Source organism: Methylomonas sp. HYX-M1 (genome assembly GCF_040741385.1).
Classification (GTDB): Bacteria; Pseudomonadota; Gammaproteobacteria; order Methylococcales; family Methylomonadaceae; genus Methylomonas; species Methylomonas rhizoryzae.
The window spans coordinates 3,050,772-3,108,442 of sequence record NZ_CP160405.1; the positions used below are offsets into that span (position 1 = coordinate 3,050,772).

The 57,671-nt window shown below is 52.5% G+C and carries 42 protein-coding genes and 1 pseudogene (2 of these 43 cut by a window edge); 28 read left to right on the plus strand and 15 right to left on the minus strand.

The features are described from left to right. The 3 genes and pseudogenes from AB0A83_RS13770 to AB0A83_RS13780 form a co-directional block, all read left to right on the plus strand. On the plus strand, window positions 1-108 hold the 3' portion of the coding sequence (locus AB0A83_RS13770; RefSeq protein ID WP_150049341.1) for a GFA family protein. The gene continues 306 nt to the left of window position 1, outside the view; 108 of the gene's 414 nt are visible here — the last part of the coding sequence; the start codon falls outside the window, past its left edge; it ends in the stop codon at window positions 106-108. A gap of 60 nt (window positions 109-168) precedes the next feature. After that, entirely contained in the window at window positions 169-717 is a 549-nt protein-coding gene (locus AB0A83_RS13775; RefSeq protein WP_367154480.1) for a D-alanyl-D-alanine carboxypeptidase family protein, read from the plus strand. Window positions 718-980: 263 nt separating this feature from the next. Then, window positions 981-2,068, plus strand: a pseudogene (locus AB0A83_RS13780) (IS5 family transposase). Window positions 2,069-2,233: 165 nt separating this feature from the next. On the opposite strand, the gene AB0A83_RS13785 reads toward AB0A83_RS13780, so the two are convergent. Together AB0A83_RS13785 and AB0A83_RS13790 are read right to left on the minus strand one after the other, a co-directional pair. Next, the gene (locus tag AB0A83_RS13785; protein WP_367154481.1) at window positions 2,234-5,158 is read right to left on the minus strand and encodes a hypothetical protein; all 2,925 of its coding nucleotides are present in this window, start codon (window positions 5,156-5,158) and stop codon (window positions 2,234-2,236) included. Window positions 5,159-5,501: 343 nt separating this feature from the next. Next, a complete protein-coding gene (locus AB0A83_RS13790; protein ID WP_367154482.1) occupies window positions 5,502-6,713 on the minus strand; it encodes a hypothetical protein in 1,212 nt (403 codons plus the stop codon). Between the two features lie 363 nt (window positions 6,714-7,076). Here AB0A83_RS13790 and AB0A83_RS13795 point away from each other — a divergent pair, with 363 nt between their 5' ends. From AB0A83_RS13795 to AB0A83_RS13810, 4 genes are all read left to right on the plus strand, one after another. Then, window positions 7,077-8,018, plus strand: coding sequence for a chromate resistance protein ChrB domain-containing protein (locus AB0A83_RS13795; RefSeq protein WP_150049348.1), 942 nt, complete (start codon window positions 7,077-7,079; stop codon window positions 8,016-8,018). Beyond that, a complete protein-coding gene (chrA, locus tag AB0A83_RS13800; RefSeq protein WP_367154483.1) occupies window positions 8,015-9,406 on the plus strand; it encodes a chromate efflux transporter in 1,392 nt (463 codons plus the stop codon). Before AB0A83_RS13795 ends, chrA begins: the two co-directional genes overlap by 4 nt. 245 nt (window positions 9,407-9,651) lie before the next feature. Beyond that, window positions 9,652-10,416: a Fe-Mn family superoxide dismutase gene (locus AB0A83_RS13805; protein ID WP_150049352.1), complete on the plus strand. Its 765-nt coding sequence runs from the start codon at window positions 9,652-9,654 to the stop codon at window positions 10,414-10,416. Next, window positions 10,413-10,868: a chromate resistance protein ChrB domain-containing protein gene (locus tag AB0A83_RS13810; protein ID WP_367154484.1), complete on the plus strand. Its 456-nt coding sequence runs from the start codon at window positions 10,413-10,415 to the stop codon at window positions 10,866-10,868. The genes AB0A83_RS13805 and AB0A83_RS13810 overlap by 4 nt, the downstream gene beginning before the upstream one ends. A gap of 280 nt (window positions 10,869-11,148) precedes the next feature. Here AB0A83_RS13810 and AB0A83_RS13815 read toward each other — a convergent pair whose 3' ends face one another. Both AB0A83_RS13815 and AB0A83_RS13820 read right to left on the minus strand, forming a co-directional pair. Further along, entirely contained in the window at window positions 11,149-11,727 is a 579-nt protein-coding gene (locus tag AB0A83_RS13815; RefSeq protein WP_367154485.1) for a hypothetical protein, read from the minus strand. A gap of 37 nt (window positions 11,728-11,764) precedes the next feature. Continuing rightward, window positions 11,765-14,299, minus strand: a complete 2,535-nt coding sequence (locus tag AB0A83_RS13820; RefSeq protein ID WP_367154486.1) for an ExeM/NucH family extracellular endonuclease — start codon at window positions 14,297-14,299, stop codon at window positions 11,765-11,767. 319 nt (window positions 14,300-14,618) lie between these two features. On the opposite strand from AB0A83_RS13820, the gene AB0A83_RS13825 reads away from it, so the two are divergent. After that, window positions 14,619-16,961, plus strand: coding sequence for a putative bifunctional diguanylate cyclase/phosphodiesterase (locus tag AB0A83_RS13825; RefSeq protein ID WP_367154487.1), 2,343 nt, complete (start codon window positions 14,619-14,621; stop codon window positions 16,959-16,961). 45 nt (window positions 16,962-17,006) lie between these two features. Here the strand turns inward: AB0A83_RS13825 and AB0A83_RS13830 are convergent, their stop codons facing one another. After that, window positions 17,007-17,966, minus strand: coding sequence for a GNAT family N-acetyltransferase (locus tag AB0A83_RS13830; RefSeq protein WP_367154488.1), 960 nt, complete (start codon window positions 17,964-17,966; stop codon window positions 17,007-17,009). Window positions 17,967-18,106: 140 nt separating this feature from the next. Between AB0A83_RS13830 and AB0A83_RS13835 the strand changes: the two genes are divergently transcribed. From AB0A83_RS13835 to dnaE, 7 genes are all read left to right on the plus strand, one after another. Beyond that, window positions 18,107-18,286 (plus strand): hypothetical protein, encoded by a 180-nt coding sequence (locus AB0A83_RS13835; protein WP_367154489.1) that lies wholly within the window; start codon window positions 18,107-18,109, stop codon window positions 18,284-18,286. Window positions 18,287-18,404: 118 nt separating this feature from the next. Then, the gene (gene bamA / locus AB0A83_RS13840) at window positions 18,405-20,687 is read left to right on the plus strand and encodes an outer membrane protein assembly factor BamA (RefSeq protein ID WP_150051994.1); all 2,283 of its coding nucleotides are present in this window, start codon (window positions 18,405-18,407) and stop codon (window positions 20,685-20,687) included. Window positions 20,688-20,767: 80 nt separating this feature from the next. Next, window positions 20,768-21,268: an OmpH family outer membrane protein gene (locus AB0A83_RS13845; RefSeq protein WP_150049364.1), complete on the plus strand. Its 501-nt coding sequence runs from the start codon at window positions 20,768-20,770 to the stop codon at window positions 21,266-21,268. An 89-nt stretch (window positions 21,269-21,357) separates the two neighbouring features. After that, a complete protein-coding gene (gene fabZ, locus AB0A83_RS13850; RefSeq protein WP_150049366.1) occupies window positions 21,358-21,801 on the plus strand; it encodes a 3-hydroxyacyl-ACP dehydratase FabZ in 444 nt (147 codons plus the stop codon). Beyond that, window positions 21,801-22,571 (plus strand): acyl-ACP--UDP-N-acetylglucosamine O-acyltransferase, encoded by a 771-nt coding sequence (gene lpxA / locus AB0A83_RS13855; protein ID WP_150049368.1) that lies wholly within the window; start codon window positions 21,801-21,803, stop codon window positions 22,569-22,571. Before fabZ ends, lpxA begins: the two co-directional genes overlap by 1 nt. Further along, complete coding sequence (rnhB, locus tag AB0A83_RS13860) at window positions 22,546-23,139, plus strand: ribonuclease HII (protein ID WP_367154490.1); 594 nt, start codon at window positions 22,546-22,548, stop codon at window positions 23,137-23,139. Before lpxA ends, rnhB begins: the two co-directional genes overlap by 26 nt. Before the next feature lie 3 nt (window positions 23,140-23,142). Continuing rightward, window positions 23,143-26,631, plus strand: coding sequence for a DNA polymerase III subunit alpha (gene dnaE, locus AB0A83_RS13865; protein WP_367154491.1), 3,489 nt, complete (start codon window positions 23,143-23,145; stop codon window positions 26,629-26,631). A 106-nt stretch (window positions 26,632-26,737) separates the two neighbouring features. Here the strand turns inward: dnaE and dhaL are convergent, their stop codons facing one another. Beyond that, a complete protein-coding gene (gene dhaL / locus AB0A83_RS13870; RefSeq protein WP_150049374.1) occupies window positions 26,738-27,382 on the minus strand; it encodes a dihydroxyacetone kinase subunit DhaL in 645 nt (214 codons plus the stop codon). Window positions 27,383-27,694: 312 nt separating this feature from the next. On the opposite strand from dhaL, the gene AB0A83_RS13875 reads away from it, so the two are divergent. From AB0A83_RS13875 to AB0A83_RS13890, 4 genes are all read left to right on the plus strand, one after another. After that, window positions 27,695-28,567: a 2OG-Fe(II) oxygenase gene (locus AB0A83_RS13875; protein WP_150049376.1), complete on the plus strand. Its 873-nt coding sequence runs from the start codon at window positions 27,695-27,697 to the stop codon at window positions 28,565-28,567. A 669-nt stretch (window positions 28,568-29,236) separates the two neighbouring features. Next, window positions 29,237-30,355: a glycosyltransferase family 4 protein gene (locus tag AB0A83_RS13880; protein WP_367154492.1), complete on the plus strand. Its 1,119-nt coding sequence runs from the start codon at window positions 29,237-29,239 to the stop codon at window positions 30,353-30,355. A gap of 464 nt (window positions 30,356-30,819) precedes the next feature. After that, on the plus strand, window positions 30,820-31,422 hold the full coding sequence (locus AB0A83_RS13885; RefSeq protein ID WP_367154493.1) for a hypothetical protein: 603 nt from the start codon (window positions 30,820-30,822) through the stop codon (window positions 31,420-31,422). Between the two features lie 20 nt (window positions 31,423-31,442). Beyond that, entirely contained in the window at window positions 31,443-32,576 is a 1,134-nt protein-coding gene (locus tag AB0A83_RS13890; protein WP_367154494.1) for a hypothetical protein, read from the plus strand. A 186-nt stretch (window positions 32,577-32,762) separates the two neighbouring features. Here AB0A83_RS13890 and AB0A83_RS13895 read toward each other — a convergent pair whose 3' ends face one another. After that, complete coding sequence (locus tag AB0A83_RS13895) at window positions 32,763-33,344, minus strand: cohesin domain-containing protein (protein ID WP_150051996.1); 582 nt, start codon at window positions 33,342-33,344, stop codon at window positions 32,763-32,765. A gap of 39 nt (window positions 33,345-33,383) precedes the next feature. Next, complete coding sequence (locus AB0A83_RS13900) at window positions 33,384-34,892, minus strand: DUF11 domain-containing protein (RefSeq protein ID WP_190303145.1); 1,509 nt, start codon at window positions 34,890-34,892, stop codon at window positions 33,384-33,386. Window positions 34,893-35,115: 223 nt separating this feature from the next. Here AB0A83_RS13900 and AB0A83_RS13905 point away from each other — a divergent pair, with 223 nt between their 5' ends. After that, window positions 35,116-36,204 carry an IS5 family transposase gene (locus AB0A83_RS13905; protein WP_367154495.1) on the plus strand — a complete coding sequence of 363 codons (1,089 nt, stop codon included), beginning with the start codon at window positions 35,116-35,118 and terminating at the stop codon, window positions 36,202-36,204. A gap of 264 nt (window positions 36,205-36,468) precedes the next feature. On the opposite strand, the gene AB0A83_RS13910 is transcribed toward AB0A83_RS13905, so the two are convergent. Further along, complete coding sequence (locus AB0A83_RS13910) at window positions 36,469-40,068, minus strand: PAS domain S-box protein (RefSeq protein WP_367154496.1); 3,600 nt, start codon at window positions 40,066-40,068, stop codon at window positions 36,469-36,471. Between the two features lie 56 nt (window positions 40,069-40,124). After that, window positions 40,125-40,772 carry a response regulator gene (locus AB0A83_RS13915; RefSeq protein WP_150049386.1) on the minus strand — a complete coding sequence of 216 codons (648 nt, stop codon included), beginning with the start codon at window positions 40,770-40,772 and terminating at the stop codon, window positions 40,125-40,127. Window positions 40,773-41,464: 692 nt separating this feature from the next. On the opposite strand from AB0A83_RS13915, the gene AB0A83_RS13920 reads away from it, so the two are divergent. The 3 genes from AB0A83_RS13920 (at window position 41,465) to AB0A83_RS13930 (ending at window position 47,698) form a co-directional block, all read left to right on the plus strand. Then, window positions 41,465-42,112, plus strand: a complete 648-nt coding sequence (locus AB0A83_RS13920) for a cohesin domain-containing protein (protein WP_367154497.1) — start codon at window positions 41,465-41,467, stop codon at window positions 42,110-42,112. Continuing rightward, entirely contained in the window at window positions 42,090-44,429 is a 2,340-nt protein-coding gene (locus AB0A83_RS13925; protein ID WP_367154498.1) for a choice-of-anchor Q domain-containing protein, read from the plus strand. Before AB0A83_RS13920 ends, AB0A83_RS13925 begins: the two co-directional genes overlap by 23 nt. A gap of 869 nt (window positions 44,430-45,298) precedes the next feature. Then, a complete protein-coding gene (locus AB0A83_RS13930; protein WP_150049390.1) occupies window positions 45,299-47,698 on the plus strand; it encodes a tetratricopeptide repeat protein in 2,400 nt (799 codons plus the stop codon). A gap of 108 nt (window positions 47,699-47,806) precedes the next feature. On the opposite strand, the gene AB0A83_RS13935 is transcribed toward AB0A83_RS13930, so the two are convergent. The 4 genes from AB0A83_RS13935 to AB0A83_RS13950 are packed head-to-tail and all read right to left on the minus strand — an operon-like array spanning window position 47,807 to window position 52,269. After that, the gene (locus AB0A83_RS13935; RefSeq protein WP_150049392.1) at window positions 47,807-48,583 is read right to left on the minus strand and encodes a CpsD/CapB family tyrosine-protein kinase; all 777 of its coding nucleotides are present in this window, start codon (window positions 48,581-48,583) and stop codon (window positions 47,807-47,809) included. Between the two features lie 16 nt (window positions 48,584-48,599). After that, window positions 48,600-50,342, minus strand: coding sequence for a Wzz/FepE/Etk N-terminal domain-containing protein (locus AB0A83_RS13940; protein ID WP_150049394.1), 1,743 nt, complete (start codon window positions 50,340-50,342; stop codon window positions 48,600-48,602). 1 nt (window position 50,343) lies between these two features. Further along, a complete protein-coding gene (locus AB0A83_RS13945) occupies window positions 50,344-51,621 on the minus strand; it encodes a hypothetical protein (RefSeq protein ID WP_367154499.1) in 1,278 nt (425 codons plus the stop codon). Window positions 51,622-51,642: 21 nt separating this feature from the next. Beyond that, on the minus strand, window positions 51,643-52,269 hold the full coding sequence (locus tag AB0A83_RS13950; protein ID WP_367154500.1) for a polysaccharide biosynthesis/export family protein: 627 nt from the start codon (window positions 52,267-52,269) through the stop codon (window positions 51,643-51,645). A 224-nt stretch (window positions 52,270-52,493) separates the two neighbouring features. Here AB0A83_RS13950 and AB0A83_RS13955 point away from each other — a divergent pair, with 224 nt between their 5' ends. The 3 genes from AB0A83_RS13955 to AB0A83_RS13965 are packed head-to-tail and all read left to right on the plus strand — an operon-like array spanning window position 52,494 to window position 54,466. Continuing rightward, on the plus strand, window positions 52,494-52,859 hold the full coding sequence (locus AB0A83_RS13955; RefSeq protein ID WP_150049398.1) for a HopJ type III effector protein: 366 nt from the start codon (window positions 52,494-52,496) through the stop codon (window positions 52,857-52,859). Next, complete coding sequence (locus tag AB0A83_RS13960; RefSeq protein ID WP_367154501.1) at window positions 52,849-53,916, plus strand: NAD(P)/FAD-dependent oxidoreductase; 1,068 nt, start codon at window positions 52,849-52,851, stop codon at window positions 53,914-53,916. The genes AB0A83_RS13955 and AB0A83_RS13960 overlap by 11 nt, the downstream gene beginning before the upstream one ends. Beyond that, window positions 53,882-54,466: a class I SAM-dependent methyltransferase gene (locus tag AB0A83_RS13965; RefSeq protein ID WP_367154502.1), complete on the plus strand. Its 585-nt coding sequence runs from the start codon at window positions 53,882-53,884 to the stop codon at window positions 54,464-54,466. The genes AB0A83_RS13960 and AB0A83_RS13965 overlap by 35 nt, the downstream gene beginning before the upstream one ends. A 50-nt stretch (window positions 54,467-54,516) precedes the next feature. Here the strand turns inward: AB0A83_RS13965 and AB0A83_RS13970 are convergent, their stop codons facing one another. Continuing rightward, a complete protein-coding gene (locus tag AB0A83_RS13970) occupies window positions 54,517-55,494 on the minus strand; it encodes a malate dehydrogenase (RefSeq protein ID WP_150049404.1) in 978 nt (325 codons plus the stop codon). A 183-nt stretch (window positions 55,495-55,677) separates the two neighbouring features. On the opposite strand from AB0A83_RS13970, the gene AB0A83_RS13975 reads away from it, so the two are divergent. Both AB0A83_RS13975 and AB0A83_RS13980 read left to right on the plus strand, forming a co-directional pair. After that, complete coding sequence (locus tag AB0A83_RS13975; protein WP_367154503.1) at window positions 55,678-56,535, plus strand: NADP-dependent methylenetetrahydromethanopterin/methylenetetrahydrofolate dehydrogenase; 858 nt, start codon at window positions 55,678-55,680, stop codon at window positions 56,533-56,535. A gap of 18 nt (window positions 56,536-56,553) precedes the next feature. Continuing rightward, window positions 56,554-57,671, plus strand: the 5' portion of a protein-coding gene (locus AB0A83_RS13980; RefSeq protein WP_367154504.1) for a glycerate kinase. 253 nt of this gene lie beyond the right edge of the window; 1,118 of the gene's 1,371 nt are visible here — the first part of the coding sequence; its start codon is at window positions 56,554-56,556; its stop codon lies beyond the right edge, outside the window.

Genomic DNA, 57,671 nt, shown 5'->3' on the forward strand with positions numbered 1-57,671 from the left:
GATGACGCCAGCCCCATCCTGCCGCAAGCGCGCATCTTTTGGAACTCGCGCGCCGCATGGTCCTGCGACGGCGATACATTGCCGCGTTATGCCGAATATCCCGCGTAACCATCACACGCCGCCCGATTCGCCTATCAGCCTTTGACCGTTTGCCCGCCAACCATAGCCATGCACGCACTGACGGAAAAATACAGACACTATTGGCAGCAGATCGGCCTGTCTGAAGCCGAGATAGAACGCAGACGTCTGCCGCTATTCGCAGAAGCGATGGAATTGAAAACGGCCGAACGCTCACCCGACGGCAGGGAGTTTCTACTCACTCCGGCCGCCGCCGCGGCGTGGAAGCGCATGAAAGCTGCCGCATCGGCGGACGGCGCCGAAATCCACATCGTGTCGGCCTATCGCAGCGTCGAACGGCAAGTGCAATTGATCGCCGCCAAATTGGCCGGCAAACAAACGCTGGACGCCGTCTTGCGAATACTCGCCCCGCCGGGCTGCAGCGAGCATCACACCGGCCGGGCGATAGACGTCGCTACCGGAACCGTGCGGCCGTTGGACGCCGAATTCGACACTACCCATGCGTTCGAATGGCTGGTCAAGCACGCCGCCAATTTCGGTTTTACCCTATCGTTTCCCGAAAACAATCCGTTCGGATATGTCTACGAACCCTGGCATTGGTGTTACGGCGAGTCCGGCTTTGGCAAAGCTGGTAGCTGAACACAGTGAGCCGCATCAATCTCTCAACACGAGCGATGCGGTACGCACCTCGGCACCTACCTGCCGAATTATGACGAATTGCGTCAGCCGAGTGCGCACTTCGCATGAGGCTTCTGCCGACCACCTGAACAACCGTTAGCAGGCTGTTGATTTTATCTCCCCTGTAACCCGCATTGGCTGGTTGAATCAGATGTGTTGGTAAATCATAAAGTATTGTTCTAAATGATAAAATAGTTCTATCTCCAATCTATTGCATTGACCCCATGCGCGGCGCCGACATCACCCAAGAACCACTGTTCAGTTACCGAACCCTGGAAAGCCGGATTCCGAAGAAGCACCCATTGCGCAAGCTGCGTCAAGTGGTCGACTTGTTGCTCGCCACGCTAAACGACGAGTTCGACGCGCTCTACGCTCGTCGCGGTCGAGATTCCATTCCGCCGGAACGCTTGTTGCGCGCCAGTTTGTTGCAAGTGCTATTTTCCATCCGTTCGGAACGGCAACTGGTGGAGCATATCGACTTCAACCTCTTGTACCGCTGGTTTGTCGGCTTGACGATGGATGACGAGGTGTGGGATCACTCGACCTTCAGCGCCAACCGCGACCGTTTGCTCAACGAACGGATCAGTCGTTTGTTTTTCGAACGGGTACTGGCCTTGGCGGAGTGGAAACAGCTGATCTCTGACGAGCATTTCTCGGTGGACGGCACGCTGATTCAAGCTTGGGCCTCGCACAAAAGTTTCGTCAAAAAAGACGGCTCGACCCCGCCGCCGGAAGACGGCGGCCGCAATCCCACGGTCAACTTCAAGGGCGAGAAACGCAGTAACGAAACCCACGCATCACGCACCGATCCCGATGCCCGGTTGTACAAAAAGAGCGAGGGCGACAAGTCTCAGCTGGCTTTCCTCGGTCATGCCTTGATGGAGAACCGTAATGGCTTGGTCGTCGACGTCGAAGTCACCCAGGCCACCGGCACCGCAGAACGCGAGGCGGCTCACGCCATGGTCAAACGCACGATCCACAAACCGGGCGCGACCTTGGCCGCCGACAAAAATTACGATACGCAGGATTTTGTCGCCAAGTTACGCCAGCGCAAAGTCACGCCGCATGTCGCCAGCAAGGAAAAAGGTTCGGCCATCGACGGACGTACCACACGGCATGAGGGTTACCGGAAAAGCCTCAACGTCCGCAAGCGGATCGAAGAAGTCTTCGGTTGGGCCAAGACGGTCGGCCCGCTACGCCAAACCAAGTTCCGGGGTTAAAGAAGGTCGCCGCGCAAACGATTTTTACCTTTGCCGCCTATAACCTGACGCGCATGGGTACCATTTTCGGCTGGCGATACAGTACCGCCTAGGCGGTGGTGCGCCTGAAATCCGCCAAAAGGCGGAATTTAACGCCCTTCGGGGCGAATATAACCGGCTAAAACCGGTTTTTGAGGTGTGATCGGGCTTCCAGAAGCCCAACAAAACCAAAAAATGGTTTTGAAGCCGAAGGCATATAGGCAAATTTCAACACCCTGTTAGTCCGATTTACCGGCATCCCCCGATACCACGTCGACCGAACCGGCATTTTTCACCGGTTGTTCGCCGCCGGTTTGCACAGGATCGGTCTTGTAGCCGCCGACGATCAAATCCGCTACACCGTCGTTGTTTTGGTCACCGCCGCCGGCCAACGCGAAACCGAAGTTATCCCCCTTGTTGCGTCCGCTCAGGCTGAAAAATGACTTGCCGTCCGCGCCGCTATGCAAGGCGATTTTACCGGCATTGCTTAACTTCACCTCATTTTTGCTCGCGTCGTAGCCGAAAGCACCGACCGCGAAATCACTGAGACCGTCGCCGTCTATGTCGCCCATGGCGGTTAGCGCACTCCCGAACATGGCCTCGGCTTGCGGATCGCTATCGTTGGTTTTTGCGATGGCATCGCCGCTCGCACCGGAATAGAGCGTGGCGCTGCCGGCGTGCTTGACGACTCGCGTACTGCCTTCGATGCTTGCATTTTCCCCCGGCGCGCCGACCAGAAACTCGGCGTTCCCGTCGCCGTTGACATCGGCAAAACCGGCGAGCGCATAAGCGAAGCGGTCGCCCGCGTGGCTGCCTTCGATTTTAAACGCCTGCTGCCAAGCAGCGGCCGTGAACAGATATGCCGCGCCGGCGTTAGCCAGTTTCTTGCGTTTGCCCGCTACCGGCTTGTCGTAGCGATAGGCGCCGACGATGGCATCGCCGGCACCGTCGTTGTCGATATCGGCGCCGGCCACCGCCGCACCGAAGCCATCGCCCTTGGATTCGCCGCTGAATTTATGTAGCAATGCTTGGTTGCGGCCGGAATACACGTAGGCCGCACCGGCATCGAGCAATTTTTTACCGCTTGCGGCATCGGCGGGATCTGCTCGCCAAGCGCCTATCAACAAATCCGGGTAGCTATCGCCGTCGGCATCGGCCAACAAGGTTAAGGCGGCACCGAAGCGGTCTCCTTTACCCTCGCCGTCAATCCGGAACAATAGTCGACCGTCCGCGCCGGAATAGACCAGTACCGCACCGGCGTCTTTCAAGCGCTTGCCGGTCGCGGAATCGGTAGTATCCGCTTTGTGCGCACCCACAACGACATCGGAAATGCCGTCTTTGTCGAAATCGGCGCCGCCGGCCACGGCAATCCCGAATTCGTCGCCGGCCGCGGCACCTACCCAAACGAGTTCCGACAATGCCTGCGCCGTTTTACCGGAATACACCGATACGCAACCGACGTTGCCGGCGGCGCGCGGTTTGCCGGCTAATTTTCGATCGCAACGCGGCACGCCGATAATCACGTCGTCATAGCCGTCTTGGTCGAGATCGCCGGCATTGGCTACCGCATAACCGAGTAGGTCGCCGCTTTTACTCCCGTCCGCGCGCACCAACAAATAGGGGTCGGTCGGATAAGGATCGTCGACATCGGGAATGCCGTCGTTGTCGTCGTCGGTATCGGCGTTATCGCCGATGCCGTCGCCGTCGTTATCTTTGGATTCGCTGGGATCGAGCGGAAATTTGTCGTCCGCGTCGTTAACGCCGTCGTTATCGTCGTCTTCGTCGCACGCATCGCCGTCGGCGTCGCTATCGTGATTTTCCTGCTCGGGGTTGCCGGTCAGCGGGCAATTGTCCGCATCGTCCAGGATGCCGTCGCCGTCGTCGTCGTCGAACAGATAACGGGCCATCGCCACCTTTTTAGTACCGCTTTCCGCAAACCCGGCCAACACCAGCGAGCCGTTGCTTTGGGCAATGGCCGCCAAGGCTTTATCCTGGCCGGCACCGAAGCTGGTAGTCAGTTTGCCGCCGCTGCCGAAACTGCTGTCCAGACTGCCGTTGGCGTTGTAGCGCACCAGCAAAAAATCCACGTTGCCGTTGCCTTTCTCGGTATAACCCGCCACCAACAACTTACCGTCGAATTGCTGTATCACTGCGTAAGCCGCTTCGTTGCCGCTGCCGACCGCCGTCACCACTTTGCCGCCGTTGCCGAAGCTAGTGTCCGGCTGACCATTGCCGCCGTAACGCGCCAGCGCGACGTCGTCGTCATTACCGTTGCCGGAGGAGCCGACCGCAACCCATTTACCGTCGGTTTGGCGAATCAGCGCATAGGCCCGGTCGCCGTTGCCGCGAAAAGTGGTGACGACTTTACCCGCCGTACCGAATGTAGCATCCAAGCTGCCGTTGCTGTTGTAGCGCGCCAGGGCGAAGCTATCGCGGCTGCCATTATTGCTGTAACCAGCCGCCACTAGTTTACCGTCCGCTTGGCCGACCAAGGCGTAGGCTACGTCGTCTTTACCGGCAAAGTCGCTGCTGACTATGCCGTCGCTATCGAAACTTTTGTCCAATTCGCCGGCCGCCGTGTAACGCACCAACGCGAAATCGTAACCTGCACTGGCGGTCTCGGTATAACCGCCGGCGACCAATAAACCGTTCTTTTGTTGCAGCAAGGCATAGGCGCCGTCGTTGGCACTGCCGATAGGGGTTATCACTACCCCGTCGCCGGAAAAGCTATTGTCCGCCGCTCCGGCCGGCGTCAGCCGCACCAGCACGAAATCGTCGTTGCTACCCTGAAAACTGCTGCCGGCGACCACCACGCGCTTGTCGTTTTGCACCCATAAGGCATTGCCAATATCGTCGCCGGGCCCAATATCCAGCGCCAGTTTGCCGGTTTTATTGAAGGTGGTATCCAGGCTGCCGTCGTTGTTGACCCTAACCAGCATTAAGTCGTCGCCGGACTCGTCGCGGCTAACGCCGGCTACCAGCAATTTATCGTTCTCTTGCTGCAAGACGGCATTGGCAATCGCATAATCCTTGCCGACGGCCGTCGTCAATTTACCTTTGTCGCCGAAACTGCTATCCAAGGTCCCGGGGGCCGACGCCCAGGCCGAATGCAGCGCCGAAACGCAAAACAAGAGTAACCCGCGTGTAAAGTAACCTGCCGTCATGTATTTGATTCTCGTTGAATAGTCACCGATAGCGCATTATTACCTGCGCCGGCATGAACCGGGCCGCGTCCGCAGTTGACCGGCGGAATCCGAGCCGCAACCCTGAAGACGGTATTATGATGGGTTGACTCGCAAATGCACAGACTTGGCAGGTTAGTTTCCTAGGCCCTAGGTCTAATCCTCGACTATACGCCGTCACAACCTTGCTCTGAAAATCATCAAGCAGCAGCGTCTTCGTCGCGAATGGCCTTTTGAATCGCGACTCGCGTCGCTCCTACTATCGATGGTTTTCATCGGCAAGGGCAATGCAGCGGCTTCATAATCGTTAGCCGGCATACCCGGCTTATCGGCTGACTCTCACCGCATTGGCGTCGCCTTTGGCCGAACCGTTGCCGGCAGCATTTTCGGGGTGCACTCCGGGCGCAATCACCAACGCATGACGGATGCGATATTGCAGCGTCACCACCTCCTGTTCGGTATCCGCAGATTCGAAGGTGTTATTCTCGACCGTCAAATAGTCCAGGTAGCCGTGGCCTTCCTCGGCATCGACCGTATCGCAGTCTATGCGCTTATTGCTACGAAATCCTTGTTCGGCGTAACCGCCCAAAAGCAAATCGCCGAATCGGCTGCCGCTTGCAACATTGTGTTGTAACGTCACGTGGCGGGCAACGACGCAATTCTCCGCGCCGACCTCGTAAGCCCACGGCGCGTTCTCGACATCGTTCCCGCTAACTTGGATATGGCGGGCGCCGTCCACATAAATGCCGGCCGCCCAAGTTTCCTGATGGTCGTAAGCCGGATTATTCAAGGTAGAGACGTTTTGCACCCGATTGTTTTCGATGAAGCCGTAACGGGCGGCGTCCAAAGGATGAGGCAATCGCACCGCGCTGGGCAATGTTCGTTCGCCGCCGATTGCCGCTATCGCGATATTGTTGACTAGTTCGATACGATTGTCGGCAACCGACCAGCGCTGTACATTGCCGTTCACCGCAATGCTCTCGCTGGAACCGGTTTGCATGTGGTACACGCGGTTGCCTTCGATGATCACGTCGCGTATCCCTTTGCTTCCGCTGCCGTATACCGCGATGCCGTGGGCGTCCTGATGGCTGGCGAAATCATGTATGGTATTGCCGGTGACGGCAATCCTGTTCAGATTATTGCCCTCGATAATCACTGCGTAGATATCCTCGCTTCCGGCCTGATGGCCTTGAAATTCCAAATCTTGCACGACGATTTCTTTGCGCTGATTGCCGATGTACAAAAAAGCGCCGTTTTGCGCGCTCGTCAACGGCGTCATGCCGATAGCACCGCGCAATTTGGTGCGAGAGCGGGTAATTTCCGCCGGAATGTCACTTACCGCTCCTGCGATTTCGACCACGCAATAGCCTTTTCTGCCGACTTTTTGGTTGCATTGCTCCAGTGCGCCGGCGATGGAACCGGTCGCCGTCACGTCCGCCGTGGCCGCGAAATTCGCCAACCAAGCGCGCTGCGGCCGGTAACGCTCGGCCATCGGTCTCGCCCCCCAGCGAGCCTCGACCGGTCTGCTGGAGTCCATCAGAGTCAACACGGTCAAAAGCACGCGGAATGAGGTTTTGCATGACGGCATATCCGCCTCGCTTTGACATAAGGTGTAGCCATTGAAACTACGGACGGATGCGGATGCCGAGCTGATACACAAATCATCGCTGCAACGACGCGCGTTAGCAACCGAACAAACTTCCAGTTGATATTCTCGGGCTCAGTTTAACCGCAAACGCAGTCAGACTTAAATCGGCTGACGTGCCGCCAAATCCATTTAACCATCTCATCGATTGAGTCGGCCGTTCCGACGATAGCAACGGTAACAGTCAATCCAAAATCACCCAATACCCTGCTCATTAATTTGAAATACTTCCTACAAATTCGTAGAATTACTTACATGAACTATTGGTGTATATTGATAACAAGCCTGCCGACCGAGAACGCAACCGCTCGGATGCGGATTTGGCGCGCCTTGAAAGCCTCGGGCGCGGCGGTGTTGCGTGACGGCGTTTATTTGCTGCCGAATCGGGATGGCTGCCCGGAGACCTTGGAAAATTTGGCTATTGAGGTCAGAGCATCCGGCGGCACTGCCTTCCTATTACGGACGGGCGAAGCGGATGGCGGCAATTTTGCCGGCCTATTTGACCGTAGCGAAGATTACGCAGTTTTATGCGCCGACATTGCCAAGCTGTTTAGCGAAATAAGCGTTGATCACGCCCATGATCAACTCAAACAAGCACGCAAACTGCGTAAAGCCATGACCAGTCTGACCGCCATAGATTTCTTTCCCGGCGAAGCCGGCCGGCAAGCCGAAACCGCTTTGCATGAACTGGAATTAGCAATAGCGCGTAGTTTGTCAGCCGACGAACCTCATCCGCTTGAAGGCTCGATTGCCGCGTTATCAATCGGCGATTTCCAAGGCAAAACCTGGGCGACGCGGCAAAGGCCTTGGGTGGATAGGCTGGCTTGCGCCTGGCTGATTCGCCGCTATATCGACCCGCAAGCCCGTTTGCTTTGGTTGACTTCGCCCGCCGATTGTCCCCGGGATGCTATCGGTTTCGATTTCGACGGCGCCCGCTTTAGCCACGTCGGCGCCCGTGTCAGTTTCGAAGTGTTGCTGGCCGGCTTCGGCTTGGAAACGCCGGCCCTGAAACGCTTGGGCGGATTGATTCATTTTTTGGACGTAGGCGGCGTGCAGCCGCCCGAAGCGATTGGCATCGAATGCGTGTTGGCCGGCTTGCGCGACACCCTCCAAGACGACGATCGGCTGCTGGAGGCTGCCGGTGCGGTTTTCGACAGTTTACTGACGACTTTTACCAAGGGAGCAAATAGCCCATGACACCCTCCGCCCACACCACTACAAACGGCGCGCAACCACGGCCCGCCCCCGTGGGTTTTTGGCAAGCCTTTCGCTTTTGGCTGAAACTCGGCTTTATCAGCTTCGGCGGCCCGGCCGGGCAAATCGCCATCATGCACCAGGAACTGGTGGAAAGACGGCGCTGGTTGTCGGAACAACGTTTTCTGCATGCCTTGAACTACTGCATGGTGTTGCCGGGGCCGGAAGCCCAACAATTGGCTGCCTATATCGGCTGGCTGATGCACCGCAACCTCGGCGGCATCGTCGCCGGCGGCTTGTTTGTGCTGCCGTCTTTGTTGATTTTGATCGGTTTGAGCTGGTTGTATCTGGCCTACGGCCACGTCGCGGCGGTAGCCGGCGTGTTGTACGGAATTAAACCGGCGGTGACGGCCATTGTGTTGTTTGCCGCCTACCGCATCGGTTCGCGGGCCTTGAAAAATAGCGTATTGTGGACGATGGCGGCCCTGGCGTTTTCAGCCATTTTTTTACTGCATGCGCCGTTCCCATTGATTGTATTGCTGGCCGGTATTTTGGGTGGCTTGGGCGGCAAATGGCTACCGGACAAATTTGCCTTGGGCGGCGGACACGGCGCGTCCGAACGGAGTTACGGCCCGGCGTTGATGGACGACGATACGCCGACACCGTCCCATGCCTTATTTTCCTGGTCGGGTTTAATCAAAGTCATTGTCGTTGGGTTGGCTTTATGGGCCGCCGTCATCGGCTGGCTATGCGCCGAATACGGCTGGAACGGTGCGCTGACGCAAATGGGCTGGTTTTTCACCAAGGCGGCCTTGTTGACCTTCGGCGGCGCTTACGCGGTTTTGCCCTACGTCTATCAAGGCGCGGTCGAGCACTTTCACTGGCTGACGCCGCAGCAAATGATAGACGGCTTGGCCCTGGGCGAAACCACGCCCGGTCCGTTGATCATGGTAGTCACCTTCGTCGGCTTTGTGGCCGGTTGGAGCCAGCAAGTGTTCGGCTCGGAGCAATTGCTGTTGGCCGGTGCGGTGGCTGCCACGCTGGTCACCTATTTCACCTTCCTGCCCAGCTTTCTGTTCATTCTGGCCGGCGGCCCTATCGTAGAATCGACCCACGGCAATTTGAAATTTACCGCGCCCTTGACCGGCATCACCGCCGCCGTGGTGGGCGTGATTCTGAATCTGGCGGTGTTTTTCGCTTGGCACGTGTTCTGGCCGCAAGGCTTCGAGGGCCGTTTCGACGGCGTTTCCGCGCTGATCAGTCTGTGCGCTTTTTGGGCGCTGTTCCGTTACAAAGTGAACGTGATTCCGGTGATTCTGGCCTGCGGCGGCGCGGGGCTAGTCTGGCATTTCGGCAAAATCTGGCTGGCCCTGAATGGGGTTATGTTATGAGCTCGCGACTTTTTGGATACAAGCTATCGGCATTAACCGGTTAAAACCGCATCATGATGCTGCAACCCAGGCTTTCGCCGACTACGCCCATCCCGTTGCAGACTCCGGCAAACGCGCCGAACTCAACCGACTCAAAGCCCTAGCTGCCGCGGCACGGTGGTTCGCAAGCTCCAGGCCATCCGGTCTTGGTTGAAAGCCTGGTGAAAATATCGTTCTATTTGTCCCAACCACGCAAGGAGACCGCTATGTCCGATTCATCCCGCAGAGACTTTCTCGCCACGGCTGCCACTGGCGTCGCCCTGGCGACGATAACCCCCGGTCAACTACTTGCCAATACAAACGAGGAAACCTTGACGACCATTGCCTTTCTCTCGGCATTCGCAGCCGGCCACGACCCCAAGCCCTTGCCGTTCGATGCCGCCAAGCTGGATGGTCTGTCCGAAAAACTGATCCGTTCTCACTGGGAAAACAACTATGGGGGCTCCGTGAAAGCCTTGAACGCGGTGAAATTGAAACTCGCCGAGTGGCAAGCCGATACCAACCTGCCGCCGTACATCTACAACGACCTCAAGCGCGAGCAGCTGATGCGTACCGGCTCCGTGGTCTTGCACGAGCACTATTTCGGCAACCTGGGCGGCAGTGGTAAACCCGACGAACCGCTACGCAAATTGCTGGCCACTGCGTTCGGTTCGTTCGAAGCGTGGGAAAAGGAATTCAAGCGAATGGGCGCGGGACTCGGCGGCGGCTCCGGCTGGGTAACCCTGGGTTTGAATTTGCACACCGGTCTGCTGGAAAATTACTGGCAGTGGGACCACCTGCATGCGCCCATCGCCACGTTGCCCATCCTGGTTATGGACATGTACGAGCACTCTTATCAGATGGACTACGGCGCGGCGGCAAGCACCTACGTTGACGCCTTCGTGCGCAACATCCATTGGGAAACAGTCGCGGCGCGGCTGGAAAAAGCATTGCAGCTTCGGCCGCTCTGGTTGACGGGCGGTTTACGATGAAATGGATCACCCGCGAACGGCCCAAAATCGACCGGATTGCCTGCCCGTGGCTGATTGCCCGATTCATCGATGCCGACCCCGAATTTCTTTACGTACCCGGCGGCCAGGTGTTGCAACTTGCCGAGCAAACCGGCGCCATAGCTTACGACGTCCCGGGCGCGGCACTCAGTCATGTTGGCGAGCTATGCAGTTTCGACGCCTTTTTAAACCACTATCAACTCGACGATCCGGCCTTAAACCAATTAGCCGCCATTGTGCGCGGGGCGGACACCTCCAGACTGGATTTGACACCGCAATCGTCCGGTTTGTATGCCATTTCGCTGGGGCTATCGCAGGTTTTCGAAGAGGATTCGGAAATGCTCAAGCACGGCATGGTCATCTACGATGCGCTGTACGCTTGGTGCCGGCATTGCCGGGCCGAAACGCACAACTGGCCGCCAGACCCGGTTTAATCGATACGGGGTTGGTGAATGATCGATCGAATGTTAACGCCAAGCTTGCTGGTATCGGCACCTATTGCACGCCTGAGATCATTGGATGCAAACCGACCGGCAAGGACTGAAGGTTATGGTTGCCGGCATCAACCCCGGCAACCTACTACTCTGAAAGTCACGCGGCAGGCGCTCGAAAGACTAACGACAGAACCTTGTCGACTTTCATTTGCCGAGACAATTGCCAAGCCTTCATGATCGTTATGGCGCAAAAAAATTACCGGTTAGCGTTGCCCACCTGTCACAGCCTTTTACGCATCCCGGACAACAGCGACACCAAGCCGAACAGAAACAACCAGGCCGCCGTCGGCAGCGGTAAGTTGGAAACGCTTACTTGCTGCCGCACCTCTATGGCTACCGGCGCGTTAGCCATAAAATACACGCCTTCGAAACCGGTGCTTAGATTCGAGAGGATTTCCACCGTCACCGCCCCGGCCTGCAAGGCTTGAAAATGCAAACTCGCCAGCGTGAAATCGCCTGGGAAATCGTCCGAAATCGCGATGCCGGGAAATGCCGAACCCGCCGCATCCAAGTCGAGTAAGCCGGTATCGTCGAAAAACAGCGGATTCACGCTGCTGCCTAACAAAATCAAGCCGGCACCGTCCAAAATTTGCGCGTTCAAACCGAACGCCAATAATTCGTCGTCCGCCGCTAGCGAGAAGGCGTCGTGCAAAACCAGATCCAGATCGAACGCGTCGCCCACTCGAATATCGGTGACCGACGGCTGCAACGAAAAACCGAAATTCGCCGCTGCCGGGATGGGGTTTACGCTCAGAAACATTCCGGCAAACAACAATAAACACACACGTAACGCATTCATATCAACATCCTATTCGAGAGAAAGTAAATTGTTGCAGTCAATCGGTCCGGCCGGCATTCGCCTGATAACGTGCGTAATGGCCGTACCAAACCCGGTAATCGGCGTAACTCACGCAACCGCTTGCATCGTAGTCGGCTTCCGGGTTGTAGCCCAGGCCGGGCCTGCCGACGCATTGACCGATTTGCTTGCGCATGGCCAGCGCATCGTCGAAATCCGCATCGCCGTCGTTATCCAAATCGCCCGGTACGAACATGGCGACGAATAAAGGATCGTGATCGGACGACCGATAAGGATCGGCGGCATAGAAAGCGTCGATTTGCCCGGCGGATTTAAACTCGCTGTTGTAGTCCAAAGCCCGCGGCTCGTCGGCATTGATATGCCATTCGCCAAGGTCTTGAATTTGCCCCCGGAGCTGCGGATTGGCCAAGACATGATCCAGATAACCGGATGCGGCGTCGAATACATAGCTATAAGCCGGCCGGTTGCCCGGATTTTCTTCCAATAGGTTGTGATAACCGGCCCGCTTCAGCTCGGTGATGGGGTCTTCCTGGGCGTAGGCATTCAAATCGCCGACAATCAACACGTTAGCCGCCGACATTCCGGTCGGATCGTTGGCTAACCATCGGGCCAACGCCCCGGCCGCCGCTAGCCGGGTCAGATTGCAATTGCCTTGACCGTCGCCGGTATCCGGGTCGTTGACATCGTCGCACGCCGAACCTTTGGATTTGAAATGGTTTACGGAGACGGTGACGGATTTGTTGGAAGCGCGGTCCAAAAAGGTCTGCGCCAAGGCCGGGCGGTTCTTGGCATCCAAGAAATCGGGATCGACCCGGCTGTCCAGCACCACCGCCGGTCCCGACACGGACACTTTGTCGGCCCGATAAATCAGGCCGACCGTAATTTCGTCGCTGCCAATCCGGCTAAGGCCCGGATCGATAAATCGGTATTTATCGCGCCCCGCCGCCTGATTCAAGCCGGCCACTAACTCGGCTATCGCGCTGCTTGCCGAATAGCCGTCGTTTTCCAACTCCATCAAACCGACGACATCGGCGTCTAATGCGTTCAACGCCGCCACGATTTTGGCTTTTTGTCTGGCGAGTTCTGCGGCGCTATCGGCCCCGCGCGCAGTCGGAAAACCGCCGCCCTGACCGTCGCCGTTGAAAAAATTCAATACGTTGAAGCTAGCGACGGTTAAGCTGCCCCGCCCGTTGCGTTCGGGCTTAGCCGTGCGGGCGTTTTGCGCTAACGAGACAAGCGCCTCGGTCGGCTGTAGCCGAAACTCGCCGAAATCGTAAGCCAAAATACCGGTAGCGCCGCTGACGGTATCGCCGCTACGCAAGCTGTTGGCGGCACTCAAGCCGTCCGGCTGGGGATAAACCACAGGCTCGGGATTCTGATCATTCGAGCCGTCGTCGACCGTCAAACGGTTCAAAGCGTTTTGCGCAGCCAAATCGGCTGCCGCTTCGCCGGGAGCGGCAATCTGCGTCGGCGTGATTAAACGCCCGCCAGCGGACAAGACGAACTCGCCGTAGCGGGCCAAATCGTAATTTTCAGTGACGGTAAGCGTTTGCGGCAACGTGATCAACATGCCTTCCCGCCGCTCGGGATCGTTGTCGGCACCATCGAACGGCAAACTAAGCGGCACCGGCTCCGGCAAGGCGTTAGCATGGCTACACACCTCGGCCGCACTAAGGTTTTGCAAGCGGGTCATGCCGAAAGTCTCGGCTACCGTACCGACCAGATGGACGAGATCGCCCGCCTCGACCGGAAAACCGGATTGCACGAACAAGCCTTGGGATTGGGCGGAATTAACCGGGTTGCCGGCTTGTTGCACAAAAAAACCGCCTAACTGAGCCGTTCCCTGAAAACCGGCGGTCACCAAGGCTTCCACATGTTGCACGCTGCCTGCCAACGGGCTATAGCCGCCGCTGCCTTGAATGTCGCCGATCGAAACGGCCGCCTGCCCGCACAACGAGCCGGAACCGCCGCCGCCAATATCGCCGAATTGCTGGCCCGAATTGATAGCGCCAAAGCTGGCCGCTTGTTCGCTTTGCCAAACAAAATCTTCGTAATGGCTACCGCTGCCGGACAGTTGTAACGACAGGCCGCTCGCCGTGCCGGAAGATTCCGCCACCCCGATGTCGCTGGCGCTGATGCCGGCGGCCGGTCCGTCGCTAGCGATAAAACTGCCTTCGTAACTTAAAAACTGTACGACGCGATTGTCCGCATCGATCAAAGCCACGCCGTCCGCCGCACCGTTTTGAATGCCGTTGCTCGGATACGAAACACTTAACGTCCCGTAACCGTTGCCGGATTGGTCGGCAATGCCGCCCGTTAACAAGCGAGTATCGTAAGCCGCACCGCCGTTGCCGTTGTACAACACCAACCGCCAACCATGCAAATCGGTACCTGCGGGACCTACGATTTCTATCGCTTCGCCAATGTCGGTGCCGCTGTTGTCGTAGTGAATCTCGTTGATAAATACCGGCGCCGCCGCCTGGGCGGCCTCCATGCCGATGAGACCGCTAGCCGCTACGATCAGGACCGGGCTCAACCTAATGTTCGAGAACATAACCGTTCTTCTCCATACCGAATTGTCGAGTGGTGGCGTTAGCGATGCAGCTGAAAGCTAGCGCAAACCTAACGTTGATGCGCCCAAGATTCTGCCCGTCGATTGAGTCAGAGCGGTGACAAAACCGTAACGGTTAGGAGAAAACCGTCAAGGCATTAGGTGCGCAATGCGCCGGCATAAGGGAAGCGGCTGTGTGACGGATGAACGTTACGCGCCGGCGTCGACGAGAACGCCGATAGTGTACGGTAAGCCATTACCTACAAAACCGTCGGCAAGGTATAGTGTGGTCACTAACAAACAGCTTGGACAAAATAGAGCCATGCCTTTTTTCGATCGAATTTTGGCCGTCGGTAGCGTCGGCGTCGTCGCACTTGCGACTGTATTGACTTTTATCGTCAACGACGATGTGCTACCGGTGCTGGATAACTGGCATTGGACCCTGAGCATAGGCGCCGCTTGGCTGCTGGCCTGGCGCGGAGAGCGGCAGGCCGAAGCCGATTTGCCCGCCTATCGGCGCTGGTTCAGCCGCGGTTTGGCCTGCTATGCAGTCGGACAACTAATTTGGGACATGCAAGCCCTGTTCGGCTGGCGCGGCATGCCGACCCCTGCCGATTTTTTCTACTGGCTGCTGGGACCGTGCTACGCGATCGGCTTGTTGCAAGCGCTGAAAATTCACTTGTCCGCCCCCCGCTTGGTGGCCGTCAAGCTCGATGCGGCGGCAATGACTTTGGCTCTGTTGGGCTTGATCTTGGTGTTATACCTGAGCAACGCTCCGTTGACCGCGTTAAGCGAGCTGGTCGTGCTGATTATTTATCCCTTGGGCTTGCTTAGCGCCGCCAACTTGGCCTTGCTGCTGATACCGTTTTTGTGTCTGCGCATCAATACATCCTTAATCTTATTGGTGAGCGGCCTCTCTTTACTGGGTTATAGCTGGATGGAATGGAATTTGCGCGCTCTGCAAGGCGAACCGGAAGCCGGCTCCCTACTCAACGTGCTGTTTTCCTGGGCCGGCTTGCTGCTGGGATTTTCCGCTTACGATTGGCATTTGGAATGCACGGCGGCTAACGAACGCCTCAGGTTTTACCGTCTCTGTCAGCGCTTCATTCCCGGCAGTTCGCTATTGATAGCCGGCGTCACGCTGATCGTCATCATCGTGCAAAACATTGACTTGCCGATTGCCAATATCACCGCGCTGGTTACGACGGCGGCGATTTTGCTGATGTCCACCCTGCGGCAAAGCTTGTTGTTGTCCGAGAGCGAAAAACTGTTGGAAACCGAACGCCTAATCGAGGAAAGCCAAAAGCGCTACGAACATTTGGCCTATCACGATCCTTTAACCGGCTTGCCTAACCGTTTGCTGTTCGAAGACCGGTTAAAACACGCATTGGCGCACGCCAAGCGAAACGGCGGCGCGCTGGCGCTGCTATTCGTCGATTTGGACCGGTTTAAAGACGTCAACGACAGCCTGGGCCATTACTACGGCGACGAATTGTTGATAAAAATCGCCCGCCGTTTGCAAAAACGGGTACGCGCCGACGACACGCTGGCCCGCCTCGGCGGCGACGAATTCGTGCTGTTAATGGAGAGCTTGAGCGAAAATACCGAGGCCGCCGGCATCGCGCAAACCATCATCGAGCTGATTTCCCAGCCGGTGCAGCTGCGGGAAGGGCACGTGGTTGCGGTCGGCGCCAGTATCGGCATCAGCATTTTCCCCAAAGACGCCGACGATGCAATGACGTTGATCCGTAATGCCGACTCGGCCATGTACCGCGCTAAAGAAATCGGCAGCGGCAGCCATCAATTTTATACCCAAGACCTCACCCGTCAGGCCCGCCAACGTTTACGCCTGGACGCCGACCTCAAAGGTGCCTTAGCCCGGCAGGAATTCGTCTTGCATTACCAACCTATCTTTGCCGGTTCCGCGGACGCAGACCTGCGCATCATCGGCGTGGAAGCCTTGATACGCTGGCGCACAGCCGACGGCCGACTGGTTCCGCCGGACGATTTCATTCCGCGCGCGGAGAACAACGGCTTGATCGTCCCTATCGGCGAATGGGTAACCGTAGCCGCTTGCCGCCAATTGGCGGCTTGGGACCAAGAAACGGACTGTCGGTTAAGGCTATCGATCAACTTGTCGCCCAAGCAATTTCACGATGCGCGTTTGTTAGCCGGTATCGAAAGCGCCTTGCAGCAAAGCGGTATCGCCCCGCAACGCTTGGTATTCGAAGTCACCGAGAGCGCGTTAGGCCAATATCAGCAACACGCCGGCGAGGTGTTGACTACCCTGCGCGACATGGGTGTCGGCGTGGCGTTGGACGATTTCGGCACCGGTCAATCCTCATTATCGCGCCTACGTCAACTGCCGTTCGACGAGCTGAAAATCGACAAGGCCTTTATCCGCGAAATTCCCACCCACCCGATAGACGGGCAAATTGCCGCCAACATCATGCAATTAGCGCGCATATTGCAGCTGACGGTGGTTTGCGAAGGCATAGAAACCGAAGCACAATTACGCTTTTTGCAAGCCGAAGGGTGCAAACGGTTTCAAGGCTATTATTTGGCGCGCCCGCAACCGGCGGAACAGATACCGGCATTGTGCCGCCCGCCCGTGCCTACCCTGCCGGAACCGCAAGCAAACCGGCAACGCCCCCGTCATTCTTGAGCTTGGCTTTTTACGGTTCGAGACCGCCAAAACGCGTTGGCAAGACTACAAGCTCAAAGCTCTGAACTCGCTACAGACGCGGGATCTTTCCCACACCTTGTCGAATTCTTCCAGCAATTGGCGGGCACGCGCGGCTTGCTTGGGACTCCAGTGGCCTTCGTAGCGATTGCCGATAGGCCTGAACCAATAGCCGTCGCTGTCGTTGGCGATGTAAGCGGGTAGAAACTGTAAATCTTCGCTCTCGACCGGGGTGCGCAGACAAAACCGCGACGACAAACGCTGCGCCAAATCGATCAAGGGGTGTTGCAGATGGCGCAAACTTGACGGGTCGCGGATGATCAACCTGATATCGCTATGCCGGTGCCGAATCGCGAACTGCTTAAATGCTTCGACCAGCGGCTTGTGCCCGTACAAGGCGATTTCCAAGTCCTGGCTGTAGACGCAAATGCGCCGACGCGTATCGTTCAGCAAAGCCAGACTGGCCGTCAAGGTTGCGTCTATACCGTCCATCCGCTCCGGCTCGACGCTCGCCGGGCGCGCTTCGGCGGTTTGACGCTGAATCATGGGTGGCGGCGTCAAATCGAGGTACATCGGTTGATGCAAAATTCCGGCTTTTTCGAACGGGTTGCCTGTCGTCGCAAACCCCATGCGCCGATACAGCGGATGCGCGGCTGCCTGGGCCGTCAGTTTGACCTGTCCGATGCACCTGTGCCGGGCAATGTCGATTAACGCCCGCACGATCGCGCTCCCCACTCCCTGCCGGCGCCACTCGGATAACACCGCCACTCTGCCGATACTGCCGTCAGCCGACAGGCGTCCCGTCCCTATCGGCAACCCGCCATCGCTGCGAGCCAATACGTGCAGGCAATCCGGGTCCATGCCGTCGAATTCCAAATCCTCGGGAATGCCCTGTTCGACGACGAACACGAGTTGCCTGATGCGAAAAATGTCGTCGCGGTCGACGCGAAAATGGGCAGGTTCTACGTAATAGCTGGTGATTGTCATGACTTTTACTCCGCAACCGGCACAAGCATAGCGTAAGATCGGCCCGTTCCCCAACGCGCCGATAGTCGCGAGCATCGGCACAGGAACTCTCCGCGCGTCAACACAACCGCGACGCGTCGAGCGCTGTCGAAATTTGCGGCATGAAAAATAACGCCGAAAAATTTGCGCATTGCATGCCGGGCAAAGGTCAAGCGAAAACCCCATCTCCGTCTGTTCGAACGAGCGGCTATAAAATCAATCGACTAGGCTATTTTTTGCTGACGAATTATGAAAACTTTCTACAGTTTATTGAAAAAAAACAACAAGGTTACATCGCTTAGCCGCTACGTTTTTTTACCATGTCAACCCGGGCGGTTTAGTTTGGGCACGTGTTACAATCGCCGCATTTTTTCAATTCCGAGCGCTTGAGTGAAGATTAAACCGCTACTGCCACTGCTAATGTTGAGTTTAACGGCCGGCAAATTGACATACGCCGGCGGCTTCGTGGTCGATGACATTCAAGTTAAGGGCTTACAAAGAATTTCCGCAGGTACCGTTTTCAACTATCTGCCGGTCAGCGTGGGCGAACTGCTCACGGAGGCGAAGCAAAGCGCCGCGATTAGAGCCTTGTTCAACACCGGATTTTTCAAAGACATCACCTTGGAGCGCGACGGCAACACCCTGGTCGTCAACGTGGCCGAGCGCCCGTCGGTCGCCAAAGTGGTCATCGAGGGCAATAAAGACATCAAGAAGGAAGATCTGGAAGAAGCCTTGAAAAAAATCGGTCTGGCCGAGGGCAAGGTATACAACAAGCAGGTACTGGATAAAGTCGAACAGGAACTGCGCCGCCAGTATTTCAGCCACGGCAAATACGGCCTGAAAATCAAAACAGAGGTAACCGAGCTCACCCGCAACCGGGTAGGCATACACATCGACATTTCCGAAGGCCGGGTTGCGAAAATCAAGCAGATCAATATCGTCGGCAGCCGCGCCTTCGCCAACGAAGAACTGCGCAAGGATTTCGAGCTCAGCACCACCAACTTCCTGTCGTTTTATTCCAAAGACGACCAATATTCCAAGCAAAAGCTTTCGGCGGACTTGGAAAAACTGCGCTCTTATTATCTCGACCGGGGTTATATCAATTTTTCCATCGAGTCCACCCAAGTGGACATTACCGCCGATAAAAAGGAAATCTACATCACCATCAACGTCAAGGAAGGCGAGGTCTACAGCCTGGAAAAAGTCAAACTGTCCGGCGAACTGGTGGTCGAGCCGGAAGAATTGATCAAGTTGGTTAAAGTCGGCCCCGGAGAAATCTTCTCGCGCAAAAACGCCACCGAAACCTCCAAGGCGATTTCCGACCGACTGGGCGACGAAGGCTATACCTTTGCCAACGTCAACATGGTGCCGGAAATCAACGAAGCCAATAAAACCGTGGTGATGACCTTTTTCGTGGACCCCGGCAAACGGGTTTACGTGCACCGCATTAATTTCAAAGGCAATACCAAAACCCGCGACGAAGTTATTCGCCGGGAAATGCGGCAAATGGAAGCCAGCTGGGCTTCCAGCAGCAAAATCGAGCGCTCCAAAACTCGTCTGGACCGTCTGGGCTACTTCGAGGAAGTCGGGGTGGAAACGCCGCCGGTGGTGGGTGCCGCCGATCAAATCGACGTCAATTACTCGGTAAAGGAAAAAGCCTCCGGTAACCTGCAGGCCGGCGTCGGTTATTCGCAAGTACAAGGGGTTATTTTCAATGCCAACGTCTCCCAGGACAACATCTTCGGTACCGGCAAAAAAGTCGATTTCGCCTTCAACAACAGCCGGATATTGACGCGCTACAACCTGGGTTATCGGGACCCTTACTATACATTGGACGGCGTCAGCTTGGGCTACGACCTGGGCTATACCTCGCGTAACGGCTATCAAGCCAACATTTCCCGTTACAACACCGACATCGCCAATGCCGGTATGAACTTCGGCATACCGCTGAACGAATTCGACAGTTTAGGGTTCGATATCGATTTAAAACACACCAATCTGTCCGAATCCCTTTATTCCCCGCAGGAAGTCACGGATTTCATTGCCGATAAGGGCGACAGCTTCTTGACGTTGTCCGGCGGCATCGGTTGGTCGCACGATACCCTGGACAAAGCCGTATTCGCCACCCGCGGCGGCCAGCAGCGGATTTCGGCCCTAGCTACCGTACCCGGCAGCGATTTGGAATATTTCAAACTCGGTTACAAGCAACAGTATTATTTCCCGCTGTCCAGCGACTTCACTTTTCGTTTGCTAGGCGAAGTCGCCTACGGCGACGGCTACGGCAGCACCGACGAACTGCCGTTCTTCGAAAACTATTTTGGCGGCGGCCCCGGCTCGGTTCGCGGTTTCAGGCAAAACACCTTGGGCCCCAAAGACACCCCGCGCGTAGATAAAAACGGCAATGCCATCAATGGCCAAATTCCCCGACCTTTAGGGGGCTCAAGCAAGCTTTTGGGATCGGCGGAACTGTTTTTCCCGGTACCCTTTCTCAGCGACGTCAAATCGGTGCGGCTGGGCACTTTTTTCGACGCCGGCACGGTCAGCAAAGGCTGGCAGGTCGACAACTTGCGTTTATCAGCCGGATTATCCGGCCAGTGGCTATCGCCCTTCGGCGCAATTTCGGTCAGCGTGGCCCAGCCTTTCAACTCCAGCAGCACGGACAATGTACAAAACTTCCAGTTTACCTTCGGTTCAGGATTTTAGTTTAGGTCGCCCGGTTTTTACCTTATAATTCGCTACCGCTTTTTGATCTAACCCCAACAAACCCGGAGATGGTTGTACTCATGAAAAATAGAATTTGGTTGTTTCTAATGCTGATGTTAACGGCGGGTATTGCGCAGGCCGAGCTGAAAATCGGCTTTGTCAACGTTGCCAAAGTATTGGAAAAAGCCCCGCAAGCGGCGAAAGCTAAATCCCGTCTGGAAACCGAATTTTCGCCCAGGGATAAAGCACTGGTATCTCAGCAAAAGGAAATTAAAAGCATGGAAGAAAAATTGACCCGCGATGCGGAAGTCATCGGTGACGAGGAGCGCCGCCGCCTGGAAAAAGACATCATCGACAAAAAACGCGACGCCGCTAGAGCGCAACAAGAGTTCAGCGAAGACTTCAACATGCGCCGCAACGAAGAATTGGGCAATCTGCAAAAACGCATCGTCGAAGCGGTTAGAGCCTTGGCCAAGGAAGAATCTTTCGATTTACTGTTGACCGACGGCGTGATTTATGCCGACGATGCAATTGACGTCACCAGCCGCGTTCAACAAAAGTTGGAAACCTTGTCGCAATAACCCTTAGCAGCTTTTCCAACCCATTGCTACACTCGGGAGCAACGCCTAGAACCGTTGCTCCGCCCATTATCCTCGCTATTTAGCTGCACATGACCGCTTCCCTCGACATTCAAAAAATTCAGGAATACCTGCCGCACCGCTATCCGTTTCTGTTGGTCGACAAAGTAAGCGAATACCAAGCCGGCGCGCGCTTGGTCGGCATTAAAAACGTCACATTTAACGAACCTTTTTTTCAAGGGCACTTCCCGGGCTTACCCATTTTTCCGGGCGTTTTGATCATGGAAGCGTTGGCGCAAGCGACGGCGTTGTTAACGGCGGTCAGCGACGATAAATTAGGCCCCGGCACCGTTTATTACTTGGCCGGCATTGATAACGCCCGCTTCAAGCGCAAGGTCGTGCCCGGCGATCAGCTAACCCTGATAATCGACTACCTGAAACACAAGCGCAACATTTGGACCTTCGAATGCCGGGCCGAGGTGGCCGGGGAATTGGCTGCCAGCGCCCAAATTACCTGCGCGGCGGCGGCAGGCTGATGATCGATCCGCGCGCCATCGTTCATCCCAAAGCCGAATTGGCGGAAGGCGTCAAAATCGGCCCGTACTCCATTATCGGCGCCGACGTACAAATAGACGCAGGCACCGAGGTTGGCCCGCACGTCGTGATCAACGGTCCCACCTCGATCGGCAAAGACAACAGGGTTTATCAATTCGCCTCCATCGGCGAAGACCCGCAAGACAAAAAATACGCCCACGAAATCACCCGCTTGCAAATAGGCGACCGCAACGTCATCCGCGAATTTTGCACCATGCACCGCGGTACCCAACAAGACCACGCCGTCACCCAAATCGGCGACGATAATTTATTCATGGCCTACACCCACGTTGCGCACGATTGCATGATAGGCGATCAAGTCATCATGGCTAACGGTGCCTCCATCGCCGGCCACGTGCACGTCGGCGATCACGCCATACTGGGCGGCTTTACCCTGGTACATCAATTCACTCAGATCGGCGAATACAGTTTTTCCGCCATGGGCAGCGCCATCACTCAAGACGTACCGCCCTACGTCATGGTCGGCGGCCGCCCCACCCGCCCGCACGGCATTAATTCGGTCGGCATGGAGCGCAACGGTAAATCGCCGGAAGTGATCAGGCAAATTCGCCAAGCATATAAAATTCTTTACAAAAACAACTTGCGCCTGGAAGACGCCATCGAAGAAATGGAAGACATGGCTGGCGAAAGCAATGAACTTTCCAATATGGTCAGTTTTTTGCGCAATGTCACGCGCGGCATCCTTAGATAACGAAGCGCCGCTCGTCGCCGGCTTGGACGAAGTCGGCCGGGGTTGCATCGTCGGTCCGGTGATAGCCGCGGCCGTCATCCTGGACCCGGGCAAACCGATTGCCGGCTTGACCGATTCTAAAAAACTCAGCGAGCGCAAGCGCCTGATATTAGCCGAGCAAATCAAGCAATCTGCGCTGAGTTGGGCGATAGGCCGTGCCGAAGCCAGCGAAATCGACACCATCAACATCCTGCAAGCCAGTCTGCTCGCCATGTGCCGGGCTTATAAGCAACTAGGCGTCAAACCCGATCTCACCCAAGTGGACGGCAATAAATTACCGGCTATCGATTGCCCGGCACAAGCCATCGTCGGCGGCGATGCCTTGATTCCGGCCATCTCTGCCGCATCGATATTGGCAAAAGTAGCGCGCGACCAAGAAATGACCACCTTGGATCGCATGTTTCCCGGCTATGCGTTCAGCGTGCACAAAGGCTATCCGACGCCATCTCATCTCGGCAAACTCGCGGACCTGGGTTTAACCCCGCAACACCGGCGCAGCTATGCGCCGGTCAAAAAATTTTCGGATTAACACATGGATCCCCGTTTCGTTCATTTGCGCATCCACAGCGAATTCTCGTTGGTAGACGGAATCGTCCGCATCAAGCCGCTGATCAAAAAACTCACCGGCTTTCAAATGCCGGCAGCGGCCGTCACCGAACAATGCAACCTGTTCTCGCTGGTTAAATTTTATAAGGCCGCGCAAGCTGCCGGCATCAAGGCTATCGCCGGCGCGGACGTTTTGCTCTACAACCCGGAAGAACCGGCCAAACCCTATCGTTTGACGCTGTTGGCCCGCAACCAGCCCGGCTACGTCACGCTGACCGAATTGGTGTCCCAAGGCTATCAACAAGGCCAGCACCAAGGCATACCGATGCTGCAAAAGGCATGGTTGGCGGCCAATCATCAAGGCTTGATCGCCCTTTCCGGAGCAATGCAAGGCGACGTAGGCAGCGCGTTGTTGGCGGAAAACCGCACGCTGGCCAAAACCTGCGCCCAGTACTGGGCCAACTTGTTTCCCGATTGTTTTTATCTGGAAGTGCAACGGGTCGGCAAAGCCGACGAAGAACGCTATATCAAACTAGCGGTCGAACTGGCGATGGAACTGGATCTACCGGTCGTTGCCACCAACGATGTGCGCTTTTTGGACAAACACGATTTCGATGCCCACGAAGTGCGGGTTTGCATACACCAGGGCCGGGTTCTGGACGACGCCCGCCGCCCGCGCGATTACACCGAGCAGCAATATTTGCGCAGCCAGGAGGAAATGGTAGAACTGTTCTCGGATCTGCCGGAAGCCCTGCAAAACAGCGTGGAGATCGCTAAACGCTGCACGGTGGAATTGCGCCTGGGGGAAAATTTCTTGCCGGACTTCGAGGTACCGGAAGGGCTGACGCTGGCCGACTATTTTAAGCAAGCCTCGCGCGCCGGCCTGGAAGAACGGCTACAGCAACACCCTCCCGTCGGTAAAGGCAGTTTCGAAGAAAATCGCCGAACTTACGACGAGCGCCTGGAAATCGAGCTGAACGTGATCGTGCAAATGGGCTTTCCCGGCTACTTCATGATCGTGGCCGACTTCATCCAGTGGGCGAAAAACAACAACATTCCGGTCGGACCGGGCCGCGGTTCCGGCGCCGGCTCATTAGTGGCCTACGCGCTCAAGATCACCGACCTGGACCCTATCGAATTCGACTTGTTGTTCGAGCGCTTCTTGAATCCGGAGCGGGTTTCCATGCCCGACTTCGACATCGACTTTTGCATGGAACGGCGCGACGAAGTCATAGACTATGTCGCTCGCCATTACGGCCGCGACCACGTCTCGCAAATCATCACTTACGGCTCCATGGCCGCCAAAGCGGTAATACGCGACGTAGGCCGGGTGATGGGCTTTGCCTACGGCTTCGTGGATCGCTTGGCCAAGCTGATTCCGTTCGAAATCGGCATGACGCTGGAAAAAGCCTTGCAGGAAAGCGCCGAGCTTAAAGCCCAGTACGACACCGAGGAAGAAGTCAAACAACTGATAGATATGGCCCGCGCCTTGGAGGGCATTTCCCGCAACGCCGGCAAACATGCCGGCGGCGTGGTTATTTCCCCGAGCAAGCTGACCGATTTTTCGCCCTTGTACTGCGAACAAGGCGGCGGCAACCTAGTCACTCAATTCGACAAAGACGACGTCGAAGCGGTCGGCTTGGTCAAATTCGACTTTCTGGGTTTAAGAACGTTAACCATCATCGACTGGGCGTTGCAAACCATCAACCGCCAGCGCGCCGCCAAGGGTGAAGCGCCGCTGGACATCGCGCAAATCCCCCGCGACGACGCAGCCAGTTACGAACTCTTGAAAAAGGCTCAGACCACCGCGGTATTCCAGCTCGAATCGAGCGGCATGAAAGCCTTGATCAAGAAGCTCAAGCCCGACTGTTTCGACGACATCATCGCCTTGGTGGCGCTATTTCGCCCAGGCCCTTTAGAATCCGGCATGGTGGACGACTACATCAACGTCAAACACGGAGCCAAAGCCGAATACGCCCATCCTTTGCTGGAACCCATTTTAAAACCGACTAACGGCGTCATTTTGTATCAGGAACAAGTGATGCAAATTGCCCGCGACATGGCCGGCTATACGCTGGGCGGTGCCGACATGTTGCGCCGGGCCATGGGTAAGAAAAAGCCGGAAGAAATGGCCAAACAGCGGGCGATTTTCACCGAAGGCGCGGTCAAAAACCAAATCGACGAAAGCATCGCCAGCTATATCTTCGATTTGATGGAGAAATTCGCCGGCTACGGTTTCAACAAATCGCACTCGGCAGCCTATGCCTTGGTCGCCTATCAGACCGCCTGGTTGAAAGCGCATTACCCGGCCGCCTTCATGGCTGCGGTGATGTCCTCGGACATGGACAATACCGACAAAGTGGTGGTTTTGATCGAAGAATGCCGGGAAATGAAATTAAAGATTTGTCCGCCCGATTTAAATGTTTCCGACTACCGTTTCACGGTCAACGACCAAGGCCACATCGTTTACGGCATAGGCGCCATCAAAGGTGTAGGCGAAAATGCCATCGAAGAATTACTGAAGGAACGCAACGCGAATGGGCCGTTTTCCGGCCTATACGATTTATGCAAGCGGGTGGATTTACGCAAGGTCAATCGCCGGGTATTGGAAGCTTTAATCCGCGCCGGTGCGCTGGACACGCTGGATGCCAACCGCGCCGCCCACATGGCGGAACTGACCACTGCGTTGCGAGTAGCCGAACAACACGGCAAGATGGCGCTGGCCGGGCAAAACGATTTATTCGGCTTAGCGGCGGATATAGACGACAGCGACAATGAAATCGACGCCTATTCCACAGTAGTCGAAGCTTGGAGCGAAAAAGAAAAGCTGGAAGCGGAAAAACAAACGCTTGGCTTGTTTTTATCCGGCCATCCGATCAACGAATATTTGCCGGAATTGAAAAATTTCACCCACGGCACCTTAGGCAGCTTGGAAGTCGATGCCGGCAAAGTGCGCGGCAAAATGGAAGCCCGCGTGGCCGGCCTGGTCGTTGAAATTCGCACCCGCCAAACCAAGCAAGGCCGTATGATGGGGTTCGCCACCCTGGACGACCGTACCGGTCGCCTGGAAGTGGCCGCCTTCAGCAACGTATTCGAGCAATATCGCCATTTGCTGACTAAAGATAGCATTTTGATCGCGGAAGGTTCGCTGGCGGTAGACGATTTCAGCAACACCTTGAGAATGACTGCGGAAAAGTTGTACAGCATAGGCGAAGCCAGAGAAGCTTTCGCCCGCGCACTGGTCGTTCAATGGGACAGCCGTACCAGTGCACCCGGTTTTCTGGAACAATTCAAGCAAACCTTACAAGCCTACCGCGGCGGGCAATGCCCGGTCGTTTTGGACTATCGGACCCATGGTGCCAAGGCCAACCTGCAATTAGGCGAGGATTGGCGGGTTAGACCCAGCGACGACTTACTGGAAAAACTGCGCCGACTCTTGCCTCATTCGGCGGTGTGGCTCAAATATCGAAATTAAATCCCCTTCGCCACCAAGAGCTTAGTAACAGCCATAGAAGGGCGGCTTTGCAGAAATCGCCTAAAAGCTCAGCTAAACCTGATCCGCCGAGTATATCGACTTAGTATTAAGCCGATGAATGCTGCGCAGCCAACACCTTGGCAACGGCTTGGATGATGAGTTGTGCGGTTTTCGCGCCGGCGTCGATGTGCCCCACGCTACGTTCGCCTAAAAACGACGCCCTACCTTTGGTTGCAGGCATATCGCGGGTAGCTTCGACGCCGTCTGCCGCCACTTGGCAAAGGTGATCCAGAATAGCGTCGACGGATTTACCGGCAGAGACGTCTTGCCGCAACGCCGCCGCAACCGGCACCCATACGTCTAGCATGGTTTTCTCGCCGACATCGGCTTTTCCGCGTTGCTTGACCGCTTCTATTGCCTGTACAAAAGCGTCGGCAAAGTGGTTTAAATCGCAGTTTGAAGCCTGGCTGTGCTTGTGCAAATGGATGAACAAGGTGGCGTACAAAGAACCGGACGCTCCGCCGATAGCGGCCATGACTATCGTGCCGATTTTCTGCCATGCCGAGGGCCAATCCAATTCGGCGATTTCCTTGCGGTGTTCTTGTAAGGCCTGGATGCCGCGTTGCAGATTGAACACGTGATCGCCGTCGCCGATCGCTTGGTCCAAGGCCGTCACTTCCTCGGCGTTTTGTTGGATAACAAGCGCGACCGTATCGATCAAATCGGGAAACAATGCAGGGCTGATAGACATAAAAACTCCGGTGATTGGTAAAACAGCAGGCATGATACCGAGTTAGGACTAAATCTGGTGTACCACCTAACGATCATGAAGACCTGGCAATCGCCCCGGCAAATGAAAAGGAGTTTGGAGCGGCGCATAGTCGCGATGACGGCCTTACGAATCGCAGCTATGTGCGCCCCCCCCACCATGACTTGCATAGTAACTTGAAGAAAGGCAGAGCCACTACTCTGAAATGAGATTAAGTAAACCGAATGACAGTAACATGAGAGACACCATCAATAAAGATAAAACACTTTTTGAGACTTAAGTTGGGGGGTTCATATGCCATTGTTGGAATTGAAAGAACTAAATTCAAGATATAACTATTTTGATCCTATGCAGGCTATTGCTGCCGGAGCAAATTTTAAATCCATTTTTTTAGGTGCGGAACCTTTTCCCCATATCGTCATAGATAACTTTTTAGACATTGAGATACTTCGCCAAGTGGTCCGAGAATTTCCAATACGGCGCCCAGCTGAATTACTCGAAAGCAAATATCAGCATTTGAAAGATACATTTCAACCATCGGACATAGAATCTGCGCTGATTCGTAATCTGCTTACAGAACTAACTCAAGGCGCCATATTATCTTTTCTTACTGCTGCTACCGGAATTGAGCATCTGATTCCGGACCCTTACTTTGTTGGGGCAGGACTGCACGAAACGCGAGCAGGTGGTTGCCTCGCAATCCACGCAGACTTTAACCTCTCTAAGCCTATGCGTATTCAGCGACGATTGAACTTAATCGTATATCTGAATGAAAATTGGCGTGAGGATTGGGGCGGTCATTTGGAATTATGGGACCGCAAGGCAAAATGCTGCGTCAAACGTATCGCGCCAATAATGAATCGAGCCGTAATATTCCAGACTGATTTAGATAACTTTCATGGTCATCCCCAGCCGTTGGCCTGTCCAGAGAACCGTTCTCGGCGATCAATTGCGATGTACTACTTTATTGCTCCCGAAAAAGGGATTGTCTCGCTTCCTAGGCGCGCGGCGGATTTTCGCCGCACATATAACGAGAATACTTGGCCGCTATGTTCGCGCGATTGGAAACGCTGGATGACAAGCTTCGCTGTAGACATAACGCCACCCATTGTCTATAGAGCATTGCGTCATTTGGCTAAACAATTGGATGAATCCAAGGAAGGGTAGTGTGGGCGAGGCTTGTGACAATGCTCCGGCTGAAACCACCAGTGGTTTATATAAGCCGAATGATTGATAGGTAGCCCTGGAAAAATCAGGAGGCCATCAAGGTTTGCTAAGGCTGCAGAAATCAAAACAAATGCCACCCTGATACTTCAACCATCGTCAACCCATTTTTATAACTAGAACCTATAGGTGCTGATACGTATTGTCTATTCAACTTGTTAGTTGATAAAAAGAAATTCTTGCTGATGGCTGAGCGGCCCTCTTCAACCCACTCGACGATCCGAATTTCCGCTCTGCAATAGAGAAAAAGTCGCAAGAAATTTAACATTGGCACTGGTTTCAATACGCTTGAAAATCTCTCCGATACGCCAACGGCTACAGTAAAGCGCAGCGAAGTCGGCGGGGAATAACAATAACAAAGACACCATAACAGGAGTTTTTTTGCCGGATTCCGCAAATTTGACCGAGCGCACCTAGGAGATTTAGGGAAACACAAGGTCATTTTCAGACCTTACAGATACAAGGCAAACGCGACTAAGTAGCGTTCGGCAAATCAAATTGTTTTATTGAAATATCCTTTTCCATAAATAATGGCTAAGGATATTTCAATAAGTAGTTAACAAGCCAGTGAAATTATTGGGGTTAGAAAAATTAATTATTGGCAAACGATAAATGAATTCTAAAAATGCGATAAGAAGTCCCTTCTACAAAGTGTTGCATATCGGCCCATTACCGCCACCCGTTGGCGGAATGGCGACTGTGATCGAAAGCTTGACCCAGGTTTTGCAGAGTTTCATTGACATTCGTATTTTAAACAACGTCAAGACAACTCCAATTAATCGTAGTCTTATGCAAGGTATAGCAGCGCAATTAAGCTTGCTAGCGCGCCTAGTCACTCTTGGCTGGACCTGGAAGCCGCAAATCGTACATATACATACTTGTTCGTGGTTTACTTTTTGGCGCTCTTCACTAGATGTGTTAATTGCACGTTTGCTAAGAAAACGAGTATTACTTCATATTCATGGCGGTGAATTTAAACTTTTTCTCGAGTCCCTATCTCCTTTAAAAGCGTCTATAGCGCGGCTTATTTTTTTTCTATGCTCTAGGGTAATAGTGCTCGGTCATTCTTGGAAATTATTATTGTCTGACTGGTGCGACCCAACTAAATTAGAAATCGTGCAAAATGGAACATCAATTGAAGCAAAGCAAAAATTACCGAACGACGATGTCTTTATGATTGTATGTTTTGCAAATTATGACAAAAGAAAGGGACAAGCGGATTTATTAAAAGCGGTATCGACACTCAAGGCTCAAGATAATCGCCGGATTTTAGTTGCGTTATTAGGAACGGAAACAGAAGTTGGGCAACGTCAGACCTTATTGACCTTAGCACAAGTACTCGGTTTGGCCGATAACGTGTTCATCCCCGGACCGGTTACAGGGAAAGATAAAGATGCATGGTGGATGAAGGCAAATTGTTTTTGTATACCCTCGTACAACGAATGCATGCCTATGTCCATACTCGAAGCTATGGCAAAAGGCATACCCGTAGTCGCAACTCGTGTCGGAAGCATACCCGAGATGGTTGAGGACCAAGTGGAAGCGTTTCTTTATGAGGCGGGCGATGTTTCTTCGTTGTCTTCCTGTCTGCAACGGTTGTTAGATTACCCTGAAGTTGCCGAACGACTTGGTTGCGCAGGTAGAGACCGGCAAATCAGAGACTTTAATATTGAACAAACTGCAAATCGGTTGCTATCCATATATACATCCATTGAAATGTCAGATATATGACATAAACATCTGAAAATTTTAATAATTTAATAAGTATAAAATATTACTGATAGATTGTTTCACAAATCCCATACCCTAATTCAGGGGGGCATATACTTATTTTATAAAATATCAATCGGTTAATTAACACCTGAATCCGTGACTTTAAAACCCAAAACCACTACAACTCATTGAAATAAAATACGAAAACTGGTTTTTAAGATTTCACCTAAGCCGGTTTTAAAATAACCTACATTCAATGATTTATAGATGAAATCACGGATTCGGGCAACAACCATTAATAATTTTAAAGACCGATCTATCGGCGATATTTTTGCTTGATGGCTTGATTGGAATCACCTCTTAACAGTATTACCTGCTTACTAAGCTTACAGGATGGTCTATAGGTGGACGCACCTAAATCTTATATTATTAGTTAGTGATAATGTAGCCTTCAAATTTTTCGAATGAAAATGAGGCAACATATGATGAATATCCGTGCGAACGATCTTGTTTTTGGGGATGATAATCGCGTAATCATAATTAACGGAGCGAAAGATTTTGTGCGACTGACCGAACCGGACAATCCAGTGCAAATATACTTTCTTGGAACGCTGTTAGGAGACGATCCCAAGAAGCTTCAAGCACAAAGTAACTACGGCGCTCTGTTTGGCCGTTTTGTCACGCTTATCCATGATACGCATAACCAAAGCTTGAACGTCATCCCAGACCGCTTCGGCTCAATACCTTTCTATTATCACGTTTCAGCCAAAAACATCGTGTTCTCTCGCCGACTCTCCAGTTTTACGGAGCGTGATTTGACGAATAAAGTGAATGAATCGGCTCTAAGCGATATTCTTGCTTACAACGTACCTCTTGGAGACAAAACCTTACACGCGGGAGTCCGCACTCTGTTGGGCGGTTCTTGCCTGCAGATAGTCCTCGATTCATTGTCATTGCGAAAGCAAACGATCTGGGAACCTGCGATGCAATTACATGATGCAAACATTCCGTTGCTTGAGGTTCAAGATCAGTTGACGAATTTGCTGCTGGAAGGTTACGAAATAGCAACCGCAGGTTATGCCTAGGCGTCACACTCTCCGGCGGCGTGGATTCTCGGCTATTACTAGCGGCAGGATTACATCTTGGCAAGGACATGGAGACTTATACCACCGGTATCATAGGAAGTCGCAGCCTGACCTATGCGAAGCAAATGGCTGAATTATGCGGCGTGGCTAATTTCGCTTATCCGCTTGGTGCCGAATTCCTCGCATCCTATGGCAATATCGTTCAGGAGAATATCGATCTCACCCAAGGAATGTCCTTCAGCTCTGAGGCGGAAGCCAGCTGGCTGTGCAACCACGTACCTTCCGATAGAGTGATGGTACACGGTGCCTTTGCCGAGCTCTACAAAATTGGTTACATGCACAACTATTATTTCCAAGCCAAACTGAGCAGTCTCGATCAGCATGGGTTGGCACAAGCCCTATGGCAACGCTTCGACAGCCGCTACAACAATCGTAAACGAATCTTTGCTGAGCAGCTGAGGGACAGGCTGGGTGAACAAGCGCGTATAAACCTTGCAAGCACATTGAATGCATACCCGGCGGATATTAAAGTATCCGGCTGGCTACAGCAGCTTTATATTAACGAATTCTTGAGCAAAGTATCCAGTTGCTCCGCCAATATCTGGAATGAGCACGTACCGACATTCTTCCCGTTCAGTTATCCTCCTTTTGTCGATTTACTTCTATCAGTTCGACCTAAGGATAAGGTCGGCTTGCGCTTCCCCGGCTATTTTTTGCAGCGGATTAACGGCAAGCTCGCTAACTTTCCGGATGCCAATACGGGAGCGCAAATAGGTGCTTCAAAAGTGTTGGTAGAACTAATCCACATCCGCGACGGGGTGTCCCGCCGCCTATTCGGAAATACAGCGCGCTACGACCATATGGATCTCGTCACTTGGTTGCAACGCATGACGCCACCGGTAACGAACAGGATTGCCGATCTGCTGGATGACGATATTTATGATCAACAAGAAGTCCGCACTTTGGGCAGCACGATATCCAACCAAGGAGAAGCTGATTCATTGTTGCTTCTTATGATGTTCGGCATGTGGTTAAAGGGGCAGCGCTCCGGCGCGGCTTCAATGGTAGCTGCCAGATCCGAAGGAAATTTGGGCCTGGAGGAGGTGGTAGAACCCATAACCACATTAGCCCAGCTTACCGGCGTACAGGCTTGAACAAATCTGTTGCTTGGGATTTGCAAGCAACACATCGCTGATTTAATCGCTCAACTAACCGCTAGTTCATTATTCTTTAACAGCTTAGGGACTTAGGGGGAGTTGTCTTAAAAAAGAAGCAGGGTTATATCAGAACCACCGACGAGTTTTCGCACATCGCTACGAAAACTCGTCGGGGAGCGATCGCTATCTAAAACCCGTAACGGGACGCCGACGCCGTACAGAGGCAGCTAGCGTGCCTAAGATCAACAATGCCAACACGCCCGGTTCGGGAACAGGAAAGATAACGCTGTTGTTAGCGCCTTTGACATCGTTACCTACTCCCCAGAGGAAATTTAGCGAAGTATTCGCGTCCTGCAACGCAGTAAAATGCAGCGTCGCCAATGTCATTGAACCTGCGGCTGGCGCTTGTAGAGCGAACAAATCGCTATCGGATAATAGCGAGACCGCAGCGATGTCCGCAAGTCCACCGCTATTGTCGAGAAACGCGGATTCCAAAACCTCGAAAGATAACGCGTCTCCCAGCCATGTGCCGAAGTCAACGCCGATAGCCTGCAAAACGCTGGCATCGAACACAATATCCAAATCATAAGCCGATACAATTTCGCCCGACAGGCCGGAAATCATGACATCTATGTCAAGTGCGTCACCAGTGCTTACGGAATAGGGTGACGAGGGATTCAAGTCGAGCGCAACCTCAGCCTCGGCAGTCAGCCATGTAAGGCTTAGGCATAACGACAGGATGACAGCAGAATAAATGTTTTTCATAACACACCTAAATAAATACGGTTAAAGGAAAGCTCAGATCTATAACGGAGCGCATTTGCTCAATGTGCATTGCAATACACACTGCCGGCTGTCGTTCACGGTAATCAGACCGTCGCCATCAGCATCGCGCGGATCGTCGGTTCCGCTGGGTATTCTGGTTCCGCGCGCTGCAAAGATGGCGGAAATATCGTTGCGATCTACATCGCCGTCACCGTCGACATCGCACACCGTTGTCCCGCCTACCGTCGTTATTTCGGTGCGCGTAGTAGGCGGCGTTTGATCGCTGTCAATCGTCGCACTGTTAAGTAGTGTCGAACCGGCCCCGGCGGTTACTTCCACCACCAGATTGCGGCAAACTTGTGCGGCTCCGCCTGCGACAGTGCCTTCCAGCCACGTCACTTTGTCTACGCCGTTAAAACTGCCCGTCCCGGATGCCGATACAAAGCTGGTTCCTGCAGGCAGGGTATCGACAATGTTGACATTGTTGACTGGATTTGGATTGCTGGCATTGTTGTAGCACAGGGTATAAGCCAGATCGTTTCCGGTCGCAACGGGATCCGGACTATCGGTTTTGGAGAAATTTAACGGGTTGAAGGAAATGTCTTCGCGCGGTATGGCGATACCGGTGGGATCGCCCAAATCGCCAATATCGTTCTTCAATACGGTTAGGGCGGAGCTAAATACAATTACAGTGTCGGTACCGCCAAAACCTTGATTTCCCGTAGTTGTGTAGACATTCCCGGTATTTTCGTCCACCGCAACACCAATGACATTATCCCCGGAAGCCGCGCCCGGAAGTGTATAGGCACTGAGGGTGTTGGTACTGAGGTCATATTTCACGAGTTTGCCGCGGCTACCGTACGGCCCATAGGCATTTCCCGTGTACAAAATATTGCGTACAGAATCGATGGCGACACCCATTGCCGTCTGACCTTCCGCAGCCAAATCGACAGTTCCGGCTACCGCAATCGGCGTCGTTGCAAAGCTGTTGGTATCGTAATAGCGCACGGTGGTACTATCCCGATCACCGATGTATAAACGGCCGCGGCTTTCGTCCAACGCAATGCCGTTGGCCCTCGATACGCCCGTCAATGTTTTAAAAGCACCGCCGTCTAATGTGAGTGTGTTGGTAGCCGAGTTCCAGGAATACACATATAAATGATTGGTTTCCCGGTCGACGGTATAGACCTTGTTTTTACCCTGATCGACTACGATGCCGGCTAAATTTGAGGCACCTGGCGCAGAAGTAAAACCTAAATCGGCAAAGTTGGTCGCGTCTATAAGTTGAATGACGTTGCTGACTTCGTAGGTAACGAATAGCTTCGCATGGGTGGTATCGATGCCCAAACCGACAGCACCGCCGGCGCGGCCTGGAATCGTGGTTTGGGATTGAAACACCAGATAATTGGTGGCTCCTTGGATATCGTAAGTTCTGATAGGAGTTGGATTTGCATTGATATTTGCAATGACATACAACGACTTGGCACTTGCGGCCCCTGTCAAAAGCAAACCTGCTGCCAGCGCAGCGATAGAGGTTGTCTTTTTCATAGTTTTCTCCCGCATCTCGAATGGATTGAATTCCCTAACGTAAAGGCAAGACCATTTAAACGGTCAAGCCAAACGCTTTCAATTCGAGGAAATACCTAACAGGCTGTTGATTTTATCTCCCCTGTAACCCGCATTGGCTGGTTGAGTCAGATGTGTTGGCAAATCATAAAGCATTGTTCTAAATGATAAAATAGTTCTATCTCCAATATATTGCACTGTCCCCATGCGCGGCGCCGACATTACTCAAGAAGACCTGTTCAGTTACCGAACCCTGGAAAGCCGGATTCCCAAAAAGCATCCGCTACGCAAGCTGCGTCAAGTGGTCGACTTGTTGCTCGCCACGCTCAACGACGAATTCGATACACTCTACGCCCGCCGCGGCCGGGACTCTATTCCGCCGGAACGCTTGCTCCGCGCCAGTCTGTTGCAAGTCTTGTTTTCGATCCGTTCGGAACGGCAGCTGGTGGAACACATTGACTTTAACCTGCTGTACCGCTGGTTCGTCGGCTTGACGATGGACGACGAGGTATGGGATCACTCGACCTTCAGCGCCAACCGCGACCGTTTGCTGAATGAGCGGATCAGCCGCTTGTTTTTCGAACGGGTACTGGCCTTGGCGGATTGGAAAAAGCTTGTCTCCGACGAGCACTTCTCCGTAGATGGCACACTGATTCAAGCCTGGGCCTCGCACAAGAGTTTCGTCAAGAAAGACGGCTCGACCCCGCCGCCGGAAGATGGCGGCCGCAATCCCACGGTCAACTTCAAGGGCGAGAAACGCAGCAACGAAACCCATGCCTCGACTACCGACCCCGATGCTCGGCTGTACAAAAAGAGCGAGGGCGACAAATCGCAGCTGGCTTTCCTCGGTCATGCCTTGATGGAAAATCGCAACGGCCTCGTCGTTGACGTCGAAGTCACCCAGGCCACCGGCACCGCAGAACGCGAGGCGGCCCATGCCATGGTCAAACGCACGATCCACAAACCGGGCGCGACCTTGGCCGCCGACAAAAATTACGATACGCAGGATTTTGTCGCCAAGTTACGCCAGCGCAAAGTCACGCCGCATGTCGCCAGCAAGGAAAAAGGTTCGGCCATCGACGGACGTACCACACGGCATGAGGGTTACCGGAAAAGCCTCAATGTCCGCAAGCGGATCGAAGAAGTCTTCGGTTGGGCCAAGACGGTCGGCCCGCTACGCCAAACCAAGTTCCGGGGGTTAAAGAAGGTCGCCGCGCAAACAATTTTTACCTTTGCCGCCTATAACCTGACTCGGATGGGCGCCATTTTCGGCTGGCGATACAGTACCGCCTAGGCGGTAGTGCGCCTGAAATCCGCCAAAAGGCGGAATTTAACGCCCTTCGGGGCGAATATAACCGGCTAAAACCGGTTTTTGAGGCCTGATCGGGCTTCCAGAGGCTCATCCAAACCAAAAAATGGTTTTGAAGCCGAAGGCATATAGGCAAATTTCAACACCCTGCTAAGTAAAAACACGTAAATGTAAGTATTGACGGGACGAGCTTCGGTTAATTTGACTTGCACAGGGCATTTGTAAAAAGGCGCTGAGATTCAAGGCGTATCAATGCAAGCCATTGGACAGATGCGATTCGATCAAGTGCAACAACTTTTCAGGATTCAATGGTTTATAGAAAACTTTACAGTTCGTAAGCGATTTGCAGAACCCTTGTCCTTTCGTTAATGCAGTATTGCCGGTAATGACTAACGCGTACACGTTTGCGCCGACTGCCGCGCGGATGCGGTTGACGGTCTCAATGCCATCCAAACCGGGCAATTGATAGTCACTAACAATAATGTTGGGCCTTAGTCCGTCTGCTATAGCAACTAGGGCAGACTCGCCGCTCTGACAGAAATAGCCGCCGATTCCGTGGGCATCGAACAGCATTTTTACCGCTTTGCAGATGGCCGGATCGTCATCGATAAACAGTACTTTCGCAGAGTAATTTTTTTTAATTGCCGGCTCTATCGGTTTATTTGTAGCCAACTGCCGTGGGGCCATGCCCAACGGCACCGTGACCGAAAACACCGAGCCTTTGCCGGGCATCGATTCTACGGCCAATGGTAGACCGAGGATGTCTGCGATATATTTGACGATCGCTAAACCCAAGCCTAAACCTTTATCACCATTTGGCTCGTTGGTGTTGATTTGGTAGTAAGGTTCGAAAATATGTAGCAATTCACCGTGGAGCATCCCTATTCCGGTATCTTCCACAGCAACGCGTGCAACGTTTTCGTCGCAGGAGCAGGAAACGGTTATCTGTCCTCGCTCGGTATACTTGATAGCGTTAGCTACAAAATTGCCGATGATGCGTTCGAGCAATGCCGGATCGGTATGTACGACACAATTGTTTTGTTGATATTCAAGATCCAAACCTTTGGCGAGCGCCAGCGGAATGGTGCTGGCAGCCATATGATCGAATAGATCGCCCAGCAAGACATCCCGCTTGCTGGGCACGATAGTGCCGTTTTCCAATCGCGAGATGTCGAGCAACGCATCCAGAATGTTTCCCATCATAGTCAGCGATTCGCGCAGGTCGTCGCAAATATGCTTACAATCCGTTGACTCCAAAAGCTTGGCCAATACAGAGAGGTACAAACCGGCCGATTGTAGCGGTTGACGCAAATCGTGGCTGGCGGCATTCAAAAACCGGCTCTTGAAGGCATTGGTTTTTTCAGCGGCAATCCGTGCCTCGTCAAGTTCCTGTGTCCGGGTTTTCACAGCGGACTCGAGATGTTTTTGACTGTCACGCAATTCGGCTTGACTGAGTTTCAGTTGGGTAATATCCGAGACAACCGTCAGTACAGTCTCTTGCTCGCCGTTTTGTTTGTGCAGTATCGATACGTATTGGTTAACCCAATGCTCGGCGCCGGATTTACATACATAGCGGGCTTCGATTTGGAAAAACGGCACTTTGCTCGCTCTCAATTGCTGTAGGTTATGCCGGTATGCCTCGATGTCGGCGGGATAGACGACTTTATCCAGCGGCATCCATTTGAGTTCTTCGCGACTGTATCCCACTAAATTGCAGTAAGCGGCGTTGCAATCCAGCAGATTTCCGCTCCGGTCTCTCACGGAGATTCCTACCAGGGCATTGTCGAAAACGCTACGAAAATGCTCCTCGCTCCGGCGCAGTCGGGTTTCGACCTGACAGCGCTTGATAAAATTGGCCGCCTGTTGTGCATAGATGTCCAGCATGTTGGTTTCGAACGCGTCCAAAACCCGCGGCGTTCTGAAATGGGTGGAGATCTCGCCGATTGGCTGACCGTCGGGGGACAGTATCGGGGTGCTTTGCACTGCCCGAAAGCCGGCTTGCCGAGCGACGTCCCGAAACGGCGCAAAAAGCGGATCCTGTTCAACGTCTACGATCATCTGCCGGTGACCGGTACGTAATGCCAGCCCGCAAACCGTCGGCTCCACCGCCGAAACCCTGTGAAAACAGTCCAGGAAATCCTGACCAAAGCCCTGCTGGGCAACGATCCTTAAATTGCCCTCGCCGCTCACCAATTGGATATTGCCCAGGTCGGTCTGCAACATGCTCATAGTCGCCGTCAGCATTTCCTGGAGTCCATCTTCCAGATTATGGGTTTGCCAAAGTCGAAAACAAGCGGCATTGAGGAGTTCCAATGCTTCTTCGTCCCGTTTCAGATCGTGAATATCGGTACAAATACCCAGCCATTCACCGGCATCGTCCGGGTCTCGATTGAGCATGACGCCGCGAATTTGCCACCAGCGGTAGTGATTTTCGCTGTTGAGCAGTCGGCATTCGACGCTAAAAGAACCTTGCTGGCGAATGGCATGCTGCCAGGTCTGCATCACACGTTGGTGTTCGCTGGGGTGAATAGGCGCAAACCATTCTCTGTTCGACTCCGGAGCAGCCGAACTGCCCAGATAAGCCTGCCATTGCGCATTGGCATATCGGATTACGCCATCGCTATCCGAAATCCACGCCATCTGCGGCATGGATTCGATCAGGCTGCGGAACAGGCTTTCACTGATCGCCAATTTCCGGTAGCTCTGTTGCAAGTCCAACTCGATCCGTTTGAGCTGAGTGATGTCGATGACGATTACCATTAGGTACATCGTATCCCCAGGTAAGGTGGAGCCGAATTTTCGCACCCAGACCGTGTGCCCGGCCTTGTTGATATAACGGTTTTCGACGACGAACGAAGCGATTTCGCCTTCTATCAGTTGCCGGACCTTGGCCAGATTGGCTTCGAAGTCGTCGGGATGAATCAAACTCTGGAACTCAAGGCGTTGCAGTTCCTGTAACGAATAGCCGGTTATCGCACAGTACGCCCTATTGCAGTACTGAAAATTCCCGGCCAAATTAGTGATGGCGATACCGATGACGGAGTTATCGAAAAATTTACGAAGATGGTCCTCGCTATTGCGCAGTTTATTTTCGACTTCCATGCGCGCCGAAATGACTTCGGAGAATAAAATCGCTCCGCCGATACTGCCATCGTTGGCATACCACGGGCACATTTCCCATTTTATCCAATCCGTCCTTCCGTCGGCGCGAACAATACTGTCTTCGTCCGCGCGCAGGATTTCGCCGGTCAGACAGCGGCGGTGGATGTCGCGCCAGCGTTCGGAGATTTCCGGAAACACCTCGTAACAACTTAAGCCAATGATGTCGCAGTCTTCCAGCCCGTAATCCATCAAAAAACGCCGGCTGACCGTCATATAGCGCATGTCGCGGTCGAACATGGCGATAGCCGATGGCGCATGTTGCATAAATAGCTTGAAGCGCTCGTCGTTGATCAACGCTTGTTCGGCCTTCTTCAAATGACTGATATCCCGGATCGAGCAGAGAATCATCGTTTTCTGATCGACTTGCACCGGACTCAGGCCGATTTCAACCGGAAATTCGCGACCGTCTTTATGCAGTGCCCACAGCGTTAGGCCGCTGCCCATCCGCCTGACCGTCGGTTCGGCCAAGTAATTTTGCCGCTTGAGCCGGTGCACGTCGCGAAAGCGTTCCGGTAACAACCTGTCGATATCCAGCGTTTGCAGTTCGGCCGGGCTGTAACCGAAAACGGTTTCAACTTCGATATTTGCGAATAGAACTTTATGATGTTCGTCGATCAATAGCGTCGCATCCGGCAACGCATCGAGAAAATTTTGGAATGGGGTTAGCTGTGAAATAGGCTGTGTCATGCGTAACACCGGCCTCCTGACGTTACCCCTTGGGGGACGAAGAAAAGCACATGCGGTTACGACTCCAGCCCGTCGCCGAAAATCAGACCGCATTCCGAAGCGAGTGTGATCAAATCCAGCAATTTTGTCGAGCCGGTCTTGTGCATCAGGCTGCTTTTGTGTTTTTCCACGGTACGGTGGCTGATATTCAAGTGCCGGGCAATTTCTTTATCGCTGGAACCTCGTGTCGCCAGCAGCATGACTTCCCGCTCGCGCTTGGTCAAATACCGTAACCGCTGTTCAGCCTGCTGTCGACGTTCGGTAGTGGTATGCATCTGCTCGCATTTTGCCAACGCCGACTGTACGGCGGTGACGAGCTTTTCCCGGGTTACCGGCTTGACTAGATAATCTTCAGCACCCAATTTTATTGCCTTGACGCTGGCCGGGATCTCTCCGTATCCGGTAAGAATGATGACCGGTAAGGCGATGTGCATTTTAACCAGCACTTCCTGTAGTTCCAAACCGCTCATTCCGGGTAAATGCATGTCCACAATCGCGCAACTATGGCATTTCGGCATGCTTGACGCCAAAAAGTCTTCCGCACTGTTGAAGGCGAGAACCGACATGCCTTCCTGTTCAAGAACTAGTGCCAAAGCTTTACGTAGTGAAGGGTCGTCATCAACAATAAATATCTTAGACAAGGTTTTAATCGTAAGCTCAGCCATCCTTAACAAAGTACCAATCGTAAAAATTGCTGTAAATAGGTGTTAACACCTATGAATATAAAACGGCATTTATAACTTACCAATTTTTCAGTCATCGGAGAATACCGGAAGTCAAGGGGGGATAACTCTATTTTATAGGTGCTCGCACTTATTTATTCTCAGGATTTTATCGACTTTAATGAATACACCTGATGCTGAACCCGATTTCTAGGGTTGTACAACATTGTTTATTCGGAACGACTTAAAAATCGATTCGCTTCCAACTCGATGGAAATCTTGCGCACCGCAGCACTGAGGAAATCCTTCTGTGCCCTTCCCTCACCTCCTGGATTGCTAGCCTAATCGCAATCGGCTCTAAAAGGTGTACAGAGTATAGGCCACTGTTACCTCTTATTTTTCCATATCGCGCCGGGATCAATTAGGTATTGTTTTACCCGCGACATATAACTCGAGAAACAAAGATGACGGAACCGTAAAAACACATCGATACATTAAAGGCATTAGCAATACTTCATTATATAGGTGAAAAGCGCTTTATGTAACTAATTTGTAAGATGCAATTATTAAATATAACTCAATCAAGTTAATTCAGAAAATATAGCGCATTTCTAATTAATTTTGTGATATTTAAAACCCCTTAAACAGCCACGTATAAACCTTTAGGTTTTAATATATTTTTTTTGGAGGCCGGAATGAAAAAAATTCTACTCAATTCATTGTATGTAATTGCAGTATTGTTTTCCGAGCCGGCGTTAACTGCACCTATAATTTCGCTGGATCCACATCCTCAAAAAGTCCACCTGGGAGAAAATATTTTTATCACTATTAATGTATCTGGTTTGCAGTCGGGGGGAACAAATACTTTACTTGCTGCATTTAGCATGGATGTGCACTTTGATAGCGATATTTTTCAGTTCTTGCCGGGACTTTCGTCATTCGGCAGCGGATTAGGTGATGTAGGCTTGGGCGAAGCATTGATTGGAGACTCATCTCCCGGCTCCGGAATATTAAGCTTATATGAACTGTCTTTACTGGAAGATAGTACCAGTAACTGTATTCTATGCACAGGCCCTTATTTGGAAGATTTACAAGGCAATAGTTTTACGTTGGCAAACTTGGCCTTCTATATGCCGTTCGACGCTAAATTTTCCGGCACAACAAGCATATTTTCGACTGCCAATGTAATATTAAGCGATCCTTTCGGAAAGGAAATTACAAACTTCAGTAATCCAAGCACCGCCGTGTCGGTAGACGAACCGACAACTACACTATTGATAATTATTGGCCTTATTTTAATTATTGAAAAAAATTATAAGCATGTTTTTTTTTACAAAAGATAGCCGGCGCATCAGAAATTCGATTTTAATTGATATATGGTATATTAAGTATACAATTGGATTCTGTCTATTAGCAACAATACCACCAGCACCTGCCGATAATTGCCCGGTTAGTACGGTAAATACTGTTAACGATTTAATTCAGGCAATTAATAGCGCCAATACAAGTAATGTTTGCCTAATAACTATTCAGAAAGGTAACTACCTAATTTCAGATTCCATAAAAACGGACTCAGGTGAAGAGATAGGCTTACCTGAAATCACTAGCAATATAACAATTCAAGGCGCAGGAACGGACGTCACAACAATTACAACAAATCTTCAAAATCTTAGAGCGATTAATATCGCAGAATCAGGAAATTTGACAATCAGAGATGTTAAATTAACCGGATTTATGGGGCATTCAGGAGCAGCAATTAATAACAAAGGCCAATTGACACTTTCAAATATTTTAATCTCCGACAATAGCAATGATGATAACGGTGGCGGCATTTACAACGAAAATAAATTAACTATCAATGACAGCATTTTCTCAAATAATACTGCAACTTGCGGGGGAGGAATTTACTCAGCGAGTGGCAAAATGATAATTAGCAACACCAAGTTTGAAAGCAACACACTGGACGATGGAGATTGCGCCGGCGGCGCGATATTCAATAAAAATACTGATGCGACTTTAATAAAAGTCTTGATATTGGACAATTATAATCCATCAATACGATTTAATCCAGGATATGGAGGAGGAATATACAACGACGGTTCCATGACAATTATAGATGCAACGATTTCAAGAAATGATCAGGATAAAGGTGGAGGCATCTATAACGACGGAAAGCTTATACTAAATAACTCCACAGTTACAGATAATTTTGCCTCACACGGTGGCGGTATCTTTAACGATGGAAATTTAACTATGCTAAATACTACTGTCAGCAAGAATATCGCTTCGGGCGGCAGTGGTGGCGGGATTGCAAACTTAAATACGGTGTTAATTAATAATGGCACTATTGCTCAAAATCAATGTATAGATTGCAATAATGATGATTCATCGCCGTTCCCCCTACCTGGAGGCGGGATTGCAAACAGAGATGAGGGCGTTCAAGTTAAAAACACGATTATTTCAAACAACACAAGCGATACCGGTTCAACCGGCAACTGTAGCGCACCGATCATATCCAATGGCTATAATTTGGATAGTGATGGAACTTGTGACCTAAATCAGCCGGGCGATATTGCAAACCAGGATGCCAAATTGGGGCTGCTACAAGATAACATGGGGCCTACGTTTACTCACGCGTTATTGGATGGCAGTCCCGCAATCGATGCAGGCGACAACAACGGCTGTCCTTCCAGAGATCAGAGAGGGGCAATTCGCCCGCAAGATGGTGACGGGGACCACGAAGTCAAATGCGATATTGGCGCTTACGAAGCCGGAGTCTTGACCGATCTTGACAAGGTTCAAGTCAATGGCGACGCAAACAAGGATTTACCCTTTATCCGCTTGACCAGCGATGAGCCGTCCAAAGCAGGTAGCGCGTTCTTGCCTACGGTCTTTGCCCTGACTCCGACTTCAGTCATACACACCCGGTTTTCATTTCAAATCGGCGGCATATATTCCGACGGTCCTCTGGGATCGGATGGCTTAGCCTTTGTCATGCACAATGACCCGCGCGGACCTACCGCCGTGGGAAATAGCGGGGAAGGCTTAGGTTTCGGAATTAACGAAACCGGAGATAATCCCGTCAATCCGATAGCGCCAAGCATCGCCATAGAGTTTGATACGCACCGGAATGCCTTTCCACTTCATTTTTCGCCCGATCCGGACGGCAACCACATTGCTCTAATCAACAACGGCGAGATATTCAATCATCTTGCTTATGACACGCCCGCTTTATCGCTTAACGACGGCTCCATCCGTTATGTGTGGCTCGATTACGTTGGAGTAAGCAAGCACCTTGAAGTGTTTATGGCCGCAAGCGAAGTTAAACCTGCCGCTCCAATCATTTCAACTACTGTCGATTTGTCGTCCAGCCTGGGAAATAAAGTCTATTTCGGCTTTACTGCAGGAACCGGAGGTGGATTTAATCGCCATGACATTCTTTCCTGGAAGTTAAACTTCGTTTTTTCGCCCGCTATAGGCGATTTCAATGGCGATAGCTGCGTCGATCAAGCCGACTTAATAACTTTATTGGCAGTTATCAACGGTACCGGAAACAAACCATTAACTTACGATTTAAACGGCGATGGCAAAGTGAATATTGCCGATTCGCGTAAGCTGGTGACCTTGTTCACTAGACCGCGTGGTAACGCTTGTTTTTAAGATTAAAGTGAAACAATCCCCTTCCCCAAAGAAGGGGACGAATCCCCCCCGGTTTCCCTATGGCGCAAGGCAGAGAAAACCGTAAGACAGTATTCCCCGGAAATTGGGAAATACGCGGTCCGCAGGATGCGAGAACATCAAAAGGAATAGACGGCGATTCAATCTATCCCGGTTAAGTCCGATTCCTTGACTCTCAGACCCCGTCGGCCGGGCAAGCAAGCTCCGGCCAATTCCGAATCGGCACGAATCAGAACGTAGGAGTGCGGGCATCGCAAATTACGCCAAGCAAACAAGATTTACGCCGGGGCTGCAAGGCCCCGTGCTTGGAGCGCTTACGAAATTCCAGACACTTCAGCATTATAGAACGGATGAAACGCGACTGAGCCGTCGGATTCAAATCTACCTTAAACCGGGTTTGACTATCCCACCGGAATACCCGTTGCTTTGTTAAGCCGCCTCTGCGACAACTTGACGCAGAGGCGCGAAGTTCGCGCGGGATAATGTAAACTTTTCCTCATCATTATTACGTTACAATCCCGAACTACAGATAACGTATGGATGCGAGCACTCAAAGTTTTACAGACATTCGCACCTCGGCATTTCAGCTTTTTTCCTTGTCACCTAACCGCTCTATCGAACGATGCTTTTGACTCGCGACCTGCGTTTCTTCTATAAAGCGCGTTCGATCAAATAAAGCGGCAACCGTTAATGGGACAATCGTTGAAGCCACGCGGGCGATTCGTTGCTTACAAGCCGATTTAACCGACAAGAGTATTTAAGCGAGTAGTTTGAATTCGATTCATGCTTTAAATCAGGAATATTTCAGGACGTTTCTCACCTAACCCCCAGCAAATGGAATCACGATGTACATGAATGATAAAAAATCCGTTTTCAGAAATTTAGGAATCGCCGTATTAAGCGTGGGTATAGTAGCCTGTAACGGCGCCGAAGAGCGCAAAGCGAAGTACATGGAGGAAGGCAGACAGCTATTCCAAGCCGGCGATTACGAGAAAGCCCAATTGGCTTTCAAGAACGTGCTGCAAATCGATCCGAAAAATTGGGAAGGCCATTTCCAAATGGCGGAAACCTTGAGCAAACAAGGCAAAATCGAAAACGCCTTCCGCGAGTACAACACCATTGTGCAAAACGACGAAAATCACGTGATGGCGCGGATTCGGGTTGGACAATTACTGTTGCTGAACCGGGCATTGCCGGACGCCGAGAAAATGACCGACGAAGCCTTGAGCAAAGCGCCTGACAACGTGGAAGCTTTGGTGTTAAAGGCCGGCATTCAATTGGCAAAAAACGAAACGGGCAATTCTGCCGCAACAATCGACAAAGCCTTGCAACTCAGCCCGGACGACGTCTCGGCATTGTTGATGAAAACCTCGGTGTTGTTGAAATCCGGCTCGGACCAGCAGGCTATAGACCTAATGCAGCAAGCCGTGGAAAAACACGCCGACAACATTCCGCTCCGTTCGATGCTGGTCAATATTTATGCAAAAAATCAGCGTAATCCGGAAGCTGAGGAACAATTAAAACAGATTTTGCTGCTTCAACCCAACGAGGTGCAACATTACAAAAATTTGGCGCTGTTTCAAGTCCGCACCAATCAATTGGATGCCGCCGAAGCCAGCTTAAGAGAAGCAGTGCAAAAATTACCGGAAAACGAAAACGCCCGGAACAATTTATTAGACTTTTTGGTGGAAAAGCGTGGGGCGGAAGTTGCAATTTCCGAACTGCTACCGATGATTGCCGCCAAACCCGACGCCTATAGCTTGAAATTCAAGCTGGCTTCGCTGTATTTGACCGGTAAAGACGCAGAAAAAGCCGAACAAACGCTGAAAGAAATCGTCGAGCAAGACAAGCTGGGGCCGAACGGCATCAGCGCTCGCAATAAAATCGCGTCCTTATATATGTTGACCAAACGCGGCGACGAGGCCAAAGCCCTGGTTAAAGAGGTTTTAGACGCCAATCCAAGAGATGCGGAAGGTTTAACCTTACGCGGGCAATTCGCGTTAGCCGAAAACAAAACCCCGGAAGCCATCGCCGATTTCCGTTCGGTGTTGGTTGACCAGCCCAACAATCTCAACGTGTTAAAGCTATTGGCAGCCGCGCACTTGCGTAACGAAGAACCGGAGCTGGCCAAAGAGCAAATGGAAAAAGTGGTTTCCCTGGCCCCGGGAGACGAAATAGCCAGGCTGGATTTAGTCAATTTGCACATGAAAGCCGGCAAGGAAGAGCAAGCCAGACAACAACTGGAAGCGTTGTTGAAAGTCAAACCGGACAGCAAGAAAGGCCTGGAAACGCTGTTCAAACTGGAAGTAGCCAAAAAACAATGGAGTAACGCTCAATCGGCGGCCGCGCGGATCGTGGAAGCCTTCCCGAACGAAGCTACCGGCAACTACATGTCGGCCCTCGCCTATCAAGCCGAAGGCAAATTGGACAATGCCATTGACAAATTCAAACAGGCGTTGAGTCAAAAACCGGATGCCATAGAACCCCTAACGGAGTTGACCAAAACGTATTTGGCGCAAAAACAGGCGGCGAAAGCCGTAGCGGAATTGCAGCAGGTCATTAAAGCCTATCCGAATCACTTCATTGCCTATAACCTGTTGGGCGGCGTCTATTTAGCGGATCAAAAGCTTGCCGATGCCAAAGCCGCATTTGTAAAAGCCCGCGACCTAAAGTCCGACTGGTTCAGCCCTTATCGGAATTTAGCGTTGGTTGCGTTAATGCAAAAGAATAAAACCGACGCCATCAAAGCCTATGAGCAAGGCATAGAAAAAACCAACGGTGCCTTGGAATTGGTGGAAGATCTGGCCAGACTGTATCACGGGGCCGGGGAACACGACAAAGTATTGGCCTTATACGAAGCCTCCTATCAAAAACATCCCAATTCGGCAGTCGCGGTAAACAATCTGGCCAGTTACCTTTCCGACTACGCCAATACGCCGGAAAATCTGCAACGCGCTGCAGGGTTAGCCGAACCATTGGCCAAATCCAACAACGCCAGCTTTTTGGATACCGTGGGCTGGATAGCTTATCAACAAGGCAAACTCGAAGAAGCGAAAGCGCATTTGCGTAAATCGCTGGAATTGGAACCTAACCTACCGATTACCAACTATCACATGGGCATGGTTTACGTTAAGGAAAATGCCGTTACCGAGGCCAAAACGTATTTCGAGAAAGCCACGGAAGCTAAAGGCAACTTCGAAGGCAAAGAGCAAGCCAAGCAAATGCTGGATAAATTGGCTCAAGGTCAGTAAGGATAACCGGAATGCCCCCATCCGGCGGATACGCCATAAGCCGCCGGAGCGGGTTCGCACCGGCGGCTTGGTCAAAGTTGATTAAGCCGGGTCAGGCAAAACCCGGTTTTATTCGAACGGAATTTTCTTATCGGTCGCTTTGTTGAATACGGTGCCGAGAATATTGCAATCTTTCAGCAAACCGGCGGCGTGTTTTAGCTCCTCGGTTTTAGTTTTACCCTCTTCGACCACCAACAGTACGCAATCGACGTAAGGGGCGAATCCCAAGGTATCGTCGTGAGACAACAGCGGCGGCATGTCGAAAATGATGGTGCGCGACGGATAACGGCTTTTCAGCTCCTCCACCAAGCGCACCATTTTCGGCGAATGCAGCATTTCTGTGGAATTAAACAAAGGCTTACCGGCCGGTAGCACTACCAAACGCTCGATGCCCGGATTGATCAAGATTTCGCTCAATTCCTTATCGTGCAGCAAATAATCGCCCAAGCCGGTTTGAGCGGATAAGCCGAATAACTTGCCGACACCCGGATCGACGAAATTCGCGTCGACCAACAACGCCGTTCTATCCAGCTCCATCGCAATACTAATGGCCAAATTGACCGCAGTCAGGGTGTTGCCGCTGGTGCTATGGGTACTGGTAATAGCCAGTGTTTTCCATTCCATAGCATCCATGCTTTGCAAGCAACGGGTACGCAACATTCGAAACGATTCCAGCCATTTGCCCGGCGGGAAAGCGGAAATGATCCGATTCTCTTTTAACAATGCGTGCTCAGACGTCTGCACGCGAGTTTGTTTATAGGCCACGCTCAATCCGTCTTGCGTCGACGGACTTGTCGGCATGATTGGTGCAGTGGATTTTTCCGCAAATTTTTCTAAGGAACTCATAATTAATCTCGTCGCTTTATAAGCCGGCTACCCGTAGCAGTTTGTACCAAAACACGTCCAACGGCATGAACAGAAAATGAAATAGCAAAGCGGCAATCAATGCCGAAACACCGGCTCCTATCAATATTAGTTGCTGACGTTTGCGATATTGCTCGCGCTCCGCACTACTTTCCAAGTACGGAATAGTCGCTAAAGGCGCAGTCCCCATAATCATCAGAATGTTTTTCTCGCTGTGGATACTGGAATCCACGACCTCCACCAACATCACCGAACCTATCCCACAAGCCACGGAAAGTATCACGCCCAGCAACAAAATCGCCAGGCGATTCGGACTAACCGGCTGCAAAGGCTCTTGCGGCGGATCGATCAGGGTGAAACGCTCGCCTTTCTTTTCCAGCTCCAACTGCTGGGAAATTTGGGCTTCCATCTCCCTGGCACTGACTTCTTGATACCTTTGATTGGTGTTGTTCAACTCCTGCACCATGTCCATATAGTCTTTTTCGACCAATGGGCCTTGCATCAGATTATTGCGTAATTCGTTGATCTTCTTTTTCACCTCTTCGCGGGTAAAGCCCAAGGATTTAATATCCGTGTTGACGCCTTCCAATTGCGCTTTAAGGGTAATGTAGGCAGGGTTATCCGGTTCCAAATCAACCGCAGCATACTCGCTGGGTTTACTATCAACTAAAGTCTGTTGCAAAGCATTGATCTCTTTTTGCAATTTTTGTATATCCGGATGTTTTTCGGAGTATTGCTTCAACATCTGCGCCAATTGCGCCTTTTTATCGATGACTTCGGCATTGATTTTATTGGCGTCCAGGTTGGAACCGATTTCTTTTTGTAAGGATTCGATTTCCCGTTTAGTCTTCACCACGTCCGGGTGGCTGTCCGAATATCGGGCCACCATCGAAGGGTATTGAGACTGCAACTCCTTCAATCGATCCCGCATCCCGAAAACCCGGCTGCCGGCGGCATTGACCGACATCGCGTTCGGGTCGATCTGCGCTAATTGGCCTTCCAGGTAGAAGCGCCGCTCCTGCGCCGAACGCTCCTGACTATCCAAACTCAACAGTTGATTGTTTAAGGCAGTCAGCTCCTGCATGTTGAGTTGATTGACCTCGGGCAGTTGGCGCAAATGCTTTTCCTTGAATCCGGCCAGATCGGCTTGCAGCTGTTGAATTTTGGCTTTCAACCGCCGCGCTTCTTCGCTCAAAAACAACGCGGCATTTTCGGCCGACTCGGTTCTGGACTTGATGTTTTCTTTCAAGAACAGCGAAGTCAATTCATTCGCCACTTTTTGCGCTAAATTGGGCGATTTATCGTCGAACGACAAAATAAAAGCGATGGTCGCTTTAGTCGGAACGCCTCTGCGCGGGTCTATCACGTCCGCGCTGATATTTTCCACACTAATGCTTTCCCGCATTTTTTCGAGTATCACTTCTTCGGTCTTGGTCTGCCTGTCGTCGGCGTAGAGATCGTATTTTTTGATGATGTCGGTCAAATTGGCCCTGGACATAATGCGCTGGCTAATCACCTGTATCCTTTGATCGGCAAAGGTAGTGACGGTGGATTTGACCAAATCGGAGGGAATTTCCTGTTCCTCGATCAAAATAGTCGCGGTAGAGCGGTAAACCGACGGCAAGGCCACCGCCAAAATGATGCTCAGCAGCACGAGAACAACGGTAGGAATGATTAGGTATTTTCGGCGTTTTTTGACGATTTTCAGATAGTCCTTAACATCGAGTACTTGAGTTTCCACGCTATTTCACCTGCCGATTAATTTGAGGTTGATACGAAAATTGTAAAAAGACGTCATTTCCCACTGCAGCTTGACCGACCGACGAATATTCCTGTTGCCGGTAAGAATAGGACAAGCGTAAATCGATGTCTTCAGTCCAACGCCAACGAATATTCGGCGTAAAAGTCATATAAGTACGGTTGTTGCTGAAAAAATTTCCTGCTTGCGCGAGCGTCCGGTCCGATTGCAGATAACTGGCTTCCAGCCCGGAACTCCAACGCTCATCAAATTGATAACGCGCGTTTAAAGAAACGGAAGTCGTGTCCCTTTGACCGCCGGTACTGGCCGGAGTCAACTGTTGGCCGGCATTAATGTCGATACTACCCCAATCGTACTTGCGATTGATACCTGCGGAAAACACGTTACCGCTGGCACTGGAAGTTTGCTCGGCTACCGTGCTGGATGCGGGAAAATCCAGAAATTGGACCGTCTGACTAGTGACGCTGGTACTATCGGTGTTACGGATACCTCCGGACAACGTAAACAGCGTCCGTTCGTCATACGCGTATTTCAACCCCGCTTGGTAGGTGAAGGTATCCGACTCCTGACTATAAGCCGTAACGATACTCGTGCCGTTGCTGACCACCGGCGGATACTCACCGCTCGTGGAAAACCGGGCAAAACTACCGGTAAAATTCACCGAAAATCGCGAAGAAACCCCATGCGTCAGCATGGCCGATACTTGGCCGTTGGTATAATCGGAATAGAACTGTCCTACATTTTTTTGCGGATCGCGTTGATAGGCAACGTCCAGATACGAATAAGCCAGTTGCACCGAATCGCGTTCGGTTAAGCTGTAGGTTAAGTTAGGACTAATCGATTGGGTGGTTTTAGGAATTTGCACTTGCAAATTACCGTTACCGTCCAAATCCAATTGAGTATTGATCGAAGACTCTTCGGCATAACGAGCGCTCAAACCGGTCTTGAAACGCTCTGCGGTAAATTGGTGATTAAAATCGGCAATTTTCTCGGAAAAATCCAATTCCGATTCGTCGTGATAAATAATTTCGTTCCAATGAAAGTTGGTTTTCAATTCGTGATTTTCGCCGATATAACCCAGCAATATTCCAGGCGAAATCGTAGTAATAAAATTATCGCGGTTAGGCTTGATCTGCATCCGCAGGTTGTCGGTATACCGTTCCTTGACACCGAACGAGGGATCGAATAGCCAATCGATTGCCTGACAATTAGCGCATACCATCAGCATGGCCGGCAGAGTCAATTCCGTTTTGATCTTCATGGAAAACAAGCTCACCTCGTCCTAAGGCACCGTAACCGTATCTCCGGGCTCCAACAGTATGTTTTGCTCCAGATGATCGCCGTCGATCACGTCGTCGTAATCGAACGGAAATACGGTAACCTTATCGCCGGACCGGCGCAGTACGCTGATGTTATCTTCGTCGGCGAATACCGTTAACCCGCCCGCCATGCTTAAAGCCTGCAATACGTCTATCCGTCTTGCCGCGTAGACTTGCCCGGGTTTATTGACTTTACCGATCACAAAAATCGCATTGCCTTGGTTGTTCAGTAATTTAACGCTGACGGACGGATCGGCGATATAATCGGCCAGCTTGAAGCTCAGCAGCTGCTTCAAGTCGCTAATGGTCCGGCCGGCGGCGTTAAGACTGCCGACTAACGGAAAATCTATCGTTCCGTCCGGGCCGATCAAAAATTGCTGTTGCTGCAATCCCTCTTCCTTCCAGACCGTAATTTCCAACGCATCTCCCGGAGAAAGCAAGTAATTGGGCGTACCGGCCGGTTCTTTCAGCACCAGAACGTCGTTAGCGGTAGGAACGGTAGTTGCGGGAGTTGCGGGAGTTTCAGAATCGGCGAAAGCGGAATAGTTAACTAGCAAAAACGCAAAGACAAGATTAAGTAACTGTTTCAAAACGCATTCCTTTCTATAACGTTGAAAAATGCACCGCGACTCGATTCCTGTAAACACGGCTAAATCGACAGTGTATGCTCGAAATGTAACAATAACTTTAACGACTCGATTTCGTTACTATCCAAGGTTTTACACGGCTGGATTCGGGCTATCCTCGAATCGCGCACCGAGTGCAAGTATATGCCAGCGATTGACATAATCCAACAACTAAACTAAGTAACTCTATGATGCTAAATGACTTTGTTCAGCGGGTAAAAACCGGAAACGATGTAGATTTCCAAGACACCATGGCTATCATCGCCGAACACTATCACTATCAACCGGTTGATTTTACTAACGGAATCGACAAGCCCATCCATAACCCGGCCGGCACGAACGAAGGCTCTTGCAAGATTTTTGCATTCGCTTTGTTACACGACTTTAATCAAACCCAAACCTTGACCTTATTCGGCGCTTATTATCGGCAGGACGTGCTGAATAACCCCGGCGGCAACGACCATCAAAACATTCGAACCTTCATGCGGGACGGCTGGGCCGGCATCCGCTTTGAAGGCCAGGCGCTCGCCGCCAAAGATTTGCGTGCCGGTTGATCTTCTAATCGTCGGACAAGGCTTGGCCGGCAGTCTGTTGGCGTGGTATTCGCTTCGCCGGCATTTTAGCGTACTTGTGATAGACGACGGCGAATTTAACGCCTCGCGGGTAGCTGCCGGCTTAATCAATCCGGTAAGCGGACAACGCTTGAATCTAAATCCGGAAATCGCCGCGCTGTTACCGTTTGCCGAACGTTGTTATCGACAGTTTGCCGTTCATTTCGCCCGGACTTTTTTTATTCCGTTGAATATGTTGCGCATCCTGCAAACCGAGCGGGAACGGCAATATGCCGAGCGCCGCCTGCTCGATCCCCGCTATCGAGAATTTTTGCAAACGGAATGCGATTATCCCGAACCCGTCCAGGCGCCTTTAGGGGTGGTGGTGCAAAAACAAACCGGTTATCTAAATACCGGCTTGTTGCTGGACAGCCTGCGCGATTATTTTATGGAACGAGGAATCTATCGACAAATTCGACTGGACTACGCCGAAATTACCCTGCAAGCCGGTTTGTCCTGGCGTGACGTTCGGCCCCGCCACATCGTATTTTGCGAAGGTTACCGGGGCGGCAAAAATCCTTGGTTCGGCTTATTACCGTTTCAACCCGCCAAAGGCGAAATTATTACTTGCGTTTCCGAACGGCACACGCCCAACCGCATACTCAACTACGGTAACTGGCTGTTACCCATCGGGCCGGAAACGTTCAAAGTCGGCGCCAGCTTCAGTCCCAAGTTCAGCGACACACGCCCCAACCCTGAAACGCGCCGGCAATTGCTTGCCCGCCTGCAAGCCGTCTACCCTGACCTGGCGCGGGCTGAAGTCGTTCAACACGCAGCCGGCGTCCGCCCGACCACGCTGGATAAGCAACCCTTGATCGGTACCCACCCGCATCATCCTAATTTACATATTTTTAACGGCTTCGGCGCCAAAGGTAGCCTGAGCATTCCTTGGTACGCCGAGCGCTTTGCCGCGCACTTGCAAGAGGGGGTTGCGTTGCCGAAACAAGCCGATATCCGTCGCTACTATGACCAGAGTTTCATTGACCCGCACAGCGCATGAATTAATCGAAACCATCTTGCGTCCCGGCGATCGTGCGATAGACGCCACGGTGGGCAACGGCCACGATACCCTGTTTTTAGCCCGATGCGTAGGCGATAGCGGCCGAGTTTTCGGTTTCGACATTCAAAGCCGGGCTTTGCGCAAAACCGCGGATAAGTTGGCACAACAGGGCATGACGGCGAGAACGGCCCTATTCAACGTCGATCACAGCCAAATGGGCCGGACTATCCCTGCCGACAGTCACGGCAAGATCAAAGTAGCAATGTTCAATTTGGGCTATTTGCCGGGCGGCGACAAAACAATCACGACGCAAACGGCCAATACCGTTAAGGCCATAGCCGTTGCCGCCGAGATGACCTCGGCTCATGGTTTAATCAGCATCCTGGCTTACCCCGGACACCCGGAAGGAGCCTTGGAAACCGACGCCGTCGAACATTACCTCTACAGCTTACCGGCGCAAGACTACCAGGTCCGAACGCTAGCTTCCCAGCATCCCACCCCGAGCGCCCCCCGCTTGTTCGTTGTCGAAAAAAAGCCGATGGAAAGGTAGAAACCGGCTGAGGATATCAATACCCAGCCATGCCGGCTTAGCCTCCTCGCTTACAACAAATGTTTCACCGCCTGGCGTTCCTCGATGAGTTCGGCTTGATTCGCCCGCAGCTTGTCCAAACTGAATTCGTTCAAATCCAAGCCTTTAACGATGCTGTATTGCCCGTCCCTCACCACAACCGGAAACGAATACACCAAACCGGATTCGATACCGTAACTACCGTCCGACGGTACGGCCATACTCACCCAATCGCCGGCATCGGTACCGTTGATCCAGGTAGCCATGTGCAAAATGGCCGCGTTGGCCGCGGAAGCCGCGCTGGATTGCCCTCTTACCTTGATCACTTCGGTGCCGCGAAACTGTACGGTGGGCATGAATTCGTCCTTAAACCAAGACGCCTCTACCAGCGACAACGCATCCTGCCCTTTAACTTTGGCGTGATGCAAATCGGGATATTGCGTACAGGAATGATTGCCCCAAACTATCACGTTTTTTACCTCCAGCGTGCGTACCCCGCATTTTTGCGCAAGCTGGCTAATTGCCCGGGTGTGATCCAGCATCGTCATCGCGGCGAAACATTCGGGCGCCAAATCGGGAGCGCTTTGATACGCTAAAAATGCATTGGTATTGGCGGGATTGCCGGTGACCAGAACCTTGACGTTGCGGCTCGCCACATCGTTCAAAGCCCGGCCTTGCACCAAAAAGATTTCCGCGTTCTGCGACAACAAATCGCTACGCAACATACCTTGTGTGCGCGGTCTGGCGCCGACAAGAAAGGCATAATCCACGTTTTCGAACGCCACTCTGGGATCGTCGGTCACCACAATCTTATGCAACAGCGGAAACGCACAATCGGTAAGTTCCATCACCACCCCTTTCAGCGCTTGCAGCGCCGGGGTAATTTCCAACAAGCGCAACACGATCGGTTGCTCCGGTCCCAACAAATCACCCGCCGCGAGCCTGAACAACAACGAATAACTGATTTGGCCCGCAGCGCCGGTAACGGCAATATCAACTGGTGTTTTCATCGGATACCTTTGGTGTCGAAATTATTGGACAGGCGCTACGACAACATACCGCTCCGTCTCTCGCTTATCCGGCAACGATACCACATTCCGTTTGGGCTGGCCCGCATGGATTGTGGGAAGTGAAGCTGGCCTTATCCTGTATAATGAAGCGCTAAATAGTGGATTTTTGCTTAGGAAGACTAGATGAAAAAACTGTTGTTCCAATTCGACACCGACCCGCTTTTTTCGAGTTTCGATACCGTCGTGGCCTACGATGGCGGAGCCGACCGCGTGATCGGCCACGGGAACGTCACCCCCGATAACGTGGGAACCTTGGTCGACGGCTGCATTTTTACCCGCGCACCGAAAGACAAGAAAAAAACCGCCATATTCATAGGCGGCAGCAATATGGAAGCCGGCCAAAACTTGCTCGCGGCGGTTCAGAAACATTTTTTTCCTGGGTTTCAAGTGTCGGTCATGTTGGACAGCAACGGCAGCAATACCACGGCCGCGGCGGCGGTTGCCAAAATTGCCTCCAGCACCAGCCTCAAAGGCAAAAGTGCCGTGGTTTTGGCCGGCACCGGCCCTGTCGGTCAAAGGGCTGCAGCCATGATGGCTTTGGAAGGTGCAGAGGTCGCCATCACGTCGCGACACATTTTTAACGCGGAAAAAGCCTGTTTCGCGATGCAAGAACGTTTTGGGGTAAACATTACGCCGATCGAAGCCGCGGACTTGGACGCCCGCGCTCATGCGATTCAACACGCCAACATCGTCCTGGCCACCGGAGCCGCCGGCGTCGAACTGTTGAAAGAAGAGCACTGGCGGGACAATCCCAACCTGGAAGTATTGGCCGACGCCAATGCAACGCCGCCGGTGGGCATAGGCGGTACCGACGTGATGGATAAAGGCGAACCGCGCCACGGCAAAATCGTCTGGGGCGCCATCGGCTTCGGCACCTTGAAACTCGCCTTACATCGAGCTTGTATCGCCAAGCTTTTCGAAAGTAACAAGCAAGTCTTGGACGCGGAAATCATCTTCGCGCTCGCCAAGCAAATGGCTTAAGTCGGTCTAGGGCACACAATGTCTGCAGCAGCAGGGTCTTTGAACGCGTATAGCCTTGCCTTTTTCAAGGCCGGGGTAAACGCTGCCGACCCGGGGCTAGCGGTACGGCGCAGCTTAAGTTACTCGCAGGATCGCCTGACGTTAGCGCTGGCGGACGGTAGCATGCGTAGCGGTGCTTGGCGCAAAATTCATCTGATCGCGTTCGGCAAAGCCGCAGTTGCAATGGCCGCCGCCGCGCAAGCCGTCATCCCCGCCGAAAAGCAGGCTAACCCCGGATTGCTGGTAACCACTTACGAAAACGCTACGCCGTTGCCGGACTTCGAGCTGATGGCTGCAGGCCACCCGTTGCCGGACCGGAACGGCTTGGCCGCCGCTGAAAAAGTCGCCGCCCGCTTGCAAGCCGCTCAAAGCGGAGAATTGGTGTTGCTGTTGATCTCGGGCGGCGGTTCGGCCTTGTTGCCGTATCCGGTGCCGGGCGTCGATTTAAACGATAAAATCGGGACTACGCAATTATTGCTGCACAGCGGCGCCGACATCGGTCAGATCAATTGCGTCCGCAAACACTTATCGCTGCTAAAAGGCGGCGGCATGACCAAATTGGCCGCGCCTGCCGATTTGCACGCCTTGATACTGTCCGACGTGATCGGCGACGAAGTCAGCGCGATAGCCAGCGGCCCCAGCGTCGCCGATCCCACTAGTTACGCCGATGCAATTAGTATTCTCGATCAAACCGGCATCCGCCCAAATACGCCTCCGTCGGTGTGCGAACACCTGCGCAAAGGCGCGCAGGGCTTATGCGAAGAAACCCTGAAACCGGGAGATCCGAGGCTGGCGCAGACTTCCTACACCCTAGTCGGCAGTAACAGCTTAAGCGTAGCCGCCGCCGCTCGGTCCGCCGGACACGCAGGTTTTATCGCCCGCATATACCAAAAACAGCTTACCGGCGAAGCCCGCGAACTGGCTACGGCCTGGGCCGGACAGATCCAGGCGGAATTCGGCCGATTCAAGCTGCCTATGGCCTGGATAGCCGGCGGCGAACCCACGGTAACCGTAACCGGCCGCGGCCGCGGCGGGCGCAATCAGGAGTTCGCGCTGGCGTTTGCGATTGCCGCAGAAACGTACGATTGGCCGTGCGA

Excerpts from the sequence above, each read along its gene's own strand:
- AB0A83_RS13775 (WP_367154480.1), top strand. The coding sequence starts at position 169 with ATGCACGCACTGACGGAAAAATACAGACACTATTGGCAGCAGATCGGC.
- AB0A83_RS13785 (WP_367154481.1), bottom strand. The coding sequence starts at position 5,158 with ATGACGGCAGGTTACTTTACACGCGGGTTACTCTTGTTTTGCGTTTCG.
- AB0A83_RS13790 (WP_367154482.1), bottom strand. The coding sequence starts at position 6,713 with ATGGACTCCAGCAGACCGGTCGAGGCTCGCTGGGGGGCGAGACCGATG.
- AB0A83_RS13795 (WP_150049348.1), top strand. The coding sequence starts at position 7,077 with ATGAACTATTGGTGTATATTGATAACAAGCCTGCCGACCGAGAACGCA.
- chrA (WP_367154483.1), top strand. The coding sequence starts at position 8,015 with ATGACACCCTCCGCCCACACCACTACAAACGGCGCGCAACCACGGCCC.
- AB0A83_RS13805 (WP_150049352.1), top strand. The coding sequence starts at position 9,652 with ATGTCCGATTCATCCCGCAGAGACTTTCTCGCCACGGCTGCCACTGGC.
- AB0A83_RS13810 (WP_367154484.1), top strand. The coding sequence starts at position 10,413 with ATGAAATGGATCACCCGCGAACGGCCCAAAATCGACCGGATTGCCTGC.
- AB0A83_RS13815 (WP_367154485.1), bottom strand. The coding sequence starts at position 11,727 with ATGAATGCGTTACGTGTGTGTTTATTGTTGTTTGCCGGAATGTTTCTG.
- AB0A83_RS13820 (WP_367154486.1), bottom strand. The coding sequence starts at position 14,299 with ATGTTCTCGAACATTAGGTTGAGCCCGGTCCTGATCGTAGCGGCTAGC.
- AB0A83_RS13825 (WP_367154487.1), top strand. The coding sequence starts at position 14,619 with ATGCCTTTTTTCGATCGAATTTTGGCCGTCGGTAGCGTCGGCGTCGTC.
- AB0A83_RS13830 (WP_367154488.1), bottom strand. The coding sequence starts at position 17,966 with ATGACAATCACCAGCTATTACGTAGAACCTGCCCATTTTCGCGTCGAC.
- AB0A83_RS13835 (WP_367154489.1), top strand. The coding sequence starts at position 18,107 with ATGAAAAATAACGCCGAAAAATTTGCGCATTGCATGCCGGGCAAAGGT.
- bamA (WP_150051994.1), top strand. The coding sequence starts at position 18,405 with ATGTTGAGTTTAACGGCCGGCAAATTGACATACGCCGGCGGCTTCGTG.
- AB0A83_RS13845 (WP_150049364.1), top strand. The coding sequence starts at position 20,768 with ATGAAAAATAGAATTTGGTTGTTTCTAATGCTGATGTTAACGGCGGGT.
- fabZ (WP_150049366.1), top strand. The coding sequence starts at position 21,358 with ATGACCGCTTCCCTCGACATTCAAAAAATTCAGGAATACCTGCCGCAC.
- lpxA (WP_150049368.1), top strand. The coding sequence starts at position 21,801 with ATGATCGATCCGCGCGCCATCGTTCATCCCAAAGCCGAATTGGCGGAA.
- rnhB (WP_367154490.1), top strand. The coding sequence starts at position 22,546 with ATGTCACGCGCGGCATCCTTAGATAACGAAGCGCCGCTCGTCGCCGGC.
- dnaE (WP_367154491.1), top strand. The coding sequence starts at position 23,143 with ATGGATCCCCGTTTCGTTCATTTGCGCATCCACAGCGAATTCTCGTTG.
- dhaL (WP_150049374.1), bottom strand. The coding sequence starts at position 27,382 with ATGTCTATCAGCCCTGCATTGTTTCCCGATTTGATCGATACGGTCGCG.
- AB0A83_RS13875 (WP_150049376.1), top strand. The coding sequence starts at position 27,695 with ATGCCATTGTTGGAATTGAAAGAACTAAATTCAAGATATAACTATTTT.
- AB0A83_RS13880 (WP_367154492.1), top strand. The coding sequence starts at position 29,237 with ATGAATTCTAAAAATGCGATAAGAAGTCCCTTCTACAAAGTGTTGCAT.
- AB0A83_RS13885 (WP_367154493.1), top strand. The coding sequence starts at position 30,820 with ATGATGAATATCCGTGCGAACGATCTTGTTTTTGGGGATGATAATCGC.
- AB0A83_RS13895 (WP_150051996.1), bottom strand. The coding sequence starts at position 33,344 with ATGAAAAACATTTATTCTGCTGTCATCCTGTCGTTATGCCTAAGCCTT.
- AB0A83_RS13900 (WP_190303145.1), bottom strand. The coding sequence starts at position 34,892 with ATGAAAAAGACAACCTCTATCGCTGCGCTGGCAGCAGGTTTGCTTTTG.
- AB0A83_RS13905 (WP_367154495.1), top strand. The coding sequence starts at position 35,116 with ATGCGCGGCGCCGACATTACTCAAGAAGACCTGTTCAGTTACCGAACC.
- AB0A83_RS13910 (WP_367154496.1), bottom strand. The coding sequence starts at position 40,068 with ATGACACAGCCTATTTCACAGCTAACCCCATTCCAAAATTTTCTCGAT.
- AB0A83_RS13915 (WP_150049386.1), bottom strand. The coding sequence starts at position 40,772 with ATGGCTGAGCTTACGATTAAAACCTTGTCTAAGATATTTATTGTTGAT.
- AB0A83_RS13920 (WP_367154497.1), top strand. The coding sequence starts at position 41,465 with ATGAAAAAAATTCTACTCAATTCATTGTATGTAATTGCAGTATTGTTT.
- AB0A83_RS13925 (WP_367154498.1), top strand. The coding sequence starts at position 42,090 with ATGTTTTTTTTTACAAAAGATAGCCGGCGCATCAGAAATTCGATTTTA.
- AB0A83_RS13930 (WP_150049390.1), top strand. The coding sequence starts at position 45,299 with ATGAATGATAAAAAATCCGTTTTCAGAAATTTAGGAATCGCCGTATTA.
- AB0A83_RS13935 (WP_150049392.1), bottom strand. The coding sequence starts at position 48,583 with ATGAGTTCCTTAGAAAAATTTGCGGAAAAATCCACTGCACCAATCATG.
- AB0A83_RS13945 (WP_367154499.1), bottom strand. The coding sequence starts at position 51,621 with ATGAAGATCAAAACGGAATTGACTCTGCCGGCCATGCTGATGGTATGC.
- AB0A83_RS13955 (WP_150049398.1), top strand. The coding sequence starts at position 52,494 with ATGATGCTAAATGACTTTGTTCAGCGGGTAAAAACCGGAAACGATGTA.
- AB0A83_RS13965 (WP_367154502.1), top strand. The coding sequence starts at position 53,882 with ATGACCAGAGTTTCATTGACCCGCACAGCGCATGAATTAATCGAAACC.
- AB0A83_RS13970 (WP_150049404.1), bottom strand. The coding sequence starts at position 55,494 with ATGAAAACACCAGTTGATATTGCCGTTACCGGCGCTGCGGGCCAAATC.
- AB0A83_RS13975 (WP_367154503.1), top strand. The coding sequence starts at position 55,678 with ATGAAAAAACTGTTGTTCCAATTCGACACCGACCCGCTTTTTTCGAGT.